Origin of the sequence: Oceanobacter sp. 4_MG-2023 (assembly GCF_030689165.1) — a bacterium.
Taxonomy (GTDB): Bacteria; Pseudomonadota; Gammaproteobacteria; order Pseudomonadales; family Oceanobacteraceae; genus Oceanobacter.
This window is the reverse complement of the sequence record NZ_JAUYVV010000004.1, coordinates 1-57671: the sequence shown is the minus strand read 5'-3', so window position 1 is coordinate 57671 and position 57671 is coordinate 1. Positions and strand designations below refer to the sequence as shown.

Annotated in this window: 56 protein-coding genes and 1 pseudogene (1 of these 57 running past the window's edge); 36 read left to right on the top strand and 21 right to left on the bottom strand. The window is 51.9% G+C overall.

Translation table 11 applies throughout. The features are described 5' to 3' along the window. Together Q8W24_RS04830 and Q8W24_RS04825 are read left to right on the top strand one after the other, a co-directional pair. On the top strand, window positions 1-88 hold the final stretch of the coding sequence (locus tag Q8W24_RS04830) for a hypothetical protein (protein ID WP_305474584.1). 1028 nt of this gene lie to the left of the window's left edge; the window shows 88 of its 1116 coding nt (coding positions 1029-1116); its start codon lies beyond the left edge, outside the window; the stop codon is at window positions 86-88. 21 nt (window positions 89-109) lie between these two features. Further along, window positions 110-637, top strand: coding sequence for a hypothetical protein (locus Q8W24_RS04825; RefSeq protein ID WP_305414383.1), 528 nt, complete (start codon window positions 110-112; stop codon window positions 635-637). A 129-nt stretch (window positions 638-766) separates the two neighbouring features. Here Q8W24_RS04825 and Q8W24_RS04820 read toward each other — a convergent pair whose 3' ends face one another. Together Q8W24_RS04820 and Q8W24_RS04815 are read right to left on the bottom strand one after the other, a co-directional pair. After that, a complete protein-coding gene (locus tag Q8W24_RS04820; protein ID WP_305474582.1) occupies window positions 767-1420 on the bottom strand; it encodes a hypothetical protein in 654 nt (217 codons plus the stop codon). Between the two features lie 713 nt (window positions 1421-2133). Beyond that, window positions 2134-2949 carry a hypothetical protein gene (locus Q8W24_RS04815; RefSeq protein WP_305414381.1) on the bottom strand — a complete coding sequence of 272 codons (816 nt, stop codon included), beginning with the start codon at window positions 2947-2949 and terminating at the stop codon, window positions 2134-2136. 341 nt (window positions 2950-3290) lie between these two features. Between Q8W24_RS04815 and Q8W24_RS04810 the strand changes: the two genes are divergently transcribed. From Q8W24_RS04810 to Q8W24_RS04790, 5 genes are all read left to right on the top strand, one after another. After that, window positions 3291-4406: a mechanosensitive ion channel family protein gene (locus tag Q8W24_RS04810; RefSeq protein ID WP_305452479.1), complete on the top strand. Its 1116-nt coding sequence runs from the start codon at window positions 3291-3293 to the stop codon at window positions 4404-4406. Between the two features lie 92 nt (window positions 4407-4498). Further along, window positions 4499-5758, top strand: a complete 1260-nt coding sequence (stpA, locus tag Q8W24_RS04805) for a glucosylglycerol 3-phosphatase (protein WP_305474580.1) — start codon at window positions 4499-4501, stop codon at window positions 5756-5758. A 273-nt stretch (window positions 5759-6031) separates the two neighbouring features. Then, window positions 6032-6589 carry an alkyl hydroperoxide reductase subunit C gene (gene ahpC, locus Q8W24_RS04800; protein WP_305414378.1) on the top strand — a complete coding sequence of 186 codons (558 nt, stop codon included), beginning with the start codon at window positions 6032-6034 and terminating at the stop codon, window positions 6587-6589. A 376-nt stretch (window positions 6590-6965) separates the two neighbouring features. Continuing rightward, the gene (ahpF, locus tag Q8W24_RS04795; RefSeq protein WP_305474578.1) at window positions 6966-8528 is read left to right on the top strand and encodes an alkyl hydroperoxide reductase subunit F; all 1563 of its coding nucleotides are present in this window, start codon (window positions 6966-6968) and stop codon (window positions 8526-8528) included. Between the two features lie 201 nt (window positions 8529-8729). Then, the gene (locus Q8W24_RS04790) at window positions 8730-9380 is read left to right on the top strand and encodes a glutathione S-transferase family protein (RefSeq protein ID WP_305474577.1); all 651 of its coding nucleotides are present in this window, start codon (window positions 8730-8732) and stop codon (window positions 9378-9380) included. A gap of 48 nt (window positions 9381-9428) precedes the next feature. On the opposite strand, the gene Q8W24_RS04785 is transcribed toward Q8W24_RS04790, so the two are convergent. After that, the gene (locus Q8W24_RS04785; RefSeq protein WP_305474575.1) at window positions 9429-10409 is read right to left on the bottom strand and encodes an MBL fold metallo-hydrolase; all 981 of its coding nucleotides are present in this window, start codon (window positions 10407-10409) and stop codon (window positions 9429-9431) included. A 279-nt stretch (window positions 10410-10688) separates the two neighbouring features. Between Q8W24_RS04785 and Q8W24_RS04780 the strand changes: the two genes are divergently transcribed. Next, a complete protein-coding gene (locus tag Q8W24_RS04780; protein ID WP_305474573.1) occupies window positions 10689-11690 on the top strand; it encodes a glyoxylate/hydroxypyruvate reductase A in 1002 nt (333 codons plus the stop codon). Window positions 11691-11729: 39 nt separating this feature from the next. On the opposite strand, the gene Q8W24_RS04775 is transcribed toward Q8W24_RS04780, so the two are convergent. The 11 genes from Q8W24_RS04775 to Q8W24_RS04725 all read right to left on the bottom strand — a co-directional run bounded on the left by Q8W24_RS04775 (window position 11730) and on the right by Q8W24_RS04725 (window position 24713). Continuing rightward, on the bottom strand, window positions 11730-11960 hold the full coding sequence (locus tag Q8W24_RS04775) for a hypothetical protein (protein ID WP_305474571.1): 231 nt from the start codon (window positions 11958-11960) through the stop codon (window positions 11730-11732). Window positions 11961-12209: 249 nt separating this feature from the next. Further along, on the bottom strand, window positions 12210-12677 hold the full coding sequence (locus Q8W24_RS04770; RefSeq protein WP_305474569.1) for a type II toxin-antitoxin system death-on-curing family toxin: 468 nt from the start codon (window positions 12675-12677) through the stop codon (window positions 12210-12212). A 16-nt stretch (window positions 12678-12693) separates the two neighbouring features. After that, window positions 12694-13707, bottom strand: a complete 1014-nt coding sequence (locus Q8W24_RS04765; protein WP_305474567.1) for a DNA-binding protein — start codon at window positions 13705-13707, stop codon at window positions 12694-12696. Between the two features lie 34 nt (window positions 13708-13741). Beyond that, complete coding sequence (locus Q8W24_RS04760) at window positions 13742-15493, bottom strand: hypothetical protein (RefSeq protein WP_305474565.1); 1752 nt, start codon at window positions 15491-15493, stop codon at window positions 13742-13744. Between the two features lie 12 nt (window positions 15494-15505). Further along, window positions 15506-16780, bottom strand: coding sequence for a restriction endonuclease subunit S (locus tag Q8W24_RS04755; protein ID WP_305474564.1), 1275 nt, complete (start codon window positions 16778-16780; stop codon window positions 15506-15508). After that, on the bottom strand, window positions 16773-18407 hold the full coding sequence (locus Q8W24_RS04750) for a class I SAM-dependent DNA methyltransferase (protein ID WP_305474562.1): 1635 nt from the start codon (window positions 18405-18407) through the stop codon (window positions 16773-16775). Before Q8W24_RS04750 ends, Q8W24_RS04755 begins: the two co-directional genes overlap by 8 nt. Before the next feature lie 35 nt (window positions 18408-18442). Continuing rightward, window positions 18443-21568, bottom strand: a complete 3126-nt coding sequence (locus Q8W24_RS04745) for a type I restriction endonuclease subunit R (protein ID WP_305474560.1) — start codon at window positions 21566-21568, stop codon at window positions 18443-18445. 19 nt (window positions 21569-21587) lie between these two features. Further along, a complete protein-coding gene (locus Q8W24_RS04740) occupies window positions 21588-21791 on the bottom strand; it encodes a helix-turn-helix transcriptional regulator (RefSeq protein WP_033539344.1) in 204 nt (67 codons plus the stop codon). Window positions 21792-22130: 339 nt separating this feature from the next. After that, entirely contained in the window at window positions 22131-23129 is a 999-nt protein-coding gene (locus Q8W24_RS04735) for an LLM class flavin-dependent oxidoreductase (RefSeq protein WP_305474551.1), read from the bottom strand. A gap of 106 nt (window positions 23130-23235) precedes the next feature. Beyond that, the gene (locus Q8W24_RS04730; RefSeq protein WP_305414370.1) at window positions 23236-23670 is read right to left on the bottom strand and encodes an MAPEG family protein; all 435 of its coding nucleotides are present in this window, start codon (window positions 23668-23670) and stop codon (window positions 23236-23238) included. A 59-nt stretch (window positions 23671-23729) separates the two neighbouring features. Then, window positions 23730-24713 (bottom strand): LysR family transcriptional regulator, encoded by a 984-nt coding sequence (locus Q8W24_RS04725; protein ID WP_305414369.1) that lies wholly within the window; start codon window positions 24711-24713, stop codon window positions 23730-23732. Window positions 24714-25536: 823 nt separating this feature from the next. Between Q8W24_RS04725 and Q8W24_RS04720 the strand changes: the two genes are divergently transcribed. From Q8W24_RS04720 to ribB, 6 genes are all read left to right on the top strand, one after another. Next, window positions 25537-27042 (top strand): hypothetical protein, encoded by a 1506-nt coding sequence (locus tag Q8W24_RS04720; protein WP_303432787.1) that lies wholly within the window; start codon window positions 25537-25539, stop codon window positions 27040-27042. 42 nt (window positions 27043-27084) lie between these two features. Beyond that, window positions 27085-27384 carry a hypothetical protein gene (locus Q8W24_RS04715; protein WP_303432788.1) on the top strand — a complete coding sequence of 100 codons (300 nt, stop codon included), beginning with the start codon at window positions 27085-27087 and terminating at the stop codon, window positions 27382-27384. 2 nt (window positions 27385-27386) lie between these two features. After that, window positions 27387-28418 carry an LLM class flavin-dependent oxidoreductase gene (locus Q8W24_RS04710; RefSeq protein WP_305452469.1) on the top strand — a complete coding sequence of 344 codons (1032 nt, stop codon included), beginning with the start codon at window positions 27387-27389 and terminating at the stop codon, window positions 28416-28418. 35 nt (window positions 28419-28453) lie between these two features. Continuing rightward, on the top strand, window positions 28454-29770 hold the full coding sequence (locus tag Q8W24_RS04705; protein WP_303432790.1) for an LLM class flavin-dependent oxidoreductase: 1317 nt from the start codon (window positions 28454-28456) through the stop codon (window positions 29768-29770). A gap of 10 nt (window positions 29771-29780) precedes the next feature. Then, entirely contained in the window at window positions 29781-30266 is a 486-nt protein-coding gene (locus tag Q8W24_RS04700; RefSeq protein ID WP_303432791.1) for a flavin reductase family protein, read from the top strand. Window positions 30267-30385: 119 nt separating this feature from the next. After that, window positions 30386-31057, top strand: coding sequence for a 3,4-dihydroxy-2-butanone-4-phosphate synthase (ribB, locus tag Q8W24_RS04695; protein WP_305414366.1), 672 nt, complete (start codon window positions 30386-30388; stop codon window positions 31055-31057). Window positions 31058-31273: 216 nt separating this feature from the next. Here ribB and Q8W24_RS04690 read toward each other — a convergent pair whose 3' ends face one another. Continuing rightward, window positions 31274-32176, bottom strand: a complete 903-nt coding sequence (locus Q8W24_RS04690; protein WP_303432793.1) for a LysR substrate-binding domain-containing protein — start codon at window positions 32174-32176, stop codon at window positions 31274-31276. A gap of 243 nt (window positions 32177-32419) precedes the next feature. Here Q8W24_RS04690 and Q8W24_RS04685 point away from each other — a divergent pair, with 243 nt between their 5' ends. The 4 genes from Q8W24_RS04685 (at window position 32420) to Q8W24_RS04670 (ending at window position 38170) form a co-directional block, all read left to right on the top strand. Beyond that, complete coding sequence (locus Q8W24_RS04685) at window positions 32420-33418, top strand: YeiH family protein (protein WP_305474548.1); 999 nt, start codon at window positions 32420-32422, stop codon at window positions 33416-33418. Window positions 33419-34023: 605 nt separating this feature from the next. After that, on the top strand, window positions 34024-35439 hold the full coding sequence (locus tag Q8W24_RS04680) for an acetyl-CoA carboxylase biotin carboxylase subunit (protein ID WP_305414364.1): 1416 nt from the start codon (window positions 34024-34026) through the stop codon (window positions 35437-35439). Window positions 35440-35454: 15 nt separating this feature from the next. Beyond that, window positions 35455-37254, top strand: a complete 1800-nt coding sequence (gene oadA, locus Q8W24_RS04675; RefSeq protein ID WP_305414362.1) for a sodium-extruding oxaloacetate decarboxylase subunit alpha — start codon at window positions 35455-35457, stop codon at window positions 37252-37254. 244 nt (window positions 37255-37498) lie between these two features. Beyond that, window positions 37499-38170, top strand: a complete 672-nt coding sequence (locus Q8W24_RS04670) for a carbonic anhydrase (protein WP_303432797.1) — start codon at window positions 37499-37501, stop codon at window positions 38168-38170. Between the two features lie 57 nt (window positions 38171-38227). Here Q8W24_RS04670 and Q8W24_RS04665 read toward each other — a convergent pair whose 3' ends face one another. Continuing rightward, window positions 38228-38485, bottom strand: a complete 258-nt coding sequence (locus Q8W24_RS04665; RefSeq protein WP_305474546.1) for a GlsB/YeaQ/YmgE family stress response membrane protein — start codon at window positions 38483-38485, stop codon at window positions 38228-38230. Between the two features lie 306 nt (window positions 38486-38791). On the opposite strand from Q8W24_RS04665, the gene Q8W24_RS04660 reads away from it, so the two are divergent. Together Q8W24_RS04660 and Q8W24_RS04655 are read left to right on the top strand one after the other, a co-directional pair. Beyond that, window positions 38792-39130: a hypothetical protein gene (locus tag Q8W24_RS04660; RefSeq protein WP_305414360.1), complete on the top strand. Its 339-nt coding sequence runs from the start codon at window positions 38792-38794 to the stop codon at window positions 39128-39130. Between the two features lie 16 nt (window positions 39131-39146). Then, the gene (locus tag Q8W24_RS04655; RefSeq protein WP_305452463.1) at window positions 39147-39725 is read left to right on the top strand and encodes a hypothetical protein; all 579 of its coding nucleotides are present in this window, start codon (window positions 39147-39149) and stop codon (window positions 39723-39725) included. Window positions 39726-39734: 9 nt separating this feature from the next. Here Q8W24_RS04655 and Q8W24_RS04650 read toward each other — a convergent pair whose 3' ends face one another. Next, window positions 39735-40544 (bottom strand): inner membrane protein YpjD, encoded by an 810-nt coding sequence (locus tag Q8W24_RS04650; RefSeq protein ID WP_303432802.1) that lies wholly within the window; start codon window positions 40542-40544, stop codon window positions 39735-39737. Window positions 40545-40696: 152 nt separating this feature from the next. After that, window positions 40697-41380: a DUF2461 domain-containing protein gene (locus tag Q8W24_RS04645; protein ID WP_305414358.1), complete on the bottom strand. Its 684-nt coding sequence runs from the start codon at window positions 41378-41380 to the stop codon at window positions 40697-40699. A gap of 470 nt (window positions 41381-41850) precedes the next feature. On the opposite strand from Q8W24_RS04645, the gene ffh reads away from it, so the two are divergent. Together ffh and Q8W24_RS04635 are read left to right on the top strand one after the other, a co-directional pair. Continuing rightward, window positions 41851-43272, top strand: a complete 1422-nt coding sequence (gene ffh, locus Q8W24_RS04640; protein ID WP_303432806.1) for a signal recognition particle protein — start codon at window positions 41851-41853, stop codon at window positions 43270-43272. Between the two features lie 143 nt (window positions 43273-43415). Continuing rightward, window positions 43416-43943 (top strand): DUF3087 family protein, encoded by a 528-nt coding sequence (locus Q8W24_RS04635; RefSeq protein ID WP_303432808.1) that lies wholly within the window; start codon window positions 43416-43418, stop codon window positions 43941-43943. Here the strand turns inward: Q8W24_RS04635 and Q8W24_RS04630 are convergent. The 3 genes from Q8W24_RS04630 to Q8W24_RS04620 form a co-directional block, all read right to left on the bottom strand. Then, entirely contained in the window at window positions 43940-44341 is a 402-nt protein-coding gene (locus Q8W24_RS04630) for a NifB/NifX family molybdenum-iron cluster-binding protein (protein ID WP_303432809.1), read from the bottom strand. The genes Q8W24_RS04635 and Q8W24_RS04630 overlap by 4 nt on opposite strands. 177 nt (window positions 44342-44518) lie before the next feature. Next, window positions 44519-44920 (bottom strand): Cu(I)-responsive transcriptional regulator, encoded by a 402-nt coding sequence (gene cueR / locus Q8W24_RS04625; protein ID WP_303432810.1) that lies wholly within the window; start codon window positions 44918-44920, stop codon window positions 44519-44521. A gap of 97 nt (window positions 44921-45017) precedes the next feature. Continuing rightward, entirely contained in the window at window positions 45018-47594 is a 2577-nt protein-coding gene (locus tag Q8W24_RS04620; protein WP_305474544.1) for a heavy metal translocating P-type ATPase, read from the bottom strand. 314 nt (window positions 47595-47908) lie between these two features. Here Q8W24_RS04620 and Q8W24_RS04615 point away from each other — a divergent pair, with 314 nt between their 5' ends. The 14 genes and pseudogenes from Q8W24_RS04615 to Q8W24_RS04550 all read left to right on the top strand — a co-directional run. Continuing rightward, the gene (locus tag Q8W24_RS04615; RefSeq protein WP_303432812.1) at window positions 47909-48109 is read left to right on the top strand and encodes a heavy-metal-associated domain-containing protein; all 201 of its coding nucleotides are present in this window, start codon (window positions 47909-47911) and stop codon (window positions 48107-48109) included. Between the two features lie 107 nt (window positions 48110-48216). Further along, window positions 48217-48618, top strand: coding sequence for a hypothetical protein (locus tag Q8W24_RS04610; RefSeq protein WP_303432813.1), 402 nt, complete (start codon window positions 48217-48219; stop codon window positions 48616-48618). Next, window positions 48618-48932, top strand: a complete 315-nt coding sequence (locus tag Q8W24_RS04605; RefSeq protein WP_303432814.1) for a rhodanese-like domain-containing protein — start codon at window positions 48618-48620, stop codon at window positions 48930-48932. Before Q8W24_RS04610 ends, Q8W24_RS04605 begins: the two co-directional genes overlap by 1 nt. 2 nt (window positions 48933-48934) lie before the next feature. Next, window positions 48935-49321 carry a hypothetical protein gene (locus Q8W24_RS04600; protein WP_303432815.1) on the top strand — a complete coding sequence of 129 codons (387 nt, stop codon included), beginning with the start codon at window positions 48935-48937 and terminating at the stop codon, window positions 49319-49321. Between the two features lie 536 nt (window positions 49322-49857). Further along, window positions 49858-50442 carry a PepSY-associated TM helix domain-containing protein gene (locus Q8W24_RS04595; RefSeq protein WP_370693301.1) on the top strand — a complete coding sequence of 195 codons (585 nt, stop codon included), beginning with the start codon at window positions 49858-49860 and terminating at the stop codon, window positions 50440-50442. Between the two features lie 58 nt (window positions 50443-50500). Continuing rightward, on the top strand, window positions 50501-51022 hold the full coding sequence (locus Q8W24_RS04590; protein WP_305414354.1) for a DUF2271 domain-containing protein: 522 nt from the start codon (window positions 50501-50503) through the stop codon (window positions 51020-51022). Window positions 51023-51059: 37 nt separating this feature from the next. Then, window positions 51060-51890, top strand: a complete 831-nt coding sequence (locus Q8W24_RS04585) for a DUF4198 domain-containing protein (RefSeq protein WP_305474542.1) — start codon at window positions 51060-51062, stop codon at window positions 51888-51890. Further along, the gene (locus Q8W24_RS04580; RefSeq protein WP_305474540.1) at window positions 51890-53344 is read left to right on the top strand and encodes an NADPH cytochrome P450 oxidoreductase family protein; all 1455 of its coding nucleotides are present in this window, start codon (window positions 51890-51892) and stop codon (window positions 53342-53344) included. The genes Q8W24_RS04585 and Q8W24_RS04580 overlap by 1 nt, the downstream gene beginning before the upstream one ends. Window positions 53345-53550: 206 nt before the next feature. Beyond that, on the top strand, window positions 53551-54954 hold the full coding sequence (gene thrC, locus Q8W24_RS04575; protein ID WP_303432917.1) for a threonine synthase: 1404 nt from the start codon (window positions 53551-53553) through the stop codon (window positions 54952-54954). A gap of 140 nt (window positions 54955-55094) precedes the next feature. Then, a complete protein-coding gene (locus tag Q8W24_RS04570; protein ID WP_305474539.1) occupies window positions 55095-55574 on the top strand; it encodes a DUF2947 domain-containing protein in 480 nt (159 codons plus the stop codon). Between the two features lie 210 nt (window positions 55575-55784). Beyond that, window positions 55785-56258 (top strand): bacterioferritin, encoded by a 474-nt coding sequence (bfr, locus tag Q8W24_RS04565; protein WP_303432822.1) that lies wholly within the window; start codon window positions 55785-55787, stop codon window positions 56256-56258. A gap of 10 nt (window positions 56259-56268) precedes the next feature. Continuing rightward, the gene (gene bfr / locus Q8W24_RS04560) at window positions 56269-56751 is read left to right on the top strand and encodes a bacterioferritin (protein WP_305474538.1); all 483 of its coding nucleotides are present in this window, start codon (window positions 56269-56271) and stop codon (window positions 56749-56751) included. Window positions 56752-56887: 136 nt separating this feature from the next. Continuing rightward, window positions 56888-57136: a DUF2164 domain-containing protein gene (locus tag Q8W24_RS04555; RefSeq protein ID WP_303432824.1), complete on the top strand. Its 249-nt coding sequence runs from the start codon at window positions 56888-56890 to the stop codon at window positions 57134-57136. Between the two features lie 210 nt (window positions 57137-57346). Beyond that, window positions 57347-57671 (top strand): annotated as a pseudogene (locus Q8W24_RS04550) (transposase); the annotation flags it as partial.

The following is a 57671-nucleotide window of genomic DNA, read 5'->3' as shown; positions in this document are numbered from 1 at the left end:
TTCTTTGATGCTTATCGCCAATAGATTCAGGCCGCATGGTGGGTTTATAAGAGAAAAGATCGAATATTATAAGTCATTATTGAAGTAAGTTATTTCTGGGGTATTGCTTTTGTTTGAATTATTGTATGGTGACAACATTTTAGAATTGGACCATTCCAGTTCTAAACCTTGTAAAGGTTGCGGGGTTGTTGGGGGTGTTTATTTAAAATATTCAATTTTGAACACTGAAGCCCCATTGGTAATAAGCTTTTCGAATGCGGGAGAGGTTACTAATCCAAATAATATACATGAAACCTCGTATTCTCCATGGGGATATGAGTATCTCTGCAAGAAAAATTTAAATGTAATATCTTTTTCTTGCATAGGAGAGACTACTTGGTACAGAAATGATTTGTTTATTGATTTTCTTGAGAGTTTTGCTTTGCAGTTGAAGAAATTTCGACGGAAAATTGGCTATGGTGGTTCTATGGGAGGCTATGCAGTGAGTGCTTTTGCCAACTTGCTGGAATTAGATAGTGTACTCCTGATGAATCCTATTAGCTCATTGAATACTTCTTCTCTTGTTCCTTGGGAAACAAGGTTTGCAAGTGCTGCTAACGGTTTGAATTGGGAACAGCTTGTTACGCACCAGTCGTAGGTTGGATAAGCGCCCGACACCGAACCAGCCAACACCTGAAACCCGATTAGCGCGTCATCCGACACTTGTTACGCACCAGATAGAAAAGGCCCAGCTGCTGTTTATTATCAGGTATCGGTTTCCGGTTAATCAATAAATTTTATCTATATTATCAAGTCGATATTTGATATAGCCTCTATGGGCCTTAATACGTTTAATAAAATCATCAACTTCTTTAACATACAAATCATGGCCATCAGCACGACACGCCCCCTTTTGAACGAGTCTAAAGTTAAACCGTTCAATCAAAGCCCTTCCTTCATTTTTAGCTGCTGTGACATATAAATTTCTTGAATTATTATTAGCTTGCAACTCTTTTGCTATTTCATTTAGAAAATACCGCAAGAATAATTTCCTGCCATTTGAATTTATAGCTATAGAGAAAAAATAAAAATCCCTACAATGACCAACAGCATCCTTATATTGGAGAATATCATTGCTGGTAAAACTTTTTTCGCAAACCTCCCCTGCTAAGAATTTATCTAATGACTCTTTTTTTAAAGGCAATATAGAGAAGTACCCTGCAACCTTATTATCATCAACTAGACAGGTAAAAATTTTTGGGTTTTTATTATGCCATTCGAAAAACTTATTCCTATCAATTGTTTCATGCTTATCGAAAACACTTTCATCCAGCTTTACAATCTCATCTATATCATACAACCTAGCATATCTAAAGAAAGTCGAACCAACTGGCAATAAACATGAATTATTTATAACTTTCTCTTGATCATAACCTTTCATAAAGAAACCACAATACAGCTATGTATTTCAGTGACTAAAAGCATCTTCATGCTGCCCTCTATTCCTAACAAGCCTGTAGAAAAATTTATTTCTAATCAATTTACCCACTAAGCTCATTTTCCATTGTTAATTGCCGGTTTTATCGGCAACCCTTGGCTAATTCTGTGTTTCCGGTCTTTCAGGCTTTAGCTGTCTAAAAGCCAGATACCATATCACTTTCAGTGCCTGTTCTAAGGTTATAAAGAACGGAACAGTTTCGCAGAACAGGGTTTTTGAGTGCGGGACAGTATCACAAAACAGGGCTTTAAAGATAAGGCTGGTGAAACGCGGACAGACCCAGCTTTTCAGCCTCTTTATAAAAAATAGGGATAATTCAGGGCATGCTCAAAAGTACCTGGCTGCAACTGATCCTGATAATTAATGACCACCATCGACGTTTGCTTGTAATCATAGTGTTTGAACGAGCCATCACCGCCTCCTGCATTTCAAAACCCGGTCAGATCATAGTTCGGGAGGTTTTTCTACAGCCTGAACGCCGCCAACACGGGCGAGCAATTTGTTGCGAGTCCAGCCTCAGCTTTGCTGAGGCTGTGTGATTCGCAGATCTCTGACCACCAGGAAACGACGCTTTTTTCTCCTGGTTATGATCTTTCCCTCAGCCCTGTGTGACACCTTTAACGCGAACACCCTCGATCATCCATACAATAGAGGACTCAGAACCGATACCCGACGGCGCCAATATATTCATCGTAGAACACTTTTTGACGAGCCCTGTCGCTGCTGCTATGGGTGGTCAGTACATCGGTCATATTGACGTAACCGTACTTGCCAATAAAGCGCACAAACAATCCTCGCCAGACGTTGGCTTCCACGCCGATTTTCACCAGTGTGCTGTAACCGGCAATATGCCACTCATCGTTACGCGCGCCACTCATCAGTTTGACGTTACTTTTCGGGTACATAATGCCCGCACCCGCACCGGCAAACAGGGCAATGTCCTTGTCCGTACCGTACTGCCATACCGGTAAATAGGCCTCGGTTTCCAGTGAGATCTGGTTAAAGCCATCGGTGTGTTCGTAGGTGAGGAAGTCGCCGCTTAATACAACCTCTTCGGCGGCAGGGTTGGTTTTTTCGAAACCGTCGCGATCGTTCACTCCGGTCATGGTGACGGTCTGGTCCTGGACCATAACGTACTTCATATGATCCCAGCCCAGCGAGACTGACCAGTTATCCTGCACAAAGTAGCCGAAACGCCAGTTGTATTGGGGAATCGTCAAGCGGCCGGGGTTCAGGTAGCTATGAAAAACCTGTGCAATGCTGAACGGGGTCTGATGATCCTTGGCGGAGACGTTATGCAGGGTAAAGTCGTAGTCGTCTCCCTCAAAATGGATATCGCTGTCGGAGTAGGTGGCGTTGTTCCAGCCCCAATAGCCGTACCAGTCGCCCTGGCTGCGCATGGCGGCTTCGCTGGCAACGGAATAGCAGGAGCTGGCCATTAATAAAATGGCAACGGAAAGAGGGTGTTTCATGAAATGACTACCTTGAGATGAAAACAGGATCAGGAACAAGAGGCCGGGGAGGGTATCAGCTATATGGCTGATCGGTAATGTATTTTTATGGAACAAGGTTGTGTAAGACTCAATACAAGTTGCATAAATCAAGCGGATTCATGTTCGGTTGAGGCGATAGTAGCACCGACTCTGCGCTCAAACCGGAATAAAGCCATGTATTGGCCACCATATCGGCATCACTGCGACTGAATATCTGCCATGGATTTCACCAGTGAATTGTTACTTTCATGGTTTTTCCCTACTCTCTCGATCTTGTGCTTATTACTTCCGTTGCGTTTGCTGTTGCCAAGGATCGATTTATGTCCGATTTCGTTTTTACACTGCCAGATTGGTGGCATGACCTGGTCAGCCAGAATTATGACTGGTTCTGGGATGTCTCAATTGCCCTGACGATTATGGTGGTGGCTGCTTTTGTCTGGCGTATTGTGCGCAAGCGTCTGGCTCGGCTGGCAGCTCATAGTAATAATCAGTGGGATGATGTGCTGCTGAATGCCATTGCGGTGCCGGTGAACTGGATCATTATTGCCATTGGCGCCACCTGGGTGGCCGATATTACTACCCGTAACTTTCAGCTGGATGTCATGACCAGCGTGCCGGTGGTGCGGCAGCTGTCGTTGATTATCCTGGTGGCCTGGGGAATCTGGCGGCTGATTAACCAGGTAGAGCAGCGGCAGATTGTACGGGGAGCCGATCCAACCACGATTCAGTTGGTCGGCAAGCTGGCCAAGGTCGCCGTCACGATATTGATCATGATGCCGGTATTCCAGTCGCTGGGGATTACCATTTCTGGCTTGCTGGCGTTTGGTGGGGTCGGCGGGCTGGTGGTTGGCCTGGCGGCCAAGGACTTGCTGGCTAACTTTTTTGGTTCGATCGTGGTGTATATGGATCGCCCCTTCAAAGTAGGAGACTGGATCCGTTCCCCGGATCGCAATATCGAAGGTACGGTGGAGCACATCGGCTTTCGGGTTACCTGTATTCGCACCTTCGACAAACGCCCCTTGTATGTACCTAACTCGGTATTTACCAGTATTGCGGTGGAAAACCCGTCACGGATGCTGAATCGCCGTATCTATGAAACCATCGGCTTGCGTTATCAGGACTCCCACTTGCTGGATAATGTGTTGCACAAGATCGATACCATGTTACGAGCACATCCGGATATCGATACCGATCAAATGATCATGGTGAACTTCAACAGTTTTGGTGCCTCCAGTCTGGATTTCTTTGTGTACTGTTTTACCAAAACCACCGACTGGAGCACCTACCACAAGGTCAAGCAGGCGGTGATGCTGGAGATGATCCGTATCATCCATGCTGAGGGAGCTGACTGTGCCTTCCCGACACGCACCTTGCATCTGGAGTCCATGCCGCCGGCGGCGGCCATGGCGAACGACGGCGCGGCCTCCCGCGTCTGATCAAGACTGGTCTGGCTCTGGTCGCAGCAGAGCCAAAGCAGATCAGGAATGGTATGGTCGTTGTCTGAAAAACCAGCAACGATGGAGCCTGTATGTCCCCGGATCTTTCTTCGTATCAATGGCACACCGATACTTCTCCGCTCGCTGATGCCTTGGCGGCAGAACGCGATTATCTGATCATTCAGGATCTGGACGGTGTGTGTATGGGGTTGGTTAACGACCCGCTGAGCCGCACGATGGATCCTGCTTATATCCAGGCTGTACGCCAACAGGCCGGGCATTTCTACGTGCTCACCAATGGCGAACACATCGGCAAACGAGGGGTCAATCCGATTGTTGATCGGGCGTTAGGAGACTCAACAGCCAAGCAGCAAGGTTTGTATTTGCCGGGCCTGGGTGCCGGCGGCGTCCAGTTACAGGATCGCTTTGGCAAAGTCACTCACCCCGGTGTCAGCTCGGCAGAAATGGCCTTCTTGCTGCAAATACCAGTGAAAGCCCGCTATTTTCTGATCAATTTACTGGGCAATACTCCCTACAACCTCGCCAAGGAAAACATCCACTTGCTGGCAGACGCCGTCGTGCTGGATAACCGCGCTTCGCCGACGATTAATGCCAACCTGTTATGTGCCGTACTCGGTTCGGTCAGTAGCGTGACGCGGCTGCAACACGATTTGCAGTCTTTTATGGCCAAATTGCTGCTAGAGGCGAAAGCACAAGGCATGGGCGATTCTTTCTTTATCCACTATGCCCCAAACCTGGGAACCGATCCGGTAACCGGGCAAGAGCGGATTAAACCGGCCGATGGTAACAGCTGGGGAACCACAGATTTCCAGTTCATGCTGACCGGTGCAGTAAAGGAGTCCGGAGTGCTGGTATTACTGAATCAGTATTACGCTGCCAAAACCGGGGTGTATCCACTGGGAGAAGATTTCAGCGCCCGTAGCGCACCAGGCTCCCATGCCGCACTGCTGGCTTTATCCAGGGAAGCGTTTGATCCGGCCCAGATGCCCCGCATTATCGGCGTGGGTGACACCATCACCTCCCATCGGGTGGGGGATGAATGGCAACGGGGTGGCAGTGACCGGGGCTTCCTGACCCTGGTGCAGGATCTCGGCCGTCAGTTCGAATCCGATAACGTAGTCTTGCTGGTCGATAGCAGTGGCGGTGAGGTGATTCGCCCGAGTGTGGATGTTGACGCCCTGCAGCAGCACCCGGCTGATCATGAGTCGTACTGGCAAGCAGTGGCGGGCTTGAGTGATCCGGCCGATCCGCTGCAGGTTAATTTTGTCTGTGCGGGGGGGTATCCGCAATATCTGGCCTGGTTCAGGCATATTGCTGATCTGACTCATTGATTTCTTGCCCGGATGGCCAGACATTACCGTAAGCGTCGGTCGTGTCTGGTCTGGGCTTGCCTTTACCTGACTCACAATTGTGTTCGAGTTAATCCAGCCGGCTGCCTGCTGGCTTTCATTCGGCTCGTCTCAATAGCGATATCGTTCGATGGCTATTGGCTATTGGCTATAGGCCTATTTAAAAAGATTAATTTAACCTATGGCGTGGGGCGGCGCATTATAGATCTCGTTCCCGGATATATTCTCTGACTCAAACTCACTGGAGTGACCACTATGATCAATACTGCTATCAAACCATTCTCTGCTACTGCCTTTAAACAAGGCGAATTCGTCGACATCACCGAAGCCGACGTTCTGGGTAAATGGGCTGTCTTTTTCTTCTACCCAGCTGACTTCACCTTTGTTTGCCCGACTGAACTGGAAGACCTGGCCAGCAAATACGAAGAACTGCAATCCATGGGTGTTGAAGTGTTCTCTGTTTCGACGGATACCCACTTCTGCCACAAAGCATGGCACGACACTTCAGATGCGATTGGCACCATCAACTACTACATGGTAGGCGACCAGACGGCCACTATCACCAGCAACTTCGGTGTACTGCGTGAAGGTCAAGGCCTGGCAGACCGTGCCACTTTCCTGATCGATCCAGAAGGTGTGATTCAAGCCATGGAAGTGACCGCTGAAGGTATTGGCCGTGATGCCGACGACCTGATGCGCAAAATCAAAGCGGCTCAATACGTCGCGGCTCACCCAGGTGAAGTTTGCCCGGCCAAGTGGAAAGAAGGCGAAGCCACACTGGCTCCTTCACTGGATCTGGTTGGCAAAATCTGATCTGAATTTTGGGCAGGTAAGATAAAAGGGAGCATCCGCGGCTGCTCCACTGTTGTGAACAGCCTCGTCTTCAGACGGGGCTGTTTGCGTTTGTAGCCACAGTAAAACCAGAGCAGTAACAGCTCTACAAACAACCCTGTCAGCCACTAACCCGGCCGGACATTGATACGACTCAAGCGAGGTCTGTCAGTCCAGGGACACAATGACAATCAGATATTTTTTGTTTTTATTTTTAGCTTCAAGCTATCGAATAGTTAGAAAAGATTGATTTATATAATCATAGGGGCAGGGCTATCATAGTCTCGTATCTTGAATAAAGGCGTTCATGCCGTCGTTGCAGCAGCCTGAACGAAATCAACGAAATAAGGAAACCATCATGCTTGACGCAAACATGAAACAGCAATTGGGCGCTTATCTCCAAAACATCGTTCGTCCGATTGAGCTGACTGTCTACACCAAAGAAGGCAACGACAAATCCATCGAGCTGGAAAGCTTGGGTCGTGATATTGCCGACCTGTCCGACAAGGTTGCCCTGAAAATCGTCTCTGGTGACAGTGGTCGTACACCACGCATGACGGTTGGCCCGGAAGGCGAAGCGGCCCGAGTCACCTTTGCCGGTGTGCCAATGGGCCACGAGTTCACTTCACTGGTACTGGCGCTGCTGCAAGCGGGCGGTCATCCAAGCAAAGCGGCACCTGAGTTGCTGGAGCAAGTCAAAGGCCTGAACAAGCCACTGGACTTTGAAGTGTACATATCCTTGTCTTGCCACAACTGCCCGGATGTCGTCCAGGCCATCAACCTGATGGCGGTACTGAACCCGAACGTGCGTGCCACCATGATCGACGGTGGTGTGTTCCCGCAAGAAGTGGAAACCGTGGGTATTATGGCGGTACCAACTTTGATGCTGAACGGCGAACCTTTCGGCAACGGTCGCATGACGCTGGAAGAGATCCTCAACAAGGTGGACGATGACGCCGATGCCAAAAAAGCCGCCGAAATTTCCGCCAAGGAACAGTTCGACGTGCTGGTGGTCGGTGGTGGCCCTGCGGGTGCTTCAGCGGCGATTTACACTGCCCGTAAAGGCATCCGCACCGGTATTGTGGCTGAACGTTTTGGCGGGCAAGTCATGGACACACTGGCGATCGAAAACTTTATCTCGGTAAAAGCCACCGATGGCCCGAAATTGGTGGCTGGCCTGGAAGAGCACGTCAAGGATTACGATATCGATGTGATGACCAACCAGCGTGCCAAAGCGATTCGTGAGATTGAAGTCGACGGCCAGACACTGAAACAGGTTGAACTGGAAAACGGTGCCATCCTGACCAGCAAAGCCGTGATTCTGGCGACTGGTGCACGCTGGAGAGAAATGAACGTACCCGGTGAAGAGCAGTACAAAACCAAAGGGGTGGCCTTCTGCCCGCACTGTGACGGCCCGCTGTTCAAAGGCAAGCCAACTGCCGTTATTGGTGGTGGTAACTCCGGTATCGAAGCCGCGATTGACCTGGCAGGGATCGTTGAACACGTAACCGTACTGGAATTTGGCGACACCCTGCGTGCCGACGCCGTGCTGGTGAAAAAAGCAGAATCCCTGCCGAACGTTACCATCATCAAAAACGCCATGACCACTGAAGTGGTTGGTGATGGCAGCAAGGCGACAGGCCTGAAATACAAGGATCGCGTCAGCGGCGAGATGCACGACCTGACAGTGGCCGGTATCTTCGTCCAGATTGGTCTGGTGCCCAACAGCGAATTTCTGCAAGGCACTTTGGAACTGAGTAACCGGGGTGAGATCGTGATTGACGCCAAAGGCCAGACCAGCGTGCCTGGTATATTGGCGGCCGGTGACGTTACCACGGTGCCGTTCAAGCAGATCATCATCTCCATGGGTGCCGGGGCCACCGCCGCACTGGGAGCGTTTGATTACCTGATCCGGAACTGATTCAGGCTATCAGTGGCCGGTCAGTAGCAGAAAACAAACAGCCACTGTTGTAATACAGTGGCTGTTTTTTTGTGGCCTTTATTCCAGGCCATCGTGCCGGTTTGCCAGAATATGTTGTTGAACATATTGTTGGGCGGCATACAGTGCGTCAGGCCATCTCAGAATCAGGAATGGCCCATTTTTGCTGCGGAGTCTTTTAATATGAGTTCATTGTATCTTTTTGGTCCGGCCATCAGTCCGTATGTTCGTGCGGTTCGTTTGTATGCCCATGAGCTGGGATTGCCGCTGGCATTTGGCATGGCCCCGTCGGGCAACCCGATTGCCCCGTATTCCCCGGATCATCTGGCGCTCAATCCGTTTGGGAAATTCCCGATCTTGCTGGACGGCGATTTCAGTCTGCCGGAAGTAACGGCTATTTGTACCTATCTGGATGATCTGGCTGGTGCTTCTGGGCGCCTGGCGGCGTTGTCGAGCCAGCAGCGGGCGACGGTGCTGCGCTGGACCGGAGCGATCGCGATTTATGGACGGCTCTACACCATGGACGGCTTTATGCTGGAGCTGGTGTTTCCCCAGGGTGACAACGGCCGGCCGCGTCTGGATGTGATACGGGGTAATCTGCCGCGAGTCCGTGAGTTTCTGGCAGTGATCGAGCGCCAGCTAGCGGCGTCACGCTGGATTGCCGGTGAGCAGTACAGCATGGCCGACAGCTTGCTGACGCCGTTTCTGGATTATCTTGTCAATGTGCCACCGTTGGATGAACAGGGGGTGTTGCTGGCCCCGGATAGCGCCTGTCGCCGTTATCTGGATAACGTGCGGGAGCGCGATACGGCAAAAATCCTGCAACAGGGGTGATACGCTCCGTCGTCGCGCGCTCGGCAAGCATCTCCGGAGCGCCAGCGGTTATGACGCCTGTCGTTGCAACCACACCTCAATGCCCTGGGTGTTGAGGTTGACGTCCATGCTGAGCCAGTGGCGAGCCTGATCCAGGTCGGCGGCGGGGTTGATTGTTTCCAGCTGCGCCAGCAGGTATGCCATCATGCGCTGCTGGATTCGGTCGCTGCGGCCTTCGGGCGGCGCGATTTCCTGCCGGGCGATGGCAACAAAGGCATCGAGGGATTGCAGCAACTGGCTGACGTTGTCAGCGTGGGGAACAATCGGGCCGTAGTGAGTGAGGTAAATACGCTCGGGCTTGAGCCCTGCCAGCCGTTCGATGCTGGCACGCAACGCGGGTGGATCAAAGTGCACCGGGGTGGTGGTTACAAACAGTAGATTCTGGCCATCGTCGGCATCGAACGCGCGATAGGAAATACCAAAGGTGTCGCCACTGAAGATGCTGTTGCTGGCGCTGTCGTGGACGCAAAAGTGATGCTTGGCGTGACCCTGTGTATCCAGAAAGGTAAAGGTGCGACCGTTGAAGTCCAGCGTGAAACCATCGCTGGCCTGAATCACCCGCTCTGCGGCAATCGGCAACAGCGAGCCATAAAGTTGCTCGTATTTTTCGGCGCCATACACCGCTCGGGTTCCGGCTTCCAGCTTGCCGGGGTCGATCATATGGGCTGCCCCGCGGGGGTGAATCACCAGTTGGGCATTGGGGCACCAGGCCATCAGGTGTCCGGCACCGGCGGCATGGTCGAGGTGAACATGCGTCGGGATCACATAATCGACGTGGGCCGGGGTCAGGCCGAGCTGATGGATCTGCTCCAGTATATGAGGAACGGTATGGCAGGTACCGGTTTCGACAATGGCCAGGCGGTCTTCCTGTTGGATGATATAGACACTGGCGACCCCCGGAGTGACATATTCTGCATCCAGCTGCCAGATGTCGTGCGGGTGGTGTATCGGGGTGGGGTATTGAGCGGGCTGCTGCCGTGCATCCGTCATAAGAGTCTCTCCACAGTGGCGTTGGGTCCGGGTCGACGGTCGCGCCCGGACTATTATTATCACCGTCAGTAAAGCCGTCTTTGGCAACAGAGGCAATCCGACGAAGTGTTGGCATTTCTTGATACGACCGGTTGACCATTAATTGTTGCAGTTATTCCCGCCGCTGGTGAATAAAAACGTGCTGCCAGTGGTGCTTGTTTTGTCTTCAGCCGTTTTCGTCTTCAACAATCCGCATTGGTTGGTTTGCGCAACTGAGTTGCGTAAGCTGGATTGCATCGAATGCTTGGACAATCATGGCCGCTGATGAATACAGACACCCTCACTCCCGCTCTTACGCCGGCTTCCTCTTCTGATCTGAACATTGTGTTTGCCACCAATAACCCGGCATTCAGTGCCCGCTTGATGGCGCTGATGGCCACAGAGTATCCACAGGTTGCGGTGTGTACGCCGGACGATCCGGCTGCCCGGCATGCCCAGGTGGCGGCGTGTTGGCATCCACCGGTGGATTTGTTGCAGCGTTGTCCCGGGTTGCAGCTGCTGCAAGCTGTATCGGCAGGGGTTGATCATCTGGGCGACATACTGATGCACAGCGGCTTGCCCGTATCCCGAGTCGTTGATGAAGGGCAACAGCAAGGCATGCTGGAATATGTGTTATGGGGTGTATTGCATCATCAGCGCGATTTTGATCTGGCCTTGAGCAACCAGCAGGCCAAGATCTGGCAATTACATCCGCAGCGCCAGGCTGGTCGTATGCGGATCGGTGTGATGGGCCTGGGGCAGTTGGGGGGATTTATCGCGGCCAGGCTGGCCGGGCTTGGTTATCCTGTTTCTGGCTGGGCAGGCAGTCGCAAGCAGATTGAGCAAGTGCATTGTTACGCAGGAGAGGCTGAGCGAGGAACGTTTTTATCCAGCTGTGACCTGCTGGTTAATCTGCTGCCCCTGACCACGGCAACCGAGGCGATTCTGGATGCTTCGCTGTTTGCTGAATTACCGCCGGGCGCGGTAGTGATGAACTGCGGCCGCGGCGAGCACCTGAATGAGCAAGACCTGATCGATGCCTTGAGCAGCGGCCATTTGCGAGCTGTTGTGCTGGACGTGTTTGCGCAGGAGCCGTTGCCGAAAGGCAACCCTCTCTGGGATCAAGCCGGCGTGATCGTGACGCCGCATATGGCATCGTCGGCTTCTGGCCAGGTAATGCTGGCGCAGCTGGTCGAGAACGGCTACCGCCAGCTGGCCGGTCAGCCGTTGCGGAACCTGGTCGATATCGCCAAGGGTTATTGAGTTCGTGCCGGTGGCTGATCGAGTGATTTAATGCGCATATCAATGTGCATGGCGGGTCAGCCAGTTATTGACTTGCGATTCCACGCGGCCGCCAATCAACCTGGCTCGTCTGGCCATTTCGGCATGCCACGCTTTATCGGTTGTGTTGTTTGCAGCCGGTTTGGCGTCACGGGTGTCAGCTCCCTGATAAAGGTAGTAGTCAGCGATGTAAGACAGTGGTTGATCAGACAGGAATCGGTCTGACAGGTCGCTCAGTTGCTTGCTGGTCATCAGACACCTCGTTTATGGTGGCGATATTACCACCTACGTTGGTGTCCGGAATCATTGAACCACTACAGGAAGCTAATTTTGGTGCCGTAACTGATTACGGTAGCAAAAATTAGAAGCCTTAAAAACGAGTAACCCCTCGCGGGGCGCTGATCTAACGGGTAGAGGGAGGGGTGTTGTTGATGCGATTTTAATATTAACAATGCTAAATGGCCATATACTCGTACCATCTCGTGATGATCCACGAAATGGTTAGTAATCTTTAGCTGCTTCGATCGCTTCAAATATAGCCAATTTAACGGACTCTGGATAATCGTCGTCATAAAGTATTGAGCTGATGATCTGACGTAATAGATCCTTGTCGATCACGTTATCTGCAACCCAAACGACGATGTTTTCCATTTCTTTGGCGAAGCGCTTTACCACATAATCAAAACCGTTTAATTCAAGGAAATAAGCACCTAACACCAACGATGATCGTTTATTGCCATCATTAAAAGCATGGTTTTTATTGATGGAGAATACCAAGTGAGTCAGCTTGTCCTCCATTTCTGGGTAATACCAGTCATTTTGTATATGCTCTAACGGGCTGGCTAACTGACCAACGTCTTTGGTGCCTGCTAGCCCGCCAGAATGCTCTATGATCCAATCGTGAACGCTAATCGCATGCGCCACATCGAAATAGAAGTACCGTAAGCCTGTGTCTGTAGAATCGCTCATAGCCACATTCCTTTGCTTATCGATCTTTCAATCGTTTGAGTACGGCCAATGTTTCTGGATCACTCAATTGCTCTTCCAAAGAACGGCTCTTCTCACCCAAGAAGCGATCAAAATCAGCTTCGGGTACCGATTGAATATAAGCTTCCAGCTTTTCATGCAAGGCATCACGGAAGCACAAATCGCGGCTGGCCATTTTAGTTCTGGCATCCAAAATCAGCGGTTTGAACAGAGGGTGACTTTCAAAACTCGCAAACAACCCCTCCGCCTCTTTCTGCGAAAGCTTGCGGCCTAACTTATTGCTAGCTTGCTCTAGTTCATGAGCAATGCCTGATTCGTAACTAGCAATCAGATTTAGTACTTCTGAATATAGGGTCTCACGGATATTGGTTTTCGTTGCTAGGTTTAAAACCTTTTTATATTCAGTCGCGTTTTCATGAAAAATGCTTTGATATATAAGGTTAGTAAAGCGTGCATACGTCCATTTATTGACCTCTACATACTTATCCAATGCATCGGTGAACTGGCGGCGGTAGTTATCTTCTTGCAGAGCAGAGACAAGGTAATTTTCATCTCGCTGATTAATAAACTTGGTATGACCACCAGCGCGCTCGGCCATTACATCCAAGACAATATCCAGCAGGCGCGAGCGTAGTATGCGAGCTGGTTCACTTTCAGTTAGGAGCATGCCGATATTAAGCACTGCACGAAAACTGAACACACCCAACACACTCGTTTTGATACCGTAATTGATTACGGTACCATCGAGTGACTCTTTGAATTCTTTAAGCTTTTTCCCTCGAAGCAAGGTGTAACCATTAACTTTTAACTCGTCAGCATGGCTAACAAGGTACTTCTCAATGGTACTCTCGCTTACCTCATACAAGGCAACCACCTGCGCCTTAGTAAATACCGTTTCACCTTCAAAGTTCACACCACCCAAGCCCAGATGCTGCTCAGCTTGTTGCAGGGCGTAGCGGTTGTTAAGGATGTTTTGGCGGTCATGTGATGATGCGGTTAGGTCTTTAGCCATTTTGTATACTCCTTAATCGATAGTTACCACAAAACTAGCTATTCGCTGCCGATGCAATATTTGCAATTAGCTGCTTAATTGTAGGGTGGCTCAGTTTAGATACCAGTGGAGATACATAATCGCGCCCTTGGTTCCAATGTAAATTGGTGTTGTAGATTATGCCTAGTAAGAAATAGCTTTCAGGAATATCAATTCCAGCACTAGAGGCCACGTCTAGTTTATTGGAAGTTCCGTGTTCCGAAATAAACTTTTCTTGCCAATCAGCATCAGGTAAAAGGCAATAAATTTGGTGTTCAATAACAATCCGTACAGCAAAGCAAACGGCTACAGCATCATAGTTTTTGTTGGCCAAATAGCGGTTAAGTTCATTGCTGAAATAATCTTTGAAAACATTAGAGTTTTTCCATTCGTTGGGCAGAAAATCGGGCCAGTTATCTGTTATCTCATGTGCATCAGGATGAAAATGGAACCAGTGCTTGTCTAATAAATCCCTAATCGGTTGCACCATATCTGCATACTGAACAGAATCTCTGAACTCCACTAATCTCAAAATATTTTTAGACTTGCCAACCGGTTTTGACAACAGGTAATTAATCTGGATCTTATGCTTGTTAAAGCAGAAGTCGAAAAATACACCGGGGTCTAAGTGTGTCAATATTAGAGGATAAATTACTTGGTTACGTGCTTTGTATTCTTCAATAATTGAAGTCACATAGTATTGAAACGCTACCAGGTTCGCATCATCCAGATAGTCGAACACTTCATCTATAACCAAAATTAGTGGTTTTTTGCTACCCTCGTATAAGGTTTTATGGAGCTGAACCACAAGCGTGATGATGTCTCGCTGGCCGTTTGATAACTGATGGGCTTTGGGGAAGTTGATAACTAGCTCTTTGCTTTTTTTTAATTCTTCAACTTTGGCCCATTGCCAATTAGAGCTTTTAAAGTTAGTTAGCAAGTCTTGATTATGTGCTTTGACTGTTACGTAGTGTAGCCAGTTTGTTGCAGCGGAAAATGCTTTGGGATCGGCTGCATGTATGTTGGCGATCTGGTTAGCTGCGAAAAAGCCCTCAACCTCAGAATCAACAGAACCATACTGGACTAATCGTTCAGAGATGCTATTTAAAATAGTCACTGCTCTGAGCTCTTGAATACAGTTATCCAATATCCATTGGGATATGACCGCTGCACTTCCATTCTGTTGGTTCACCTTGTCGACTATGGCTTGCACTGCTGTCTGAATGCGAACCTGAGCGAATTTTGATAAATCGACGCCCTGAATCGCATCCAAAAGTCTTGAGTCTTTTAAAAGATCAGAGATGTTGGGCAGAATCTTTCCGTTTTGACCAAAGTGGGCTTTAGCGTTGGCAGGCTTATATGAAAAGTCAGCTTTAGCTGGAATTTTGCAGATAGTTATAGGTTTAACTTCAATAGTGGAAGATACCGCCCCCTTGAAGTGCTTTTTTGCCTTCGGGGTGAGGCCGCTATTGACAACTAACACATCAAATTGTTTTCGAATCTCGTTTTTAGTTTTGTCGGCGGCTAACTTCTGCCCGTCAACCGTAATGCTCAGTTCGGGTGCCAATTTATCGTTTTCTTTATGATGATCCTTTTCCGCGAGATCGATTCGCTTGGTATTCATAGATGAAAATGCGGTAGCGATTGAGCTTTTGCCAAAGCCATTTGGCGCAACTAAAAGGTTAGGTTTAAAGGCTTTTAATTGCATCTTAAAGCATTCGTTTGAAATGCCTTTGATGTTCCTTATCTCAATTTGGCTTATTGTCATCGCCAGTATTCCTTATTTTACTGTTACTTGGCCGTTCATTAGCATGGGGAGAAGCCAGTCTCGTAGCGAAGCTAGCTTTGTATTTTCTCGCTGATTTACAATCAGTTGCTTTAATATTGGCTCTAAATGTTGTCCGAGTTTTTCAGCGACTTTCAAGTTAAATGGTTGATCAAATCGCATCATCACGTTTGGATTTACACGCTTATGACTATTTGACGTGCCTGTAGCCGACTGTGTGCAATGAGCAATAAATTGCGGGGATGTCGCGATCATATACATAAAGTTCTTGATAGAGGTGTTAGGACAGCGCCAAACAACAAACTCAGTTGAGCAAATCTGTTCAGGCTCTACCATTGCATACACAACCCTGTTAAACCAAGGGTTTAGTTTTGATACGAGCAAGTCGGTCTCTTCAACAGTAAATTTGTTGCTTCCAATAGTATCTCCCCGCTCAACACCGAAAGTATTTGTTGCATCAAATACGGGGATACTGAAATGCTTAAATAGTTTTTCGGGGTAGTCTGCGGGGTTAATAGAGTCGTTGCTTACACCAGTAATTGAAGATAAAGGCGTATCTTCCCATCCCTCCGGTATTTCCCGCTTTAGGGTTGGGTTGTAGACCATTTTGCCGCCGGAGGTTTTGTAGGGTTTGCCTTGGCCTTGTGGTGAGTCGTCGGGGAAGTCGAACTGCACAAACCAGTAGTCGTACAGGGTTTTGGCCATAGCTTCCAGCTCGGCGTTGATGCGGTTATTGAGTTCGATTTTTCCCTCAATAGCTGAAAGTACATTTGCAACTCTTTCCTGTTCCAGCTTCTCTGGCCCATGAAAGGGTATGCTGGATAATATTCCGGTGTTCAAATTTGGCATTGTCGCACCAACAGCTTGGCTGACAATCCAACTTTGTATTTTGGGAATGCTGAGATAATAGGTTAAGAATCTGGCATCAAATTTTTTGCCAGGACGAATTAATAAACAACCTGTGCCACAAAAGTAACCTTCCTCGTTCTTACGAATTAAAGCTTTCTGTGTGACATCACCTCTTCGACTGTAAACAATATCGTTTTCTTTAACGATGTACTTTGAAAGCCTTTGCGCATCGCCGACCGTTATATATGCGATATTCGAAAGATCGACTCGGCTATTCTTCATGTTTGCGGGCATTATGCAGGGTATACCTTCCGCTACGTAATCCGAGGCATGAAGTTGGCTACCAAACGGGCCAGTATGAATTTTACCACCACCGGATTGAACTAAACTTCCAAGCTCTCCGTTAAGTGTGTTACTCATATTTCAACCCCGCTAACTGCTTTTTAATGTCAGCTTCCAATTCACGAGATTGGTCAAACAAACTATCTAAATTGCTGCTAAAACCCTGCATCTTTTCCGCAAATTGCTCTGGGGTAATATCCACATATTCGATTTTGACATCAAAGTATTGGCCTGCACTTAATGAGTAGTTTTTGGCTTCGATGTCGCTGTAACTTACCGCAACAGAAAAATCTTCCACCGCTTCTTTGGCGTTAAACACATCAATAATCTGTTGTTCTTCTGCTGGCGTTAGCACGGTTTTTTGGTTTTTACCGTCTTTGACTTTTTCGCCCAAGTTTGAGGCATCTAACAGTACCACATCACCATCATTACTGGCATCAATAAACAAAATAGATACGTTAGTGCCGGTAGTGGCGAAGATATTGGATGGCATGGAAACCACACCCGCGAGCATTTTGTGTTTTACCAAGTGCTCACGGATTTTTTTATCAATACCCGATTGTGCGGTAATAAATCCCGTTGGCACCACGACGGCTGCTTTGCCGTTTGGTTTAAGTGAGGCAATGATGTGTTGTAAAAATAGCGAGTAGATCGCCATTTTATCTTTTGCTTTAGCTGGCGCTTTGGGAATACCAGCAAAGAAGCGGTCTTTGTTTTCTTTGCTGTCCAGCTCATCCCTAAAGTCGCTGAAATCGAGCTTAAATGGCGGGTTTGAGACAATATAGTCAAAGCGTTTTAGTTCTTTGCCGTCCTTATGGTAAGGGTGCTGAATTGTATTACCCTGGATTACATTTGGGATCGAGTGCACCAGATTATTTAAGATCAGGTTTAAACGCAGCAGGTTAGAGGATTTTTGCGAAATATCCTGGGTGTAAATGCTACAGCGGTTTTCACCAATGGCGTGCGCCACGTTCATTAATAAAGTACCCGAACCTGCCGATGGGTCGTAACAAGCCACGTTACGCACGGTGCCGCGCTGATCTTTAGGTACTAAAATTTCCGCCATAATGCGCGCGACCGCATGGGGGGTAAAATACTCGGCGTATTTACCACCTGAATTGCTGTTGTAGTCCTTGATTAGGTATTCAAAGATGGTGGCGTAGAAGTCGAATTTTTGCGTGAAAATTCGCTCAAAACTGAACTCGACCAGTTTATTGATAATGGCGCGGCAGAAGGCATCGCGTTTAGAGTCGTCAGCAATGTATTCGCTGATGCGGTCGAACAGCACCACTTTTGCGCCACCATCGGTTTTTACTGCAAACACATCGTTATTGGTAATCGCAATATCGATTAAGGTGTCATCAAACAGTTTGGCAAAGTCCGGCGCGTTTTGTTGGCTAAACAGGTAGCTGATAAAGTGCTGCGGTTTTAGCTGTGCGGTGTCGCCGCCCATTTGGAGTTGCAGCATCTCGAGGTCGTCTTCGCTCATGGCTGCGAGGGCTTCTTCCCATTTATCGGCCTTAGCGATGGTGTCGTCGAGCTTTTTCGCTTCAAAGGCGAACTTGTCGTTTAAAAACTTGTACAAAAAGGTTTGGGTAATGATTTTAAATTCATTACCGTCGTTACCTAAACCATAGTTGGCACAGATGCTTTTTAAACTATCGATTAATTCTTTGGTTTTTTGCTGAAATTCTAATTCAACCATTTTGTTTTTTTACTTCCTAATAAGTGTTACCGGTGTTACCACGCTTGGCTGCCAGTATTAAATTCTTTTAAATATTCCGCGACGACCAGGTGATTGATGTAACGTGAGGCGTCGGCGTTGAGTTTGATGTTTTGTTCTTTCATAAAGCGGCCAATCACCAGCGGCATCATTTGGCGCTCAAAATAACTTTCGTTATCCAATACTTGGCTGTTGTTGAGCACTTGCTCGTCGGCATCTTGTTTTACGCCTGCCAATGCTTCAAAAATTTTACGCTCTGACTCGCTGATATCGCTTTGGCTTTGCTGACGCTCCTGCAAGCGCTTGTGAATACGGGTGTATTTGGCATCGCCGAGGTACTTTTGCCTTAATTGGTTGTTTTGGCGGTTAAGCTCTTTGACGCGGTCGTGAATTTTATTCAGCGCGTCGATGTTGGCAACCATTTCATCTTGAGTCACTTCGCTGAGGTTTTTCTTCTTAAACAGGCGCTCTAGCTCTTCTTTTAAGCTGATAAACTGCGGGTCTTGCTGGTCAAAATTGCTGGCCAGTGCTTCGCGGGTTTGACGCAGGGTGTTTTTTAGCTTGTCGGCCAGAACTAGCTCTTCTTCACCGATTTTTACAAACTTGAAGATCACGTCCTCTAAGGCGCGGTTGAGCAGGTTACTGGTATCTTCGCCGCTTTCTAAGTCGTTTTTAAGATTGAGTAAATCCAAGTGATTACTGGTTTCGCGGTAAAGCACATTGAGCTTGGCAAAATCCAGTTCATCGAGAAAGTCATACTCACCTTGCAAGCGGATCAAGTTATACAAGCTGCGAGCATCACCTAAGGCTTTTTTGAGTGCTAGTACAGTATCGCGGTCTTGTATTTGGCTGATCTGGTTGCAGAACTCTTCCATGTTGTCGGTATCAAAACGGAACAGCACGTCTTTGATATGATCGATTTCTTGTTTGATTTCTTCTTGAGATTTAAATAGGTGTGAGTAGTGCTCCATCTCATCGCCGAGTTCCGACTGCAATTCATCGAAATAGGCTTTGTTAGTGGCATCAAACTCTTTACGGATATCGGCAAAATCGACCACATAACCGTAACGGAAGTCTTTGTAAGTGCGGTTCACTCGGGTGAGCGCTTGCAGCAAATTGTGCTTGCGGATCACCCGGCCAAGGTAAAGCTTTTTCAGGCGTTTGGCGTCAAAACCGGTGAGTAGCATGTTGTACACAAACAAAAAGTCAATTTTTCCAGCCTTGAAGTCTTCTACCCAGTTTTTACGCTCTTCCTTGGTGCCGATGTCGTGAAGGATCAGGGCGGCACTTTTTACTTTGTTGTCCTGCTTCGCTTTGGCTGCATAGCTGTAAGGCTTTGCTACCTTAATAAGAGCTTGTGCGGAATCCTTCAGCTCATAAGGAGAGCTAATGGGTTGAGCATAAACACCGTTGAAAATTTCAAACATCTGCTTGGCTTGCTCTGAACTATCGCAAATGACCATGCCACCAATGGTTGTATCGTTTAATGCGCCACGGCTTTTTTCAAAGTCGGTCACGATGTAATTCAGCATGGGCTCAACAAAGCTTGGGTGGGCGTAAATCAGTTTACGATCTACATCGCCCATTTTGACTTCGGCTTCTTCAAGTGCTTTTTGCAATTCGATTTTGTATTGAGTGCTGATCTCTTCACGGATTAAGCGCAAAGTGTAACCGTCGGCAATGGACGCGTTGTAGTAGTACTTATGAATGTAGTCGCCAAACAAGGCGCGTGAATTGTAGTCATCCCCCAATAGTGGCGTGCCAGTTAGGCCAATTTTGATGGCGTTGCTGTCTGACTGGCTTAAGTTTGCTAAGAAACTGCCTTTGGGGTTATAGCTGCGGTGTACTTCGTCTAAAAAATACACGCGCTGGATCGCAATGTTGTAGTCTTTGGTGCTGACCACATCTGGGTCATCTTTAAACTTTTGAATATTCACCACGGTGATTTCTGGCTTGCCAGAATAGTTATGGATCACCTGTGTGGCTTTGATGTCACGGGTAAAGGCATCCCGTGAGTTGATGGTGTGTACGGTTAAACCACGGGCGGTAAATTCGCGTTGCGCTTGTTGCAGTAGGTCTAGGCGATCAACAATAAAGTAAAACTTTGGAATGACCTGTTGCGTTTGGAAGTAATCAGTTAAAAAGCGCACGTTATAAAACGTTAGGGCCGTTTTACCACTGCCTTGGGTGTGCCAAATGATGCCTTTTTTAACGCCTTCGCTGAGTTTACGTTCAATGGCTTTGGTGGCAAATAACTGCGGGTAACGCATGATGTGTTTTTGTAGCCCGTCTGACTCGGACACATACGCCAAGGCGTAACGCAAAATAAAGGCTAAGCGCTCACGACTGAGTAAAGAGGTGCAAATGCGGTTGGTTGGGCGCTCGGGTTGCTTATTGGTCTGGAACTCTGGGTTGCTGCGGATCACTTCCAGATTATTGTCTTTTAAGACTTTTAGCTCGTCATCATCCGATACCTGCTTCAACAAGGCGGTTAAGTTTAAGATTTCTTCTTCGCGGAAATAGTTAAATATCGGCTTATGGTAAGAACTACTGGCATAGAAAGCGCCTTGGACGGGTTCTGGATCGCCGTCGTCGTACTCCATGTTATTGGAGAAAATCATAAACTGGGTGATGTTGGCAAAACGCTTGAACTTAGGGTTTTGAAAGCGTTTGTTGATGCGGTCACGCTCAGCCAAAATGCCTTCGCGGTTATTGGGCTTTTTCACCTCAATAAACACCAGCGGCATGCCATTGATAAGCAGCGTGATGTCTGGGCGGAATTCTTCATCGCCGTTTTGACACGTTAGCTCGGTAACAACATGGAAGGTGTTGTTATTAAAGTTTTCAAAGTCGATCAGCTTGGTATTTGAACGCTCAGACAGACGCTCAAAAAAGGCTTTGCCCAAGTCTTCGTTATCAAGCAATAGTTTGACATCTTCCAGCAAACGACCGGCTTCAGCATCTTCAATACCAGGGTTAATTTTGCCGATAGCGGTTTTGAATACGTCAGGGAAGATATTGGTGTCGAGATCCCAGCTTTGCCCTTTAAGTGACAGGTACTTATAACCTAGACGCATTAAATGAAGAATTGCAGGGATTTTTACTCGGCTATCTTCATTAAATTTTTTGGTATTGAAGGCCATAACATTCCTTGTAATTGTTTTAATTCGGAACCTGCTCAAGCAAATCGCTTAGAGGGCAGTTAAATAACTCACACAGTTTATCGAGCGCTTCTAAGTCCACCTTGAGCGCTGTTTCTTTATAAAGTAGCGTGACGGTGGTACGGCTTAGGCCGGTTTCTCGCATCACGTCGCTAATGCGCATTTTTCTCTCACCCATTAATCGGGCTAGGTGGCAGCGGATCATGCTCTCTCCACGGTGTTTTCTTAACCATAAACTTGGGGATTTTTCATTGTTGCTTACCCTATCACGATTATGATTATTCTCAACTTATTTGAGTTAAAACCAAATAATTGAGTGCATTTGTTATTCGTTCTGTATTGGTTGTTGTGGTGCACTGGCAGTTCACGGGAATGCTTCTAGCGGTATTGTCCGCCTTAGCCTTTAAACCTCGCCAAGTGCCTATGTTGACTGGCGGTACACTGCAAGACGACAAGCTCACATAGGATTCACCACCTAGTTAGTCATCCAAGATGCTGCCTTTAACGCAGTACATACGTGGGCGGGATTAGTTGACCACTACAATCAGCCTCGCGTTGCTGCCATCACAATATCCAGTGCATCCAGCCGCTGTTGGCGGTCATAAATATCGTTGGTGAACATCAACTCATCCACCTCCAGCTCCTGTACCAGCGACGCCAGTTTGAATGCCAGTGTTGCTGGCCCACCGACGACAGCCATGGCCAGAAAAGACTGCACTTGCGCTTGCATCGGAAGATCCCACAGGGCATCCATATTTCTGGTGGGTGGCGGTAAAAACAAGGGTTGTCCTGTCATCAGGGCGATCACCCGTTGCTGACTGCTGGTGGCCAGATACTGGGCCTGCTGGTCGGTTGCTGCGGCAATCAACGGCAGCGTGGCAATGGCGTACGGTTTGGCCAGTTGCTCTGATGGTTGAAACTCCCGCCGATACAAGGCCAGCGCTTCGTGTAGATAGCGTGGGGCAAAGTGCGCAGCAAAGGCGTAAGGCAAGCCTCGCTGTGCGGCCAGCTGGGCGCTGAACAAACTGGATCCCAGCAGCCAGATCGGTACCCTGGTATCTCTGCCGGGGTAGGCATGGACGGCGTGGCCTCCAGTGCTTTTACCTAACAGTCGTTGCAGCTCGGCGACTTCGGCAGGGAAATGATCCGCTCGCCGCTCGTCACGACGTAATGCCCGGCTGGTGATGGCGTCGGTACCTGGTGCCCGACCCAAACCGAGGTCGATGCGATCCGGGTACAGCGATGCCAGGGTGCCGAACTGCTCGGCAATCACCAGCGGTGGATGGTTGGGTAGCATGATGCCGCCAGAACCGACTCTGAGCTGTCGGGTATGGGCGGCAACCTGGCCAACCAGCACGGCAGTGGCTGAACTGGCAATACCGGCCATATTGTGATGCTCCGCCAGCCACAGGCGTTTGAAACCCAGCTGGTCGGCGTGACGTGCATGCTCCAGCATATGCTGCAGCGTCTGGGGAATATCAGCGCCTTGCGGCACCGTGGCCAGCTCCAGCAATGACAACGGAATCGATTCAAGTACCGACATACAAACCTCATGTTTTATCAGCCGGTTATGCTGGCAGGTTCTCCGGCACGACAACAGCACTGGCGGTGGTACACACTGTTGTCATAACCCCGGCTGCCGGGGTTACTCAGGGCAGACGTAGCACGTGTATCAGTACCATCACCAGCTGGACGATGCTGACCAGCAAACCGACCATATAAAAATAACTGCGCGGACTGGGGTTTCGCTCGGTGGCAATGGCGTAATACAGCCCCATGTGAATCAGCCGGGTGGCGGCATAAATGGAGCACATGACCCCCAGTTTGAGGGCATCAAAGCCACTCAATATGCCGATCAGGGCTGGCCCCAGCAGCAGTGGCAGATTCTCCAGTGAGTTGATAAAGGTGCGGTGACTGCGAAACACAAACGAGCCATGGCTCAACTGCGGGTCAACAATTCCGGGGGTGTAGCGCCCCTGTTTGCGGTGCGCCATGGTGGCGACCAGATTTTGTACCAGTAGAGTGGCAAAAATCAGCATCAGGGCCTGAAACGTCAGGCTGTATGAAGTCATTAATTCTGGCATGGGTGATACCTGTTGTGCGGTGGCGGTTGTGACAAGGTGTGATGACAGGATAGTCGTGATTAAGCGTCATTGCTTGGCTGGCGGCTGGTCGTGATCATCGCGGCGCGGCGGGCAAACTGTTGCTCGATCGTCTGGATATTGTCCTGAATAAAATCGACAAATGCCCGCATGGCCGGGTTGGGCTGCTTGTCGCTGAGATAGACCAGACACCAGGAGCGGCGCAGCGGAAAGCCGTCGAGTGGCAGCTGTTGCAGGCTGCCATCATGCAGTTCCGACAGCACCGTCAGCTTCGGCAGTACGGTGACGCCGAGACCGGCCATGACGGCGTGTTTCAGGCCTTCGTTGGAGTCGATCTGCATCACGGGTTGTAGTGGTATCCGGCATTGTTGACTCCAGCATGTCAGAGCCTGGTGGGTGCCGGATTCCTGCTCCCCGACAATCAGTCCATGATCGAGAAAGTCCTGCACACGCACGTCTGGCTGAGACAGCAGTGGATGGCCGGGGGCCACCAGTGGAATCAGCTCGTTATCCAGAAATGGCAGGGTGGCGAGGGTTTTGTCGACTGGAGCCATGCCCATAATCACCAGATGGTCGGTGTAATCGGCCAGACGCTGTAACGACTCGGAACGGGTCACCATCCGGGCGTGCACCTGTACCTGCGGGTGGCGTGGCATAAAATCCTTTAACAGATACGGCAGTATGCAGTGGGCGGTATCCACGGCGGCAATGTTGAGATCCCCGGCCACCTGGTTACCCATGATAACCAGCTGGTTCTGCAAGGTGCCCAGCTCTTCAAAAATCACTTCAATGCAGGAGGCCAACTGCTCCCCGGCGGCGGTGCAGAACAGTTTGCGGCCGACGTATTCGAACACCGGTTGTTTCAGCGCCAGTTCCAGCTGCCTGACCTGTGAGCTGACCGCGGGTTGAGTCAGTCCCAGTTGTTCTCCGGCCTTGCTGTAGTTGCGGTGGCGATAGACGGCACGGAACACTTGCAGCTGCCGGAAAGACAGGCGACTGATCAGTTGTTGAACAGAATTTGGCATACCAGACTCAATACAAAAAAGCCGACTATAAGGTAAAACGCGGCGTTATCTAAGGTTGCTCGTTCAAGTGTCTGGAAATGAGCTGATTATCGTTTGTTGGCGTTATCGCGGGCTTCGGCGCCGTGGGTGTTTAGCATTCTGGTCGGGACGCTTCAGCGACTGCGGGAAAGGGAAAACGGCCGCTGCCAGACCTCAGATAAACAGCCATGGCAGAGGCCAATGCGTCGTTTATCAGACTCCGTTATCAGTCCGTTGGTGAGTGCGCCATTATTGAACATTCGTTCAAGTTCGTGAGCGATAGCAGGGATTTTGTTGCGTCGGATGGTGGCCCAATACCGCAAAAATACACCGATGGGGCAATGAACGGAGGCCCATGTGGATGATTGGCAGAATGGACACTGACATTACATTAAATTAAATCACTGAGAAATTAATTTTTTATGGTCGAAAATTAAATATTATCAATAATTTATAGGTATAAAAACTAGACAGAGGATTCGATTAGATCACAACAATCCGATTGTAAGACGGGTATCCGGCCTGTTTTAGCGTTTCGATGAGTGGGGTGTACCAGGGGACCTGAATGGCCGCAGAGCCGCCTTTCCATAAGGAAAACTTATATAAAAGATAAGTTTTCAATGGCTATTTTATGATGCAACTGCACGGAAGCAGGGCGGGATTTGATATTCATAATGGTGATAAGTATATAAAAAACAGAAATAAGGGCCGTTTTTAAGCCATTTGAAGTCATGGCATAGCTGTTGCTTTATCCCCCTCAGAGCGCCTTCGGGCGTATCCCGAACTCCACTTGAGGAACCTATGTATGGACAAGTCGGCGCTACAGCTAACTGAAGGGCTCACACCGGGCCTTGGCTTTGCACTTATGATCGGACTGGGGCTGGTCTTTCTGGCCCTTGCTTACTTGATCAAGCGAACGCTGATCAGAAACACACATGATTTTATTTCCTCTAATCGCCGCATTGGCCTGGGCTTTGGCGTTGGGTCGGTGATTTCGGTCTGGACCTGGGCCATGGCCGTGATGATGAGTTCAGCGATGACGTTCCAGTGGGGCCTGTCGGGGCTGTTCTGGTTTGTGGTTCCCAACGGCCTGGCATTGATGGTGATGATTCCTCTGGCGCGTATTCTGCGCAAGCGGATGCCGGACGGCTATACCATCAGCCAGTTTGCTTATAACCGCTTTGGTCGTTCCCAGGCGGCTGCCAGTGTGGTCACCATGACGATGATTTTTGGCATCTTGCTGGAGATCCTGATCAACCTCAAAGGCACCTCGGTTGTGATGTCGACGGTGTTTTCGATCGACTGGCGCGTGGCCACGGTTGTCACTGTCTGTGTGGTGATGGCGTATTCATTCTTTGGCGGGCTCTGGACAGCCGTTATGACGGGCACGATCAACACCTGGATGATTACAGTGCCTGCGGCGCTGGTGATTGTGGCAGTCTTTGATCTGATTCCTGGTGGGGTTGATACGGTCTTTGCCGCTGTCGGCGAGGCGGATGAAATCAATCTGTCGATCACCGACTCCGCTGCCGCGGCGGGCTTTGGTATCACGCTGGCCTTTGGCTTGCTGGCTTCGGTTGTTGCTGATCAAACCTTCTGGCAGAAAGTCTGGTCGGTACGCAAGGATCAGGTGTCACGTACGTTCCTGTGGGCCGGGGCGCTGTTCTACCCGATTCCTATCTGTCTGGGCATGCTTGGTCTGGTCGGTATTGGTTTTGGTCTGACGGCCACCGAACTGGGTGGTGATATTGTCGCTGTTGGGCCTTATATCATCTCTCATATCGGTCTGCCGATGACGCTGATCATCGCTTATACGCTGGTGATCCTGGCGGCCTGTTACTCCACCATTGATGGTGCCAGTGCAGCGCTGTCATCTGTTGTTGCCATTGATATCGTCAAACGCTTTGCCCCCAATACCGGTGAAAAAACCCTGTTCTATATCACTAAGGCTTCCATGTTTGTTGGCGGCAGTGTCGCGGCGCTGATCGTGCTCTCCGGGGTCGATTTCACCTCGCTGGTACTGACGACCTACGCATTGAAGACCTCCATTCTGATTCCGCTGGTACTGGCCATTCTCTGGTCGCGAACCAACACCCTCGGTTTTGTGGCCGGTGTCATTCTCGCCATCCTGGTTGGTATGCCCATCCGCAGCATGTACGGCGAGCTGGTCGGTACGCTGTCGATTCTCTCTATCAGCGGTATCACGGTGGTACTGGGTGCGCTGCTGAAACCCGTCAAGTTCGATATGGATGAGCTTGAGAGCATGACGGCCGATCTGGATCACAATGTTGAAGTCGCCAATCGTGCCTGACATCCCGTCGCAAACTGATACGACCCCACTGAGGAAACCGCTATGTCGATCTTGTTTTATGTAACTTTGTTTCTGTGTCTGATAGCGACGGCCATTTTTGTGGCCGGCTATATCAAGGGCGTTACCGGGGCGGTGGCAGATCACCGCGCCACCGCCGAGACGGCCATCCCTGAAGAGCAGGACAGCAACTATGGTCTGGCGATTCTGGCTGCTGTCCTGGCCGCCAGCGGCATCATTGCCATGGTCGGTTTTGTGCCTGAAATGATTTATGCCGGGCCTTTTCTTGCCATTGTGACCGCGACCATGAATGGCGTGGCTTTCTTTGTCGACGCTGAGGGGTAGTGATGAAGTTTGGCCTGTGGTTGCCGGTGTACGGCGGTTGGTTGCGATTACTCAACCATCGCCCGTTACCCGACTTTGAGCAGTGTGCTCGCCTGGCCGTTCAGGCGGAACATGACGGATTTGATTATCTGTACGGCTCGGAGAATCTGCTGAATTGTGTTTATGGCAAGGATGCAGAAGTGGCTGACCCATGGATATTTGCCGCTGGCATCGCCACCTTGACGCAACGGATTGAACTGGTTGTCGCCAGCAAGCCTGGCTTCTGCTCACCACTGGTGGCGGCGCAAATGGCCCGCAGTCTGCAGCAAATGAGTCGTGGGCGCTGTTCCGTCAATATCGTCTGTGGCTGGTGGCCGGAAGAGTTCCGACAGGCCGGTGTGGACTACCTGGACCATGCTGGTCGCTATCGCCGTGCGAATGAGTACTGCCAGAGCCTGCAGCGTTTCTGGGGAGTAACAACCGCAACTGCGGCGGCGGAGTTTTTCAGTGCCGAAGTCGCACCGCCAGTCGACAAGCTCGAACCGGTGCCACCGATCTGGGTGGGAGGGCAGTCCGAGACTGCCCTGGCCATGGCCCGGCGGTACGGCGAGACGATTTTCCTGAACAGCATGCCGATTGCTGAACTCCGGGAAACCATTGCGAATATTCGCAGCACCGAGGCCGCAGAGGCAACACCGCTGAAAATTGCTGTCAGCGCCTTTGTGTTGATGGCAGCAACCGATCACGAGGCGCAAGCCCGTTATCAGGCATTACAGAGCCAGCGGGATGACGCGCTGGTTGATGAACTGCGCACGGCGATGGATGAGTCCGGTGCCAGCTCTTGGGAAGGACTGAGCAAGGAAAAAATGCTCGACTCCAATTGTGGTTTCGACATTGGGCTGGTGGGGTCTACCGACACCATCGCTGCCCGCCTCCGTGAATTGAACGATGCGGGGGTGGATGTGCTGATGTGTCAATTTGAAGACATGGTCGGTGGCAGTCATCAGTTCGCTCGACAGGTTATGCAGCCGTTTCACTCTCTTTATACGGCTTGAATACTTTTCATAATAAGCGCTAGTGGAGAAATACAATGTCCAAGAAAAAAGCACACCTGCTCGGTTTTGTACAACATGGCATCAACAGTCATGCAACAGGTATGTGGCGACACTCCCGCGACAAGGTCAACTGGGATTGGCGCAAGCCCGAGTACTGGCAACACATGGGTCGCACCATGGAGCGGGGTCTGTTTGATGCCATGTTTATTGCAGACGAGCTGGCGCCCTATAACAACTACGAGCAGAGTTCGGATGCGAGTGTGAAATACGCCGTCCAGTGCCCGACCCACGAGCCATCAACCATTGTGCCAATCGTCACCGGCGCGACCAAACATCTGGGTGTGGGAGTGACGCTCTCGACCGCATTTGAACATCCTTATTCCATGGTTCGCCGTCTGTCGAGCCTTGATCATCTCTCCAGCGGACGGGTGGCCTGGAACGTGGTCAGCTCCTACTCCAAATGTGAATGGGATGCGTACGGTGAGCCGATGACCGATCGCTCACGCCGTTATGAACGGATGGAAGAGTACCTGAAGCTTTGTTACGAACTGTGGGATTCCTGGGATGAGGATGCCATCGTTGCCGACAAGGAAAGCGGCGTATACGTCGACCCGACCAAAGTCCGCGAGATCGACTTTGACGGCGAGTTTTTCAAGTCGAAAGGCCGTTCGTTTGTCTGCCGTTCACCACAAGGCCGCCCGGTACTGTGGCAGGCCGGTTCATCGGCGACAGGACGTGATTTTGCTGCCCGCCATGCGGAAGCTATTTTTGCCGTTCACCCCAATATTGATCGCATGCGTGAGTATGCCGACGACGTGAACAGCCGCTTGGCGGCGACAGGCCGTGCGCCTGGCAGCGTCAAACTGATTTACGGACTGCAAACCGTGGTCGCCGAGACACGGGAAGAAGCCGAAGCCAAGTACGAACGCATCAAGGCCTGTATTCCGCTGGAAGGCGCATTGGCCTGGATGTCTGGACACTTTGGCCCGGACTTCTCGACCTACGACCTTGATGAGTACGTACAGAACATCGAGATCCCGGGTATTCAGGGGCTGTTTGAATCCATCATTTACGCCAAGGGCGGCGCACCGGTAACGGTGAAAGAAGCGGCGCTTTATTACGCACAAGGCATGGGCATGCCGATTCTGGTGGGGACCCCCACAGACATCGCCGACAAGATGGAAGAATTCATGGATGAAGGCGGTGCTGATGGCTTTATGTTGGCGGCCACTTACACCCCGGGCTGCTTCGAAGAGTTCGTCGATATGGTCGTGCCTGAGCTGCAGAAACGTGGCCGTTACCGCACCGAATACACGGGTTCGACGCTGCGCGAGAACCTCTTGGCCAACTGAGGCGACGGCAATGATAAGCAACGAGCTTTTTTGCAACACGATGCGGCAACTGGCGTCCGGCGTGGCGGTGATCACCATGGAGAACGACGGTCAGCTGCACGCCATGACGGCCACGTCCTTTACCTCGGTATCGGCACAGCCGCCGTTGGCGCTGGTGTGTATCAAACGTGGCAGTGATACCGACCAGTTACTGGGCAAGGCAGAGCGTATGGGAGTCAGTCTGTTGAGCGAGAGCCAGCAGGAAATTTCCAATCGATATGCCTGGAAAACAGCCGACCGGGGCCGTTTTGATGATCTCGACACCCGGCGTTGTCCGGGTGGTGCACTGGTGTTCAATGACAGCGCAGCGGTGATGGAAGCGGTGATTACCGAGACCTACGAAGCCGGTGATCACACCATCTACATAGCCCAGCTGGATTATGCGGCGGTGAATGAGGAAGTGCAGCCGTTGTTGTATTGGCAAGGCCGTTACGCCGGACTGGACAGCCCGGCCTGACCGTAGCGGTTTGCCACCGTCAGGCGTGCCAGCGGGTACTGCCTGTCGCTTCTATTAATGAACACTGAAACGGCCGACCGGGCACCCCCGGCCTTGCCGGTCGACTATCAGGAGGACGTATGTCCAATATGCCATCCATCAAGTTAAGCGCCGCCCTGTCGGAATTGGCGGCCGGTAACATCATTATTCTGACCGATGATGAAGACCGCGAAAACGAAGGTGACCTGTGTGTGGCTGCAGAACACGCTACCCCGGAAGCCATTAATTTTATGGCGATTCATGGACGTGGCCTGATCTGTTTAGCGCTGCCAGAATCCCGTACCCAGACACTGGGGCTTTCTCTGCTGGTGGCTCCAGAAGCAAACCAGACGGCTCATGCCACCCCGTTTTGTATGCCAGTGGATGCCAGAGTTGGTGTAACGACAGGGATTTCCGCACCAGACCGGGCGGAGGCTGTACGAGTTGCCCTGGACCCGGCGAGTCAGGCGGGTGATCTGATTGCACCTGGGCATTTGCCGGTATTGAGCGCCCGGGCTGGTGGTGTACTGGAGCGCTCCGGTCATACCGAAGCCTCGGTTGAACTGGCCCAGCTGGCTGGTCTGACGCCAGGTGCTGTGATCTGCGAAATCATGAACTACGACGGTGGTATGGCAGGGCAGAGTGACCTGCGGCAACTGGCTAAAGAATTTGGCCTGAAGACGCTGGCGATTCGTGATCTGGTGGATTACCAGACCCAACGGGCCGGTTTTCAGGATTGCTCTGTTGGCCAGCTGGTCGGAGAGTATTTCTGATTGATTCTGGGCCGGGCACTTTCTGCATCAGGCGTTGCCAGACACCGCCTGTGCTGAGCATGGGTGCCTGGAGACAGACAGTAGGAGACAGTAGGAGACAGTAGGAGACAGTAACAATCTTATGCCGGCAGCGGCTGAGTTTTTGCTGATTGGCCGGGCGCCGGGATGGGCTGACTTGAGTCAGCCGTGATGGCGGGAAAGGGTTGCCGGAAAGGGTTATGCCGTATTGGCGGACCAGTCTTCGCAGAAGCGCAAAAACGCATTCATTAAACGGCTACGATATTTGTCTTTGTGCACCACGATATACAGGTTTCGTTTCAAATCCAGAAAAGGTACTGCCACCGCTGCCAGATCACCGTGATCGATCATGGCCTTGACGGCGGTAATCGACAGGCAACTGACGCCCAATCCACTGGCGACTGCTGTTTTAATCGCTTCGGTATGCCCTAATTCAAGATAGACTTTTAATTCATGTAAATGATCACGTAATGAATTCTCGAATATGGTACGGGTACCGGAACCGGATTCACGTAATATCCAGTCAGGCTTGTCAAGTAAATCATGGACATTGGACGGTGGATGTTTTGCTAGTGAATGATTCGGATGTGCCACAATAACCAGATTATCCTGTCGCCAGGGAAATGCCTGTAATTCCGGAGCGACACTGATGCCTTCAATAAAAGCAATATCAATTTTAAAAGAAGATAAATCTTCCAGTGCCTGTTCCGTATTACTTGAATTCAGGCGAATATTGACTTTTGTATGTTGCTTGATAAACCCTCCCAATATGACCGGTAATAAATAATTGCCAATAGTCGAGCTGGCTCCTATTTTTAATGAGCCAACCTGTTGTGTCAGGTGCGTATTGGGGCCGGTTTCTATTTCACTGGCGCGGGAGCACAGCTCAACCGCCAGGGGTAATATGGCCCGGCCTCGATCATTGAGTAACAGAGTACGATCGACGCGATCAAAGACCCGCTCTCCCAGAATATTTTCGAGTTGCGAGACCGACATGCTGACCGCCGGTTGCGACAGATTGAGTTCTTTTGCCGCGTCGCTGAAGCTTCCGTTTTTGACGACCGACGAAAAAATTTCCAGTTGGCGTAGTGTAACGGGCATAAAATATTCCAGTACGTTGATGAGTTCAGGGAACCGCGGATACGTTTGAATATTAACTGAAGCATTAACCGTGCCTGGAATATAAACAGACTGTTGTTGCTCTTTTTTGCAGCGTTTTTTTACGCTGTTTGAGGCTTTTTCTTTCTTGTTTATATCGCTGCTGGAGCGCGGATTGGGTGATGTTTTCGGGTGGCACAATATCTGCAATAACCGGATCTCAAATCACTGTTTAAGGATCACTCCGTGGGTTTCCGACTTTATACCCTGCTCAGCTCACAAGGCTCGATTATTCCTGGTTTTGCTCTCTGTCTGGCTCTGGGTATGGCAGCTGTTTTTTCATCGCCTTTTTGGGGTGTGCCATCACTGATTCTGGCGCTTTTTCTTGGCTATGTTATTGGTGCTCCAGCGCGGGAATTTCCACTCTACAGTGGCATAGAATTCAGTCGGCAGAATATTCTGAAACTGGGGGTGGTATTGCTGGGAGTGCGACTGGATTTGCATCAGGTGCTGGCGCTTGGCTGGACCCCGGTATTGTTGGTGAGTCTGAGTGTTCCGCTGACAATTCTGTTGGCCTGGGTGATTGGTCGCTGGTTACGGCTACCGACGGAGTGCTGGCTGATTGGTGGCGCAGCGGTGGCTATTTGCGGCGCGTCAGCTGCGATGGCAGTGGCGGCAGTATTGAGTGCTCGTCAGGGGACGTCCCGGATTCTTCCTTATATTGCTGCCAGCGTCACCGGAATCGGCAGTATTGCCATGATCAGTTATCCATTTCTGGTGGATGTGCTGGGTATTAACGCTCAAAGTGCCGGTGTCTTGATCGGTATATCCATTCATGATGTCGCCCAGGTAGCCGGGGCTGGTTACGCCATTTCCGATACGGTGGGTGATGTTGCCATTTATACCAAGATGTTGCGTGTTGCGGCGCTGGTGCCGGTGATTGCGATTATTGCCATTTGGCAGAAATCAAACAGCGATCATGGTAATGGCTTGCCCGGTTTCCTATACGCATTTGCTGCTATTGTAACGCTTAATGCACTGGGGCTTATTGGTGATCAGGTCAAATGGTTGGCAGAAGAATTATCCACTGTTTTTTTGGTAACGGCGATGGTTGGCCTGGGTGCAAAAATCCAGTTCGTGAATCTGCTTGGTGAAAGCTGGCGGCCATTGTTCTTGTTGCTGGTTCTTTCGGTATTGCTGTTTTTGGTGCCATTGTTGGTGATTATTATAGGCGGTGGTTTCTGATTTTATTAATCAATAGTTGACCGGTTTTCCGTTTTTAAATGCTGGCTTTATTGTTTTTTTAATAGTCAGTTTCTTTATTTTTCGAGATGTCTTTTAGCCATTACGAAAGCACTTTGCATAAATATAATTTACCGATGTCATAACTGAACCATGGCCCGCTTATGATGCAGTTGCACGGAATCAGGGCGGCGACCTGTCCGTTCTGCGGTTGGTTCTGTCTCCGCTTTTTAGCTCTTGCTCCTCTCTGTCTCACCTCCGGTGATGACCTGAACCGGCCTGAATGAGTGGATGTATTTGTTCATATTCAGGCCGTTATGACGTCAAGACCGGGGCTGATTGCGTCAGGTCAAGCTGCTGGCCGGTTGCCCTGTCATGGTGATGTGGCTGTTGTTGGGCAATCGGTGGTCATCAGTCATCAGGGTAACGGCTATAGAGAAGAGGCTGACACCATCGTTGAACAGAACTGGTTCTGCCGGGTTTTGTTGAGTCCATAGTTGCAGCTTGTCTATAAGGTAAAGCTTATGGCTGACTAAAATAATATCAATTTTGGATTGATATACGAGTGTCGTAGGGTGAACCCATCAACCATGTTCGAGGCTTGACTCATGTTGAAGAAGGTACTGATCGCCAACCGTGGCGAAATTGCAGTGCGTATTGTGCGCGCTTGCGCCGAAATGGGAATTCGCTCGGTTGCCATCTACACCGAACCCGATCGTTATGGCCTGCATGTCAAACGAGCGGACGAAGCCTACTCTTTAGGGGACGATCCGTTAGCGGGTTATCTGGACCCTCTGCGACTAGTGAATCTGGCAGTCTCGACCGGTTGTGATGCCATCCATCCCGGTTACGGTTTTTTGTCTGAAAACGCGGAATTTGCCCGCCTTTGTGAAGCAAAAGGCGTTACCTTTATTGGCCCCAAATCGGCGGTGATTCATGGTATGGGTGACAAAACCCAGGCCCGTGATTCGATGCGGGCGGCGGGTGTGCCGGTTACGCCCGGTTCCGACGGTAACCTGGCAGACATTAGCGAAGCGTTAACGCTGGCAGAAGAGGTCGGCTACCCAGTGATGATCAAGGCCACTTCCGGTGGTGGTGGTCGGGGGATTCGCCGCTGCGACAGCCCGGAAGAATTACGCCAGCAGTACCCCCGAGTCATATCCGAAGCGACCAAGGCCTTTGGTTCTGCTGATGTATTTCTGGAAAAGTGCATCGTTAATCCCCGCCATATCGAAGTACAGATTCTGGCCGACAGCCAGGGAAATGTCATACATCTGTACGAACGCGACTGTTCGATCCAGCGTCGCAACCAGAAACTGATTGAGATTGCACCCAGCCCACAACTCACGCCGGAGCAGCGTGAGTATGTGGGCACTCTTGCCGTCAAGGCCGCCGCTGCGGTGGGCTATGAAAATGCCGGTACGGTTGAGTTTCTGCTGACCGGCAACAAGGTGTATTTCATGGAAATGAACACGCGGGTTCAGGTAGAGCACACCATTACCGAGCAGATTACCGGCGTCGATATTGTGCGCGAACAGCTGCGTATCGCTGCGGGTTTACCGCTCAGTTATCGTCAGCAAGACATCAGTTATCGCGGCTTTGCCTTGCAGTTCCGTATCAATGCCGAAGACCCCAAAAACGACTTTTTGCCCAGCTTCGGTCATATCACCCATTACTACGCGCCAGGTGGCCCGGGGGTTCGGGTAGATACAGCGATTTACACCGGTTACGACATTCCGCCTCATTACGATTCCATGTGTCTGAAGCTGATTTGCTGGGCCTTGACCTGGGAAGAAGTGATCGCCCGGGGTAAACGGGCCATCGATGATATGCGTTTGCGCGGAGTCAAAACCACAGCACCTTATTACCAGCAGATTCTGGCTCATCCAGATTTTGAAAAAGCGGTGTTTGATACCAGTTTTGTACCCAGCCATCCTGAGCTGATGAACTACTCAGAAAAACGAGACCCCAGTGAAATTGCCCTGGCGCTGGCCGCGGCCATCGCAGCCCATATGGCCGCCTAATCGAGGAGATTGAACATGACCAAGAAGCCAGTACAGGTAACCGACGTCACGCTGCGTGATGCTCACCAGTCGCTGATTGCTACCCGCCTGCGTACCGAAGACATGCTGCCGATCTGTGAAAAAATGGATCAAGCCGGATTCTGGTCGCTGGAAGTATGGGGTGGGGCAACGTTTGATGCTTGCGTCCGTTTTCTGAAAGAAGACCCCTGGGAACGCTTGCGCCAACTGCGGGCGGCGTTACCCAACAGCCGTTTGCAAATGCTGCTGCGAGGCCAGAACCTGCTCGGCTACCGCCATTACGCCGATGATGTGGTTGAGGCATTTGTCCATAAAGCGGCAGCAAACGGCATGGATGTGTTCCGGGTTTTTGATGCCTTGAACGACCTGCGCAACCTCGAAACCGCGATGAAAGCGGTCAAGGCCGCAGGCAAACACGCCCAGGGCACTATCTGTTACACCACCAGTCCGGTACACACGCTGGATCTGTTTGTGCAGCAAGCCAAGGATCTGGTCAATATGGGAGCCGACTCCGTTGCCATTAAAGACATGGCCGGTCTGCTGACACCGTATGGCACTTATGACCTGGTCAAGGCGCTGAAAGAAGCAGTGGACGTAGATATTGTGATCCACAGCCACAGCACTTCCGGTCTGGCGCCGCTGTGTCAGATGAAAGCGATTGAAGCCGGTGTCGACCGGATAGATACCGCGATTTCTTCCTTTGCCAGTGGTACCAGCCATCCGGCCTGTGAATCACAGGTGGCCGCGCTGAAAGGCACCGAATACGATACCGGGCTGGATCTGGAAGGGCTGGGCGAGATCGCCGATTACTTCCGTGATGTGCGCAAAAAATACCACCAGTTTGAATCTGAGTTCACCCGTGAAGATGTCTCGGTGCAAATCAACCAGGTGCCCGGGGGCATGATGTCCAACCTCGCCAACCAGTTGAAAGAACAGAATGCCCTCGACCGGATTCGCGATGTATTTGCAGAAATTCCACGGGTACGTGAAGACCTCGGCTTCCCTCCTCTGGTGACGCCGACTTCTCAGATTGTCGGCACCCAGGCGGTATACAACGTGTTGGCAGGGGAGCGTTACAAAACCATCACCAACGAAGTCAAACGTTACCTGCAAGGGGGATACGGCAAGGCACCGGCGGCCGTGAACGCCGAGCTGCAACAGCAAGCGATTGGTACGGAAGGTATTATTGAAACCCGTCCGGCGGATTTGCTGGATGCCGAAATGGCGCGCCTGAAAGCCGATATCGGCGAGTTGGCCCTGAATGACGAAGACGTACTGACCTTTGCCATGTTCCCGGATCTGGGGCGTGAATTCCTGCAGCAGCGTGCTGCCGGTACATTGATGCCCGAAGCGCTGCTGGCGGCGGATGTCGACAGCAAAAGCAAAATGGGTGTGGCCACTGAGTTCGTTATCGATGTGCACGGAGAAAGCTACGATATCGCAGTCACCGGCGTTGGTGATTTTGGGGCTGGCAAGCGCAAGATCTATCTCAGTATGGACGGCGTGCCACAAGAGGTGATCTTTGAACCGTTAAATGAATATGTTGATGACGGTGCCAGCAAAGGCCGTAAACGCGCAACGGAACCCGGTCACGTCACGGCCACCATGCCAGGTAATGTGGTGGATGTGCTGGTCAAGGAAGGCGATACCGTCAAAGCCGGTCAGGCAGTTATGGTGGCAGAAGCCATGAAAATGGAAACTGAAATCAGCGCCAATATCGCCGGTGTGATCCAGGCGGTTTATGTCACCAAAGGGGATCGCGTCACTCCCGGCGAAGTGCTGATCGAGATCGGCTGAGCCACTTCGTTTACGCACACAGGCAATCTGCTACAGGATATACATATCACTGTACTGATCGCGGCGACCATGACGCCCAATGCGGCAAGCAGCATAACCCGAGCCGGTTATGCTGCCCAACTCACCATGCTGATGGAATGACTCCGATGATTCACATCAAAAGAGATGTGTTGATTACGCGGGTGACGTAATCTCCCGGCTTATAAATCGGAACAACCGCTTGATGGCATTTTGAGGAAGAGAGATGAAAAAACTGGTGCAGGGTGTGCTGAATTTTCAGCAAAACATCTACCCGAAAAATAAAGACCTGTTTGGTGAGCTGGCCGATGGCCAAAGCCCGGATGTCCTGTTTATTACCTGTTCTGATTCCCGCATTGATCCTAACCTGGTCACCGGTTCAGAACCTGGCGACCTGTTTATTTGTCGCAACGCCGGCAACATTGTGCCGCCACCCTCGAACTTTACCGGGGGGATGACGGCTTCTATTGAATACGCTGTTGCGGTACTCGGGGTGCGCCATGTAATTATCTGTGGCCATACCGACTGCGGCGCGATCAAGGGGGCGCTGGATATTCAGGCGATCAAGGATCAGGGTTTACCACACGTAAAAGAATGGCTGGGGCACTGCCGTTCCGCCATGGATATTGTGCGTGAGCGTCATGGCATCGCCTGGAATACACCGGTAGATACCTGTTACCTGAATGAGGCCATCAGCCAGAACGTTTTGCAGCAGGTCGCCCATATTCGGACGCATCCTTGTGTGGCCGCCAAGGTGGCCGCCAAAAAGATTTATCTGCATGGCTGGGTGTATGACATCAAGAGCGGCGATATTTTGTGCAGCGATGAACAGTGTGAAGACTTTATGCCGTTTGCCGAGCGTTACGCAGACCATATCAAGGCACTCGCTGACAGCTGACACAAGGAACCCAATATTGCTTCCGGCAGAGTCCCGTGTCTGGTTGGCCTGATCCTTTTACGGATCGGGCTTTTGCATGACATCACCAATGTACAGCAAGAGTAATGCCCCGACCGTTGCCATCAGGGCCGAACCAATAAAACCAATGGCGGCAAGGTCGGTGAGCGCAAAGACAAGACCACCAATAAACGCCCCGACAATACCAATTATCAGATTGACAATAACCCTGAAGCCACCTTCTTTTTTGAGCGTACTGATCAGCCATCCGGCAGTCGCGCCAATGAATAAAAACACCAATAAATTCGCTAACTCCATGATTTCCCCTCCTCTCTTGTTTATTGGCTGATGTTGTACCCGTCGCCATGCCTGCCTTTGGATTGATGTGCCTTGCATAGTTCAAGAAAATCGATAATGACACATGAAATCAATGTGATGCCTGATGTTCAGCATTGACAAAGTATCAGAGTGTTTCTGACAGCCTTGTCGGGTTGATGACAAAAAAGCCTACGAAACCCTGGGCAAAGAGGTCAAAAGGGCGGTTTTTACCCTGGCCCCTGGCTTGCTGACGTATCAAGGACACCTTCATTCAAAGCATAGCGTCAGACGCTACAGGAGCCAGTTATGTCAGCGACATTTGAACTGAAAACGACGATCAGCCAGGCATTTACGTTTGAACTGCTCAGTAGTCGTGGCCACTCACTGCTGTTGGGCGGTGATTACCCGACCAAAGCCGAGGCCGAACAAGGAATCAAGGACGTGCAGCTGGGTTCGTTGATGGGACATCAGATTGCAGCAGGCCGAACCCCGGCAGGTGAGACCTTTTTTGTTATCAAGGACACCCAAGGCCAGATCATTGCCAAAAGTGCGTTATTTGGAGATCAGATGTTGTTCGACAACGCCCTGCACGCCGTCAAGGATAACGCCTGCATTGCAGCGATTGCTGATTTGACGACAGCCTGACAAGTGGAGAAAGGCGATGAATAATGAGCTGACTATTCTGAAAGAATTGGCAGTCGTGTCTGTTACCCGGGCGGAATGGCTGGAAATTCACCGTACGGTGGCTGGCCATGTGCCGGGTAGCGACTTTTCACAGACCTTTGAGGCGATGGTGCAGGATGTATTGAAGGTCTACGATTTTGTCGGCGACATCCTGTCTCCCTTTGTGGCACTTAACTCAGTGGCCGCTTTTGAGGCAGGCTTCGATTCGTTGATGGCTACCTATCAGGCTGGGTATCTGGCGGAAGCCAGCAAGCCCAGACACTACTGTGACGACGCCTACGAGCACTTTATCGAGATACAGCAAAGCAAGGTATTCAATACCCGCTATCCACTGCTGAAGCACACGTTTGACCGGCTGGATTACATCGTCGACAAGTTCATCGCCAATGACGCCTGGCTGGTGATGAGTATCGAAACCGTGATGAAACGCCTGAGTCGCTGGCTGAATGGCATTGCCGAACTGAAAAAATCCGATGGCGAGGATGCTTTCTGGGTGTATCAGGGGCTGATGGCCAGTATCTGTGACTATTTGCAGTTACTGAGCCAGCGCCGCTGATTGCTGGTTTTATCGATCGATCAGTACTTCCAGCACAAACTTGGAACCGAAGTAGGACAGCACCAGAAAACCGGTACCGATTAACGTCCAGCGGCTGGCTGTGACACCACGCCAGCCAAAGCGATAACGACCAAACAGCAGCAAGGCAAATACCGACCAGCCAATCGAGGCAAAAGCGACCTTGTGAATCAGATGCTGCTCTTTCAGATCCACCACACTCGGCCAGCCAATGGCAAACGCCATGGTCAGTAGAATCATACCCAGCCAGATCATCTCAAACAGCAGCACATCCATGGTCTGTAGCGGTGGCAAGGCCTGGATCAGGCCGTGGGTCTTGTGCTTGCGCAAGTGACGGTCCTGCAAGGACAGCAGGATCGACTGCACTGCCGCAATCACAAACACGCTGTATGCCAGCATCGAGAGCATGATATGCCAGACCAGGCCGTAGCTGAGATGCTGTAAAGACTCGTGGCGCTGGGACAGCGATGACACCAGCAGCACTATCACAATCATCGGGAATAACCCGACAAACAGATTCTCTACCGGTTTTTTCAGACTGGAAAACAGCAACAGCAAGGTAATAAGCAGACCGATTACAGAGCCAATGTCATAAAAGGCGAAATTGATTCCGGACTGGTCGCTACTGTTGGTGGCGGCACTGAACACCAGTACACCCATATGGGTGAGAGAGGCCAGCATGGCCAGGGTGAGCACCATATTACGATTGGCCGGGCGATCACCACGAATGGTTTGCCACTGGCGGAAGGCAGAAAACAGATACAGGGCAGCCGCAGGAAGGGCAACAAAAAATTCGGACATAAACAGGTTTCCAAAAAGACGCGTCCAGTGTCGCACATGGCTTCCGCTTCGCAAAGCAGATGCCATGCCGAGATAACCCCGTTGGGGAGCAATTGGCATGCCGGTCAAGAGCGGCGGCTCGTTCATCGGGATTATTCTGCTGGCGTGTTACTTCAGTATCTCAACCCAAGGGCATCGCAGAGCCAGCCCTGAAATGGACTGGCAGCCCGAAAGCGCCGGGCGACCTGATCGCAAAAGTCGGCCTGAAACAGCATGGCCGGGTCTAATGTAGTCAGGGCAATAAAATCCTTGCGCTTGATTTCCTCAATGTGCGGATGTTCCTTGTCGTAACCCCGGGGTGGCCGGATCAGGCGGTCACCCGCCAACTGAAAGTATTGCTGGAAATCATCGTTCGCCATGGCATCCAGATAATGGGCCGGTCGTTCTGCCAGCGCGTCGCGAATCCTGCCCAGTGAGGGCGAATCCGGGTGCCAGACACCCACGCCGATAAATACCTCGTCCGGTTCAATGTGCAGGTAAAACCCCGGCGCATGGACATCCTTGCTTGATTCATGGCGAAACTGGATGCCTACATTCAGCTTGTACGGCGTTTTGTCCTTCGAAAAACGGGTATCCCGGTACGGCCGCATTAACGATCCGCCCACTTTTTTGGCCACCGCGGTGTAATACGGAGAGATGGCACGAACTTCCATTTCCATCGCCGCGATAAACGCCAGCGCCGGGCCTCGCACCTGCTGTTCGTATTCGGCCTTGTGTTGTTGAAACCAGGCCTTGTTGTTGTTCTCTCGCAGTTGTTGCAAAAAAGTCAGTAATTCCGGTGAAAAAGCTGTAAACATCGTGTTGCTCTCCCAAGAGGTGGCGGCGATGGCATGAGTTCCCGCGGCCGCGTTTGATTGGTTACCAGAACCCGGGTAGCCAGGCAAGCGGCTTTGCCTGGTCGGCGCTGGTGTCGAGCTTGCCACCAACGGGTATGGTTCGGGTAACGTCGACTGTGACGAATTCGCCCACGGGTGTGAAGATAACCGCCTTTAAAGAGGGTATACTCGGGGGGACATCTATTTAGTCCGGTGCTCACTCTGGGCCACTGGATGGTTTCGAATCACGAAGCCGACTTGCAGGCCTGACGGGTCAAGTCACAAGTCGGCGACACCGAGTCGAGATCATCCGGCAGCCCCTGAACAACGGCAACATTCGCGCAGAGCCGTGCAAGATTAAATCGATGTCCTCTCAAGGCTATTTTTCGCAAACGAAGCGCCGGTCCGGTTATCCAGTCCCGGCCAGACGTACCAGCATACGAGTTGTCATTATGTTCGAAAGTTTGACCGACCGACTTGGCAAAGCCCTCAAAAGCATTTCCGGCCAGGCCAAGTTAACCGAAGAAAACATCAAAGGCACTGTGCGTGAAGTTCGCATGGCGCTGTTGGAGGCCGACGTGGCCTTGCCCGTGGTGAAAGCCTTTACCGATCAGGTTAAAGAGCGCGCCATTGGCACCGAGGTGCTGAAAAGCCTGAATCCGGGTCAGGTCTTTCTGAAAATTGTCCATGAAGAGCTGCAAAGCGTCATGGGTGAAGCCAACGAAAAACTGAACCTGGCGACCCAGCCTCCGGCTGTTGTGCTGATGGCCGGTCTGCAAGGTGCGGGTAAAACCACCACCGTCGCCAAGTTGGCCAAATATCTGGCCGAGCGTGAAAAGAAAAAAGTCATGGTGGTCTCTGCCGACGTGTATCGTCCGGCCGCCATCAAACAGCTGGAAACCCTTGCCAACGAAGTCGGGGCGCTGTTTTACCCGTCTGATATCAGCCAGAAACCTTTGGTCATTGCCCGCGGTGCGATCGACGCGGCGAAAAAGGCCCACGCTGATGTGCTGCTGGTGGATACCGCCGGACGTCTGGCGGTCGATGACGCCATGATGGCCGAGATCAAGGAACTCCACGCCGGAATCAACCCGATCGAAACCCTGTTTGTGGTTGATGCCATGACGGGTCAGGATGCTGCCAACACCGCCAAGGCCTTCAGTGAAGCCTTGCCATTGACCGGGGTGGTACTGACCAAGGCAGACGGTGATGCGCGTGGTGGTGCGGCCCTGTCGGTGCGTCATATTACCGGCAAACCGATCAAGTTTATGGGGATGGGTGAGAAGACCGACGCGCTGGAGCCTTTCCATCCCGATCGTGTTGCTTCCCGTATTCTCGACCTGGGTGACGTACTGACCCTGATCGAGGAAGCCGAACGTAATATCGACAAGGCCAAGGCCGACAAGCTGGCGAAAAAACTGCAAAAAGGCAAAGGCTTCGATCTTGAAGACTTCCTCGACCAGTTGCAGCAAATGAAAAATATGGGTGGCCTGACCGGTATGCTCGACAAGTTGCCGGGCATGGGCAACATGAACCAGATGGCGAAACAAACCACCGCCGCTGAAAGCCAGTTCAAGCAGATGGAAGCGATTATTTTTTCCATGACGCTGGACGAGCGCCGTTTCCCGGACAAGATCAACGGTTCCCGTAAAAAACGTATTGCCAACGGCTCTGGCTCCCAGATCCAGGACGTTAACCGGGTGCTGAAACAGCACAAGCAAATGCAGAAAATGATGAAAAAAGTCACCGCCAAAGGTGGCATGAAAAAAATGATGCGCGCCATGGGTGGTATGGGTGGCGGCGGTATGGGCGGTCCGGGTGGCGGCTTGCCACCGGGCTTTGGCGGTGGTGGCGGTATGCCACCCATGCGCTAGGCCATCAGCTGGTCAATAAACCAGTCGATACCCAAAAGCCTGATGTGGTTATCCCCGTCAGGCTTTTTTTATGCCGTTACCTGCTTAACAACCCATTCTGTTTTATGCTGCGGCTTCTTTTTATCGATACAGGAAGGATGATTGTGCAGTTGCGTCCCATAGACAAGAGCAGCTACAAAAAACGTCTTAATCAAGTGCAGGGTGGCGCGGTGGTGGCCTTGCTGGTACTGGCGCTACTGTTCTCTGAACTGTATCGGGGGTTATGGGCCAATGGTGAGTCCAGCACCTGGTTAAATGCGCTGGCTGTCGCCACGGCTGCGGGGCTGGTCGGGTTGGTCTTTAATATCATCAAGGACAAACCCTGGATGGCGGACGTGGTGTACCTGTGGCGCCTGAAGCAGGAGCTGAACCGGATTTATCGCAGCAGCAAGCTGATAGAACAGGCGTTGGCTGATGGCGATCGTGAGGCATTTGTGATTCAGAACTTTAACTTGCGCGGCGCCAAGCTGTTGTACACCGCCGAAGACAACACTCTGACGCTGCCAGAGTTGCAAGAGAAAATCATCGAACTGGAAGCCACTCTGGCAGAGCGGCAATTGACCGTATCCGTTGATGAATACAGCCCGGCGCTGTTGGATGCCTTTAAACAGCGGCTGAAGTCAGGAGTTTAGCGGCCGCTGACTGCCTGGCGATGCTCGGGGTCGAGGCACGGCAGTTCTTCATGAGGGCGGCCGGGGGCAAGGTTGCTGTTGAGATAAGCGATGACTGCCGTGACCGGGTCAGATTCCGACGTCGCCACCAGAGTCGTGTGGCGTTCAGCCAGTCTCCGGGTGACACCTTCCCCGGCCGATCCGCAAATCGCAATATCCACCTCGTGTAATGGGTGCCGGTTACCGTCACCGCGGACATGCCATTCATGCAAGCTGCCTGCTGGTGACAAGGTCAGGTTCCAGACCAGTTCGGGCTGGCCCTGTGAGATGGCATAGACATGCCAGTGTGCTGCTCGGCCAGCGTGGGGAGATACGCTGCCGTTGTCTTGTACGGCAACGGCGATCAGGGTGTCTGTCATGGGAGTTCCTCCGGTTAATGGCGTTATGCTAAAACGGGAAGGCATTGCGAATTTGATCCGTCGCAGGCAAGGGCACATCAATCGGACGAAAATGTCCAGAATGGCATGACTGAGCATTGAGTGGTGCACTGACGCTTGTACCGGTTGTGCTGAACTGGCTGTTATTGATACCGCCAGTTATTTCTGCGGCTGAGGATTGGCGATTTCTTCCAGAATCGGACAGTCCGGGCGATCGTCACCGGCACAGCCTTGCAGCAGCGATTGCAAGCTGCTGACCATGGCTTGCAGCTCTGTAATGGTGTGATTCAGCACGTCAATATGTTCGGTGGCCAGACGTTTGACGTCTTCGCTGTGGCGAGACTGGTCTTGCCACAGGGCCAGCAGTTCTCCGGTTTTTTTAATCGAAAATCCCATATCCCGGGCGCGACGGATAAACCTCAGTGTATGAATATCGGCCGAGGAGTACTGGCGATAGCCTGCAGCGCTGCGTCCCGCAGGCTGGATCAGGCCAATATTCTCGTAATAGCGCAGCATTTTGGCGCTGATGCCTGAGGCGCGGGCGGCGGCTCCAATGTTCATGCTGGTCTCCTGTCTTGTGGGACAATCGTGTGAAGGGTCAACCGTGTGAAGGGTCAACCGTGTGAAGGAGCCATTGTTGTCTGGAAGATCACCGTGATCAGGCCAGACGGACACGGTTAAGTCGCAAGGCATTGCCAATAACAAACACCGACGACATGGCCATGGCAGCGGCCGCAACGGCGGGGGATAACAACCAACCGAAGGATGGATAAAACACCCCGGCCGCCAATGGCACCAGAGCTGCGTTGTAGGCAAAAGCCCAGAACAGGTTCTGGCGAATATTGGTCATGGTGGCCTTGCTCAGGGCAATAGCCGTGCGGGCACCGTTAAGGTTACCCGACATCAGTACCACGTCGGCGGCTTCAATGGCGACGTCGGTGCCTGTTCCAATCGCCATGCCGATATCGGCGGCGGCCAGTGCCGGGGCATCGTTGATGCCGTCACCAACAAAGAGCAATTGTTGGCCTGTCGGGAGTTTGTTCTTGAGCTGTTGCAAGGCGTCGACCTTGCCGCTGGGTAATACCTCGGCAATCACCTGATCGATCCCCAGTGTCTGTGCAATGGCCGCGGCGGTGTGGTGGTTGTCGCCGGTAATCATTACCACCTTGAGACCCAGCTGGTGCAAACCGGCAATGGCGGCGGGGGTGCTGGCCTTGATCGGGTCCGAGACGGCGATAATGGCGGCGAGTTGGCCTGCCAATGCCACATACAGTGGCGTTTTGCCTTCCTGGCCGAGTCGGGCAGCGGTATGGGCCAGCGGGCGAATATCGATGCCGAGTTGTTGCATCAGTCGATCCGATCCCAGTGCAATGGCCTGCATCTGTTTATTTTGCGTGACGTCTGTCATCACCCTGGCGGTTACCCCCAAGCCCGCAAGCGAGGCGAAGTCGGAGCAGGTCGGCAGGCTCAGTTGTTGTTGCTGCGCGGCATCTTCAATGGCGCGGGCAATGGGGTGTTCGGAGTGTTGTTCAACCGCCGCGATCATGGCCAGCAGAGAATCTGCTTCAAGATCCGGGGTGACGTCGAAATCGGTCAACGCCGGTTTGCCCTCAGTCAGGGTGCCGGTTTTATCGAATGCAATCATCGCCACATCCTGTAACTGTTGCAGGGCCTCTCCTTTGCGGAATAACACACCGATGGCCGCCCCGCGCCCGGTGCCGACCATCAGCGAGGTGGGGGTGGCCAGCCCCATGGCACAAGGGCAGGCAACAATCAGCACCGCGATGGCGTTGACCAAGCCAAAGGTTAATGCCGGTTCAGGCCCAAAGATCAGCCATACCCCAAAAGTCAGCAAGGCCAGCGCCATAATGGTAGGCACAAACCAGAGTGTGACCTTGTCGACCAGGGCCTGAATTGGCAGTTTGGCCCCCTGGGCCTGCTCGACCATACGAATAATCTGCGCCAGTACGCTGTGTTCTCCAACGGCGGTTGCCTGCAGGGTCAGGGCACCGGACTGGTTCAGGGTGCCACCGGTAACGCTGTCGCCGGGTTGACGGTGAACGGCTACCGGCTCTCCGGTGAGCATGGATTCGTCGACATAGCTGTCTCCTGCCACTACTTTGCCATCCACCGGGATGCGCTCACCGGGCCGCAGTTCGATACGATCTCCCGCTACTACATCGGCGAGGGCGATTGTGACCCGCTGGCCATTACGCTGTACCCGTGCTGTCTGGGGCTGCAGTCCCATCAGGTGGCGAATGGCGGCGGAGGTTTTCCCCTTGGCCCGGGCCTCCAGCAAACGCCCCAGCAGAATCAGCGTGACGATTACCGCCGCGGCTTCGTAATACACGTGCACGGTGCCGTGTGGCAGCAAGCCGGGTGCCAGTGTGGCGATGGTGGAGAACCCCCAGGCTGCCAGCGTACCGACCGCCACCAATGAATTCATATCGGGTGCGGCATGCAGCAGGGCGGGAATGCCCCGCAGATAAAATCCTCGTCCCGGGCCTAGCAGCACCAGCGTGGTCAACGCGCCTTGTATCATCCAGTTGGTGTGTTGGCCCAGAACGGTCATAAGCCACTGCTGCAGCACTGGCACCAAATGGCCTCCCATGGCCAGCATAAACACTGGCAAGGTCAGGGCCACGGCCAGCCAGAAGTCGCGCTGGTATATTCTGGCTTCGGCGTTGCGCTTGGCCTGGGTGTCCAGCGACGCTTGCCCAGCGGGTTCGGCGCTGCTGATGGCGCGGGCGCCAAAACCGGCTTTGTCGATCACGGTGATCAGGTGTTCGGCGGTGGTGCCGGGCAGACATTGGATGCGTGCCTGTTCCGTACTCAGATTAACCTCGGCCTTGATGACGCCAGCCTGCAGATTGAGTTGTCGTTCGATACGACCGGAGCAGGACGCACAGGTCATGCCTTCGATGGCCAATTCTATGGGGGGCGGCAGATGCACTTTGTACCCGGCGAGGGTAATGGCGTCCATCAGGGCCTGTACCGACAGGCTGGCCTGGGGGGTTGTCGATGATCCGGCGGGTGCTGGTCTGGCTGTTACGGTGGCGGTTTCCGTCGCCAGATTAACGTTGGCGTCTTCGACACCGTCGACGTGGAGCAGTGCTTTTTGCACTCTGGCAGCGCAGGAGGCGCAGGTCATGCCATCGATACGCAGCTGCACTGTGTGTTCTGCGAGAGCTACGGTTGGGTCGGTGGCTGGGCTGGTGGTAGCAATGGCAGACATGGCATCTCCTTGTCAGGTTGTCAGGTCGAATAAAGCGTCAGTGTTGGCGGTGCCAGTTAATCAGCGGCGATGAGAAGGACAGGGTAAACCTTCCCATTATGGCAAGGTAAACCGAATCAGGATAAATCCGTCAGTCTGTACCCTGTCCATCGAGCCAGATCAATAGAATGGTATTTGGCGTTGCGGTTGTATTGACCTTGTCATGGGGACAGGGCTCATATGAAAGCGGTGTTGAATCATCAACATAGCATCAGAACCCACATTAAAATCACCGCGGCGGAGCACAGATACCCGCCGATAAAACAGGAGTCATCATGATGAAACTCAGTGTCGAAGGCATGACGTGCAGTGGCTGTGTTAACGCGGTTACCCGCATTATTACTGGACTGGATGATCAGTCTGAAGTCCAGGTGTCGCTGGCAAGCGGGCTGGTAGAAACCAATGCCCGGGTCGCGGCAGCCGAGTTGATCGCGGCGTTACATGAGGCTGGCTTCCCGGCTCACGAGCAAGGGTAACCGAATCATAGCGGCCAATAGCCCTTCTGTGAGGCAGGCCCAGCAAGCTGGCAGACTCTTTGCAATACCTCTTTGTGAGTTGGCAATTGACTAGGGAGACTGCCGTTATGACACTGTATTGCGGGGCATATTTGCCAGAAAGCGGGTTATCAGACAGCCCGTTTGTCGGGGCGCTGACAAGGGTTGCAGCAAAACTGACAAGTATGAGCGGGCGTCAGACCAACACGGAAGATCCTCATCTGGATCTCTACTTTCTGGTGCCGGGCAGCACCGATGTACCGCCGTTTCGGGGGATGCGTTTTCATTCATTTGACCGCACCAATCGGCGTTTGCGGATCGAATCCTCGGTCCCTGCGCATATGGTTGGGTCCCGTCACTGTCAGGCCTATGTACTGGCGGCGATTCAGGATGCGGTCGAAAACGCCGCCGACTTCTTTTCGCGTGAACATATCGAGTTTGATCACCAGTCCTACGACTCCATGATCAGCCGGTTAGTGGAGACGCACTGATGACCGATCCCGTCAAAATGATTCTGTGTGAAGACATCCAGAATCTGCTCGACAAGCCCGATCTGTTGCTGCTCGATTGTCGCGATGTTGGCGACTATCGCAGCCATCATCTTGAAGGGGCCTTGCATGCCCACGACAGCCTGATCGAAAGTCTGGTGCGCAAGGGCGACAAGCAACGACCGATCCTGATTTATTGCTACTCGGGTCATCGCAGTGAAAACCTGTGTGAGCTGTTTGGCGGCTTCGGTTTCAAACAGGTCTATAACCTTGGTGGAGGCTACCTGCGCTGGCAGGAGCTGCAAGTGGCAAGCTGATTATGAAAACCACCATGCAGACCGACCCGGCAGGTATCCGGGTCGGCGAATTGAATATCTGGGCGATGGACAAGGATCAGGATATCAAGCACCTGTTGCTGCTGCTGACAGAACAGCTGGGGGAGGATGGGTTTGCGATTGACGAACGCATCCTGACCGATCTGCGAGCGGTGTATATTTGTGATCTGGACGAACCGGAAATGCGCGCTTACCTGTATACCCTGGGTCAGGCGCCAGGTCGTTATGGCGTTCATCTGGAGTACCCCGAGTCATCGGAAGCCAATCCGGTGTACGACGTGTTTGAAAACCTGTCACTGCCATCACTGGTCAGTATCCTGGCTGTTCATCTGGACGTGAATGAAATCCAGCCTTTGCCTGTATTGCATTAACCGCGTCTTGCATTAACCGCGTCTTGCATTAACCGCGTCTTGCATTAACCGCGTCTTGCATTAACCGCGTCTTGCATTAACCACATCTTATGCTGTGTCCTGCAGTAACCGCCCTGCATTCACTCATGGCAGGCTGTTGCGCAGGTGATCTTGCCGTTCTCTGAATTTTTCTGTTATTCCCGGCACTGTTCCTGTGCTGTGCCTGTGCCTGTGCCTGTGCCTGTGCCTGTGCCTATGCCTATGCCTATGCCTATGCCTATGCCTATGCCTATGCCTATGCCTATGGCCTGCTATTGGCATATCGGTCTGCCTGTTATACCTACAAAACGCACTGATACTGTTTCTCATTAATATTTTCAATTGTAGATTTGTAACTAACTGAGACACACTCTGTCGCCACAAAAAGGACCGTTGGCGCCGTGTATTACGTGTTCATCGTCTGATTCATCCACTTGACCATAACAAACAGGGACACCATGTCTGCGGCGCCCCCGGCAGCAAATTCTGCAACTCCAGTAGCCACCCGTTGGAAATCCGTGTCGTTGGCGACCTTGCGCCAATGGCATTGGGTCAGCTCCGCCTTGTGTCTGGTCGGCATGCTGCTGTTCGCCATCACTGGCATCACCTTGAACAACGCCCGCCATATTCCCGCCGAAGCCGTGGTTACCACCATCGAAACCACCTTGTCGCCCGGCTTGCTGGAGATACTGGCACAGCGTTCAGACGGCCCCTTGCCTTTGTCGGTGCGGCAATGGCTGCAGCAAAACCACGATCTGAGTATTCCGGCACTGGATGCCGAATGGGACGATCTTGAAGTCTACCTCGGTATGCCGCGACCGGGCGGTGATGCCTGGCTGAGCCTGGATCTGGAATCCGGCTGGCTGATTTACGAAAAGACCGACCGTGGGCCAATCTCGTTTCTGAACGATTTGCACAAAGGCCGTAATACCGGAGTGGCGTGGAGCTGGTTTCTGGATGTGTTTTCGGTCAGTTGCATTGTTTTTTCTCTGAGTGGCTGCTGGTTGCTGGTGCGATATGCCCGCCAGCGGCCGGGAACCTGGCCGATGGTGTCGCTGGGACTGGTGATACCTCTGCTGCTGGTTTTACTGACCATCCATTAAATCTGTAACGCGCCATCCTTGGCGGATGGCTCATGAACACACCATATAAGGAGTCTGTATGTTACCGGGTAAAAAATGCTTGCTGGTTCTGGCAGCCAGTGTGCTGGCCAGTCAGGCAAGCGCTACCGAGTTGCGCATCGGTATTGAACTGCCTGACCTCAAGGTCGCGGAATACCACAAGCCCTATGTTGCGATCTGGCTGGAAAACAAGGACACCCGCGCAGTGACCAATCTGGACGTCTGGTACGACGCCGACATGGCGGATAACGAAGGTAACAAGTGGCTGAAAGACATGCGCCAGTGGTGGCGCAAAAGCGGCCGTTCGCTGGATATGCCCGTCGACGGCATCACCAGTGCCACCCGTGGCCCAGGCCAGTACGACCTTTCTTTTCGTAGCAATCAGGCCCGGTTGGCGGACTTGCCAGCGGGTAATTACCAGCTACGTGTGGAAGCCGCTCGGGAAGTGGGCGGACGTGAACTGCTGAGCATCCCGTTTCAATGGCCGGTGGACGGCAGCTTCAGTGCCACCGCCAATGGCTCCAAAGAGCTGGGCGACGTTGTCCTCAGTATCCAGCCCTGATCCTTGCCAACCCATCATTTGATAAAGGAATACGTGTATGAAACCACTGAAATTATTGAGCGCTGCCGTTTTGGCCGGTGCGACCCTGATGTCGATGCAGGTCAATGCGCACCGTGCCTGGATCTTGCCGGATGTGACGGTCTTGTCCGGAGAAGAGCCGGTGGTGGCGTTTGATGCTGCTGTCTCCAACGAAATCTTCAATTTTGACCATTTTGCCCTGAACGTTAAGAGAGTTCGTATCACCGCACCCGATGGCAGCATGGTGGAGCCGGAAAACGCCGCCAAAGCCCGCTACCGCAGCACCTTCGATCTGACCCTGAAGCAAGAAGGCACGTACCGGGTCTTTATCGCCTCACAAGGTCTGCGTGCGCGCTGGGAAAAAAGTGATGGCAAGCGAGGCTCTTACCCAGGGCGAGGTGAAGACTACACCCAGGAAGGTTTTGACAAGAACGTCCCCAAAAACGCCAAAAACCTGAAAGTAAGCCAATACTCCCGCCGCCTGGAAACCTTTGTGACTGCTGGCGAACCCTCCGACAATGCCAACAAGGTGACTGGCCAGGGCTTTGAAATGAAGCCGGTAACACATCCGACAGACCTGTACGTTGGGGAAGACGCGACGTTCCAGTTTCTGATTGACGGCAAGCCCGCCAAAGGCGCAAAAGTCACTCTGATTCGTGAAGGTTCCCGCTACCGCAACGATCAGGAAGCCATCGAGCTGACCACCAGTCGCCAGGGTAATATCCAGATTGACTGGCCTGCCCCGGGTCGCTACTTCCTGGAAGCAGAATACAAGGATGACGACGCCAAAAAACCGGCTACCGAACGTACCGGCAGCTACGTGGGTGTCTTTGAGGTACTGCCGGACTGATGAGTTACATCGGGATGGCGGAACTGCAAGCCATTGTACTGGTGCTGGCCTGGTTGCTGTTGACGGGCTGGTGTTATCGGCACCGGCTCAGCTGGGGGGTTACACCTGCTGACGCCGATGGTGTCGGTGGGCCATTGTGTGTCTACGCCAGCGAAAGCGGCCATGCCCGCTCGCTGGCGGAACAGTGGCAACAGCGATTGCAGCACCAGGGTCGTGCTGCTCACCTGCTAACCCTGAATCAGCTGACTCAGGCACTGTTGTCGTCCTCATTGCCGCACGGTCGGGATATCTTTCTCTTTATCAGCACCACCGGAGAAGGAGAAGCCCCGGATAATGGCAACCGGTTTTTGTCCCGGTTGCAAGACCCGCGCTCTGACCATGAGCGCTGGACGTGTCGGGTTGCCGTTCTGGCGCTGGGAGACCGTGCCTACCCGGAATTCTGTGCGTTTGGGGTGGCTGTCAGTGATGCCTTGCAGGCAGCAGGGGCCGAGCGATTGTTTGAGCCGGTGCTGGTGGATAATCTGGCTCCGGCCGATTTGCAGCGCTGGCAGTCTCATCTCGACAGGGTGTCGGATTATACCGGTCTGAGTGCCGGTTTATGGGGCGATACGACTGCCATCACAGAGACCGACGGTATTTCGACAGCCGCCGCTGCTGGGCTGTTATCCGCCAAGCCGGCGCATACGCCAAGTGTCTTGTTACGGCGGCAGTGTCTGAACCACGGCAGCCCCGGTCATCGGGTGTTCGAACTGGATTTTCAATGCTCCGACGTCTGGCAAGCCGGAGATATCGCCCGGCTGAGTCTGGATGATGCGGCGGGCAAAATACAAAGCCGCGATTACACCATCGCCAGCATGCCATCGGAAGGGCATCTGCGGTTGCTGGTACGGGAGCAGTTCCAGGCTGATGGTCAGCCCGGACTGGGCAGCGGCTTTTTATGTACACAATTGCCATTGCAGGCAGCAGCGCGTTTACAGGTTATTGAGAACACTGGTTTCCATGCCCCGGATACCGATGTCCCGCTGATTCTGATTGGTAATGGCACCGGGCTGGCCGGACTGCGGGCGCATCTGCAGCAGCGCTTTGAACGGAGTTCGACGGCCCGGCATTGGCTGATCTTTGGTGAACGTACCCTGGCTCACGACGCGCTCTGGCAGACAGAGTTGCAGCAATGGCAAGCGCAAGGTTTGCTGGGGCGTCTGGATTTGGCGTTCTCCCGCGACATTGACGGAGAGTTACAGGCAGGGTATCTGACCCGGGGGTATGTGCAGCAGGTGCTGGAACAACAGCAGCAAGAACTGCAGCACTGGCTGCAACAGGGCGCGATGATTTATCTGTGTGGCAGTCGTGCCGGTATGGCCAGCGCTGTTGATCAGGTACTGCGTGCTGTACTGGGAGATGATCAGGTCGATGCGCTGGATGTGCAGGGCCGTTATCGCCGTGATGTCTATTGAATATGGGCACTTGCCCGGTGGAGCAAGTCGTCAGTCAGGTGACGGCTTGCTGTTCACAATTCCTCCTGCTGGTCGTGCGCAATGCGGTCAAAACAGGTAAGCTAGCCCACTTTTCTAGCACCCTGCCGGTACATTGATGGTCTGCACGGCCACGCCGGTGTTGGCGCTGCACGAATCCACCACTGCATTCGGGTTTTCACACCATGATGAAATACATCTCCACTCGGGGTAATGCGCCAGAGCTGGCGTTCGACGACGTTCTGTTAACCGGTCTGGCCGCTGACGGCGGCCTGTACGTACCGAAAGACGTGCCACAATTCTCTCTGGAAGAGATTGAATCCTGGCGTGACCTGTCGTACACCGAACTGGCGCACAAGGTGATTTATCCCTTCGTGGAAGGTTGCGTAGACGCCGATGCATTACAAGGCATGATCGATGATGTATACGGTGCTTTTGGTCATAAAGCCGTTGCGCCGTTGCAGCAGATCGACCACAACGAATACGTGCTGGAACTGTTTCACGGCCCGACGCTGGCGTTCAAGGATTTTGCCCTGCAACTGCTGGGACGCTTGCTGGATTACGTACTGGAACGGCGTCAGGAAAAGGTCGTGATCATGGGAGCCACCTCGGGTGATACCGGCTCGGCGGCCATCGAAGGCACCAAGGCTTGTCGTAATGTGGATATCTTTATCCTGCATCCCCATGGCAAGGTCTCTGAAGTGCAACGCCGCCAGATGACTACCGTTACCGGCGACAATATCTTCAACATCGCCATCGAAGGCAATTTCGACCAGGCGCAGGATATGGTCAAGGCCAGCTTTGGCGACCAGTCCTTCTTGCGCGGTGAACGCAAGCTGGTCGCTGTCAACAGCATCAACTGGGCACGCATCATGTCCCAGATTGTTTATTACTTCTATTCCAGCCTGAACCTGGGTGGTCCACTGCGGCCAATGGCATATTCGGTACCGACCGGGAATTTCGGCGATATTTTTGCCGGATACATGGCGCGTAAAATGGGCCTGCCAATCGAGCAGCTGATCATTGCGACCAATGAAAACGACGTCCTGCATCGGTTGATGAGCCAGAACCTGTACGAAGTTCACCCGCTCAAGCACACCATCACGCCATCCATGGACATTGCCGTATCGTCCAACTTTGAGCGTCTGTTGTTTGACCTGTACGATCGCGACGGCGCCGCTCTGGCCGACCTGATGGGCCGGATGAATGCCAAAACCGAAGTGGTCTCCCTCGACGCAGACAAGCTGGCCAGCGCCCGCCAGTTGTTCGACAGCCTCGCGGTGGATCAGGATGCCACCATCGCAACGATGCAACAGGTCTTTGCCGAAACCGGCTACCTGCTGGACCCGCATACCGCCATTGGTGTGAAAGCCGCTCGGGAATGCCGTCGCAACCCCCGGATTCCGATGATCACATTGGGCACCGCGCATCCGGTGAAATTCGAAGAAGCGGTCCAGCGCGCCGGATTCGAAATGCCCAAACTGCCGCATCATCTAACCGATCTGATGGAACGCGAAGAGCGGTTGAGCGTATTACCTGCCGATCTGGCCACCGTGCACGCATTTATTGCCAGCCACACCTTCAAAGACTGATTGGCTTGCCAGCGGGCACCAGCGTGCCCGCTGCCTGGTTTCTTATCACTTGACCACCGACCACTGGACTGCTGTGCAGATTATGGTAACGGTGGTACATCTGACATTCCGAGTTTGACTCTCTTCCCTCGAGGCTTGCCATGCAGTACGTATCCCTGAACGACTTTAAATGGGGCTGGATTTTCCGTCATCGTGAATTACCGATCGATTCTGAGACGTTGGCGCTGATTCGCCCGCTCGACAAGGCCTCAGCCAACCAGTTCTGGAAAACCCATATCAGCAAGGAAGCGGCGCATGCCAGCCACTTTCTAGGTGATGACTGGCCATCCAAAAAAGGTATCTGGCAGCCGAAGGCAAACTGGCAGAATGCCTGGGAAGCCGACGAAAACAGCATGCCGGAAGACCTGGCGCAGCATATTCACTGGGAGACCAACGTCACCGTCTTTTTTTGTTACAACGTCGATCATATTGTCCAGACGCGCTGGGATATATTTCAGCAACACTGGAAGAATTTTCTTTTTGTTGATGACCAGCCAATGTTACTGGGAAAGAGTCGTGATGAAGTGGTGTGGTTTTTTAATGATGGCTTATATCAAACAGGAACTCGTCCTAAACGGTGATGGTTTTCAAATGATAAGGCGATTGAGTTTTATTGATATAAAATTGTTTAAAATCAATAACTTGTTTGTTTTGCTACAAAATTGAAAATTCAATAATATTGGTAGATGCAAACTTATTTATAACGTAAATATTGCATTTACAGACTTGCCGACCAGCCTTTTGATACCTAGACTTGGCATCAATGTAATCACGACAAGGATTAGGGGCTTATGAAAGGCGATAGCAAGGTTATTGAATACCTGAACCAGGTGTTAACCATTGAGCTGACTTCGATCAACCAGTATTTCCTGCATGCCCGCATGTATAAGAACTGGGGTTTCGAAGCACTCGACAAAAAATGCTTCAAAAAATCCATCAAGGATATGAAACAGGCTGATGAACTGATTGAACGCGTACTGTTTCTGGAAGGCCTGCCTAATCTGCAGAAACTGAATCGTCTGCGCATCGGTGAAAGCCCGGCCGAGATGTTGCAGTGCGACATGGACCAGATCGTCGAACAGCTGGCGCTGCTGCGTGAAGCCATCGCCTACTGTGAATCGGTCAAGGACTTCGTCAGTCGCGAAGTACTGGAAGAAATCACCGAGTACGAAGAAGAGCATCTGGACTGGATCGAAACCCAGCAGCATCTGATCGCCAACACCGGTATCGAAAACTATCTGCAGTCCATGATGAGCGACGACTAAGGGGAACACCATGAAAGGCAATCAACAGGTTATTGAAAAACTGAACGAACTGCTGGCGGGTGAACTCACTGCCATGGACCAGTACTTTGTTCACTCTTGCATGTATCAGGACTGGGGCCTGGACAAGCTGTACGTCCGTATCTCCCACGAATTTGATGACGAAAAACAACACGCTGCCGACCTGATTGAACGTATCCTGTTCCTCGAAGGCACACCCGATATGGTCACCCGTACACCGATTCACGTTGGTAACGATGTACCGACCATGTTGCAGAATGACCTGAATCTCGAATATCAGGTGGTGACCGATGTTCGTGAGGTGATGGCTTATTGCGAGTCGGTTCAGGATTATGTAACGCGTGATATCTTGCTGAAAATGCTGGATGACACCGAAGTGGACCACGCTTACTGGCTGGAAAAACAGCTGGGCCTGATCAAGCGCATCGGCTTGCAGAACTACCTGCAATCACAAATGGATGCCCCCGCTGCCTGAGGATGCAATGCCCGCAGCTGCTGTCCGCTTTGACAGGACTGCGCCAACTCAAGCACGATTCAAAACAGCCCCTTGTTGAGCGATCAACCTGGGGCTGTTTTTTATCATCAAAATAAAGGGTTAGCCAGGAACCGATATGAACGAAATTCGATTTTCTACAGAACAAAAATCACATATGGCAGCCAAAGTGAAAAAATACTTCAACGACGAGCTGCAGCAAGACATTGGCAGCTTTGATGCCGAGTTTCTGATTGATTTTTTTGCCCGTGAAATCGGCCCGTATTACTACAATCGTGGTTTGCAAGACAGCCAGCAGTTGCTGCATGAAAAGATGGAAGAAGTGGGCTATTTGCTGCAAGAGCTGGAACAGCCAGAGGGGGAGTGAAATCCTCTATTAAGACACCCACTAAACAATCCTACTATTGAGACACCCATCAACTCGACAATCCATTGAGACACCCATCAATCAAGCAATAACAATCCATTGAGAAACAATCCATTGAGACACCCACCAATCAAGTACTTTTGCCTGATTCCATTGCCGCGTCGCGATGTCATAATTGAAAATCATCAACTTCACGGACGGAGTTCGACTATGCCCAAGCCTCGTAAACAACAGGTCTCGATTGAGGCCACGCCTTATTACCACTGCGTTTCCCGCTGTGTACGCCGCGCTTATCTGTGCGGAACAGATTCAGTGTCTGGCCAGAGTTACGAACATCGGCGCGGCTGGCTGGAAGAGCGTATTCTGGCGTTACCGCAAATATTCGCCATCCAGGTTGCGGCTTATGCAGTGATGTCGAATCACTACCACGTGGTGCTGTTTATCGATACCCGGCAGGCTCAGGCCTGGAGCGATATGGACGTTGTGCTGCGCTGGCATCAGCTGTTCAAGGGCAATGCGCTGTCGCAGCGGTTTG

Coding starts and splice junctions, on each gene's coding strand:
- Q8W24_RS04820 (WP_305474582.1), bottom strand. CDS start 1,420: ATGAAAGGTTATGATCAAGAGAAAGTTATAAATAATTCATGTTTATTG.
- Q8W24_RS04815 (WP_305414381.1), bottom strand. CDS start 2,949: ATGAAACACCCTCTTTCCGTTGCCATTTTATTAATGGCCAGCTCCTGC.
- Q8W24_RS04810 (WP_305452479.1), top strand. CDS start 3,291: ATGTCCGATTTCGTTTTTACACTGCCAGATTGGTGGCATGACCTGGTC.
- stpA (WP_305474580.1), top strand. CDS start 4,499: ATGTCCCCGGATCTTTCTTCGTATCAATGGCACACCGATACTTCTCCG.
- ahpC (WP_305414378.1), top strand. CDS start 6,032: ATGATCAATACTGCTATCAAACCATTCTCTGCTACTGCCTTTAAACAA.
- ahpF (WP_305474578.1), top strand. CDS start 6,966: ATGCTTGACGCAAACATGAAACAGCAATTGGGCGCTTATCTCCAAAAC.
- Q8W24_RS04790 (WP_305474577.1), top strand. CDS start 8,730: ATGAGTTCATTGTATCTTTTTGGTCCGGCCATCAGTCCGTATGTTCGT.
- Q8W24_RS04785 (WP_305474575.1), bottom strand. CDS start 10,409: ATGACGGATGCACGGCAGCAGCCCGCTCAATACCCCACCCCGATACAC.
- Q8W24_RS04780 (WP_305474573.1), top strand. CDS start 10,689: ATGCTTGGACAATCATGGCCGCTGATGAATACAGACACCCTCACTCCC.
- Q8W24_RS04775 (WP_305474571.1), bottom strand. CDS start 11,960: ATGACCAGCAAGCAACTGAGCGACCTGTCAGACCGATTCCTGTCTGAT.
- Q8W24_RS04770 (WP_305474569.1), bottom strand. CDS start 12,677: ATGAGCGATTCTACAGACACAGGCTTACGGTACTTCTATTTCGATGTG.
- Q8W24_RS04765 (WP_305474567.1), bottom strand. CDS start 13,707: ATGGCTAAAGACCTAACCGCATCATCACATGACCGCCAAAACATCCTT.
- Q8W24_RS04760 (WP_305474565.1), bottom strand. CDS start 15,493: ATGACAATAAGCCAAATTGAGATAAGGAACATCAAAGGCATTTCAAAC.
- Q8W24_RS04755 (WP_305474564.1), bottom strand. CDS start 16,780: ATGAGTAACACACTTAACGGAGAGCTTGGAAGTTTAGTTCAATCCGGT.
- Q8W24_RS04750 (WP_305474562.1), bottom strand. CDS start 18,407: ATGGTTGAATTAGAATTTCAGCAAAAAACCAAAGAATTAATCGATAGT.
- Q8W24_RS04745 (WP_305474560.1), bottom strand. CDS start 21,568: ATGGCCTTCAATACCAAAAAATTTAATGAAGATAGCCGAGTAAAAATC.
- Q8W24_RS04740 (WP_033539344.1), bottom strand. CDS start 21,791: ATGATCCGCTGCCACCTAGCCCGATTAATGGGTGAGAGAAAAATGCGC.
- Q8W24_RS04735 (WP_305474551.1), bottom strand. CDS start 23,129: ATGTCGGTACTTGAATCGATTCCGTTGTCATTGCTGGAGCTGGCCACG.
- Q8W24_RS04730 (WP_305414370.1), bottom strand. CDS start 23,670: ATGCCAGAATTAATGACTTCATACAGCCTGACGTTTCAGGCCCTGATG.
- Q8W24_RS04725 (WP_305414369.1), bottom strand. CDS start 24,713: ATGCCAAATTCTGTTCAACAACTGATCAGTCGCCTGTCTTTCCGGCAG.
- Q8W24_RS04720 (WP_303432787.1), top strand. CDS start 25,537: ATGGACAAGTCGGCGCTACAGCTAACTGAAGGGCTCACACCGGGCCTT.
- Q8W24_RS04715 (WP_303432788.1), top strand. CDS start 27,085: ATGTCGATCTTGTTTTATGTAACTTTGTTTCTGTGTCTGATAGCGACG.
- Q8W24_RS04710 (WP_305452469.1), top strand. CDS start 27,387: ATGAAGTTTGGCCTGTGGTTGCCGGTGTACGGCGGTTGGTTGCGATTA.
- Q8W24_RS04705 (WP_303432790.1), top strand. CDS start 28,454: ATGTCCAAGAAAAAAGCACACCTGCTCGGTTTTGTACAACATGGCATC.
- Q8W24_RS04700 (WP_303432791.1), top strand. CDS start 29,781: ATGATAAGCAACGAGCTTTTTTGCAACACGATGCGGCAACTGGCGTCC.
- ribB (WP_305414366.1), top strand. CDS start 30,386: ATGTCCAATATGCCATCCATCAAGTTAAGCGCCGCCCTGTCGGAATTG.
- Q8W24_RS04690 (WP_303432793.1), bottom strand. CDS start 32,176: ATGCCCGTTACACTACGCCAACTGGAAATTTTTTCGTCGGTCGTCAAA.
- Q8W24_RS04680 (WP_305414364.1), top strand. CDS start 34,024: ATGTTGAAGAAGGTACTGATCGCCAACCGTGGCGAAATTGCAGTGCGT.
- oadA (WP_305414362.1), top strand. CDS start 35,455: ATGACCAAGAAGCCAGTACAGGTAACCGACGTCACGCTGCGTGATGCT.
- Q8W24_RS04670 (WP_303432797.1), top strand. CDS start 37,499: ATGAAAAAACTGGTGCAGGGTGTGCTGAATTTTCAGCAAAACATCTAC.
- Q8W24_RS04665 (WP_305474546.1), bottom strand. CDS start 38,485: ATGGAGTTAGCGAATTTATTGGTGTTTTTATTCATTGGCGCGACTGCC.
- Q8W24_RS04660 (WP_305414360.1), top strand. CDS start 38,792: ATGTCAGCGACATTTGAACTGAAAACGACGATCAGCCAGGCATTTACG.
- Q8W24_RS04655 (WP_305452463.1), top strand. CDS start 39,147: ATGAATAATGAGCTGACTATTCTGAAAGAATTGGCAGTCGTGTCTGTT.
- Q8W24_RS04650 (WP_303432802.1), bottom strand. CDS start 40,544: ATGTCCGAATTTTTTGTTGCCCTTCCTGCGGCTGCCCTGTATCTGTTT.
- Q8W24_RS04645 (WP_305414358.1), bottom strand. CDS start 41,380: ATGTTTACAGCTTTTTCACCGGAATTACTGACTTTTTTGCAACAACTG.
- ffh (WP_303432806.1), top strand. CDS start 41,851: ATGTTCGAAAGTTTGACCGACCGACTTGGCAAAGCCCTCAAAAGCATT.
- Q8W24_RS04630 (WP_303432809.1), bottom strand. CDS start 44,341: ATGACAGACACCCTGATCGCCGTTGCCGTACAAGACAACGGCAGCGTA.
- cueR (WP_303432810.1), bottom strand. CDS start 44,920: ATGAACATTGGAGCCGCCGCCCGCGCCTCAGGCATCAGCGCCAAAATG.
- Q8W24_RS04620 (WP_305474544.1), bottom strand. CDS start 47,594: ATGTCTGCCATTGCTACCACCAGCCCAGCCACCGACCCAACCGTAGCT.
- Q8W24_RS04615 (WP_303432812.1), top strand. CDS start 47,909: ATGATGAAACTCAGTGTCGAAGGCATGACGTGCAGTGGCTGTGTTAAC.
- Q8W24_RS04610 (WP_303432813.1), top strand. CDS start 48,217: ATGACACTGTATTGCGGGGCATATTTGCCAGAAAGCGGGTTATCAGAC.
- Q8W24_RS04605 (WP_303432814.1), top strand. CDS start 48,618: ATGACCGATCCCGTCAAAATGATTCTGTGTGAAGACATCCAGAATCTG.
- Q8W24_RS04600 (WP_303432815.1), top strand. CDS start 48,935: ATGAAAACCACCATGCAGACCGACCCGGCAGGTATCCGGGTCGGCGAA.
- Q8W24_RS04590 (WP_305414354.1), top strand. CDS start 50,501: ATGTTACCGGGTAAAAAATGCTTGCTGGTTCTGGCAGCCAGTGTGCTG.
- Q8W24_RS04585 (WP_305474542.1), top strand. CDS start 51,060: ATGAAACCACTGAAATTATTGAGCGCTGCCGTTTTGGCCGGTGCGACC.
- Q8W24_RS04580 (WP_305474540.1), top strand. CDS start 51,890: ATGAGTTACATCGGGATGGCGGAACTGCAAGCCATTGTACTGGTGCTG.
- thrC (WP_303432917.1), top strand. CDS start 53,551: ATGAAATACATCTCCACTCGGGGTAATGCGCCAGAGCTGGCGTTCGAC.
- Q8W24_RS04570 (WP_305474539.1), top strand. CDS start 55,095: ATGCAGTACGTATCCCTGAACGACTTTAAATGGGGCTGGATTTTCCGT.
- bfr (WP_303432822.1), top strand. CDS start 55,785: ATGAAAGGCGATAGCAAGGTTATTGAATACCTGAACCAGGTGTTAACC.
- bfr (WP_305474538.1), top strand. CDS start 56,269: ATGAAAGGCAATCAACAGGTTATTGAAAAACTGAACGAACTGCTGGCG.
- Q8W24_RS04555 (WP_303432824.1), top strand. CDS start 56,888: ATGAACGAAATTCGATTTTCTACAGAACAAAAATCACATATGGCAGCC.